The 57,671-nt window shown below is 70.4% G+C and carries 49 protein-coding genes (2 of these 49 running past the window's edge); 16 read left to right on the forward strand and 33 right to left on the reverse strand.

Annotated features, from left to right (window positions below; all coding sequences use genetic code 11):
- The 10 genes from NQO67_RS18785 to NQO67_RS18830 all read right to left on the reverse strand — a co-directional run.
- Positions 1–533, reverse strand: the 5' portion of a protein-coding gene (locus NQO67_RS18785) for an AI-2E family transporter (protein ID WP_255951200.1). The gene continues 919 nt to the left of window position 1, outside the view; 533 of the gene's 1,452 nt are visible here — the first part of the coding sequence; the start codon lies at positions 531–533; its stop codon lies beyond the left edge, outside the window.
- A gap of 188 nt (positions 534–721) precedes the next feature.
- The gene (locus tag NQO67_RS18790) at positions 722–1,414 is read right to left on the reverse strand and encodes an aggregation-promoting factor C-terminal-like domain-containing protein (RefSeq protein WP_445195100.1); all 693 of its coding nucleotides are present in this window, start codon (positions 1,412–1,414) and stop codon (positions 722–724) included.
- Positions 1,415–1,836: 422 nt separating this feature from the next.
- Positions 1,837–3,159 carry an RNA 5'-3' helicase PhoH2 gene (phoH2, locus tag NQO67_RS18795; RefSeq protein WP_255951202.1) on the reverse strand — a complete coding sequence of 441 codons (1,323 nt, stop codon included), beginning with the start codon at positions 3,157–3,159 and terminating at the stop codon, positions 1,837–1,839.
- Between the two features lie 581 nt (positions 3,160–3,740).
- Complete coding sequence (locus tag NQO67_RS18800; RefSeq protein WP_255951203.1) at positions 3,741–4,502, reverse strand: isoprenyl transferase; 762 nt, start codon at positions 4,500–4,502, stop codon at positions 3,741–3,743.
- A 552-nt stretch (positions 4,503–5,054) separates the two neighbouring features.
- Positions 5,055–5,828, reverse strand: a complete 774-nt coding sequence (gene narI, locus NQO67_RS18805) for a respiratory nitrate reductase subunit gamma (RefSeq protein ID WP_255951204.1) — start codon at positions 5,826–5,828, stop codon at positions 5,055–5,057.
- Positions 5,825–6,559, reverse strand: coding sequence for a nitrate reductase molybdenum cofactor assembly chaperone (gene narJ, locus NQO67_RS18810; protein ID WP_255951205.1), 735 nt, complete (start codon positions 6,557–6,559; stop codon positions 5,825–5,827). Before narJ ends, narI begins: the two co-directional genes overlap by 4 nt.
- A complete protein-coding gene (gene narH / locus NQO67_RS18815; RefSeq protein WP_255951206.1) occupies positions 6,556–8,256 on the reverse strand; it encodes a nitrate reductase subunit beta in 1,701 nt (566 codons plus the stop codon). The genes narJ and narH overlap by 4 nt, the downstream gene beginning before the upstream one ends.
- A 2-nt stretch (positions 8,257–8,258) precedes the next feature.
- Positions 8,259–12,239, reverse strand: a complete 3,981-nt coding sequence (locus NQO67_RS18820; protein ID WP_255951207.1) for a nitrate reductase subunit alpha — start codon at positions 12,237–12,239, stop codon at positions 8,259–8,261.
- Positions 12,240–13,193: 954 nt separating this feature from the next.
- Positions 13,194–13,619, reverse strand: coding sequence for a hypothetical protein (locus tag NQO67_RS18825; RefSeq protein ID WP_255951208.1), 426 nt, complete (start codon positions 13,617–13,619; stop codon positions 13,194–13,196).
- Between the two features lie 341 nt (positions 13,620–13,960).
- The gene (locus NQO67_RS18830) at positions 13,961–14,746 is read right to left on the reverse strand and encodes a prepilin peptidase (RefSeq protein ID WP_255951209.1); all 786 of its coding nucleotides are present in this window, start codon (positions 14,744–14,746) and stop codon (positions 13,961–13,963) included.
- Positions 14,747–14,910: 164 nt separating this feature from the next.
- Here NQO67_RS18830 and NQO67_RS18835 point away from each other — a divergent pair, with 164 nt between their 5' ends.
- Together NQO67_RS18835 and NQO67_RS18840 are read left to right on the forward strand one after the other, a co-directional pair.
- On the forward strand, positions 14,911–15,348 hold the full coding sequence (locus NQO67_RS18835; protein WP_255951210.1) for a DUF192 domain-containing protein: 438 nt from the start codon (positions 14,911–14,913) through the stop codon (positions 15,346–15,348).
- 33 nt (positions 15,349–15,381) lie between these two features.
- Positions 15,382–15,957 carry a dihydrofolate reductase family protein gene (locus NQO67_RS18840; protein ID WP_255951211.1) on the forward strand — a complete coding sequence of 192 codons (576 nt, stop codon included), beginning with the start codon at positions 15,382–15,384 and terminating at the stop codon, positions 15,955–15,957.
- 35 nt (positions 15,958–15,992) lie between these two features.
- On the opposite strand, the gene NQO67_RS18845 is transcribed toward NQO67_RS18840, so the two are convergent.
- Positions 15,993–17,210: an MFS transporter gene (locus NQO67_RS18845; RefSeq protein WP_255951306.1), complete on the reverse strand. Its 1,218-nt coding sequence runs from the start codon at positions 17,208–17,210 to the stop codon at positions 15,993–15,995.
- Between the two features lie 469 nt (positions 17,211–17,679).
- Between NQO67_RS18845 and NQO67_RS18850 the strand changes: the two genes are divergently transcribed.
- On the forward strand, positions 17,680–18,048 hold the full coding sequence (locus NQO67_RS18850; RefSeq protein ID WP_255951212.1) for a DUF805 domain-containing protein: 369 nt from the start codon (positions 17,680–17,682) through the stop codon (positions 18,046–18,048).
- Between the two features lie 4 nt (positions 18,049–18,052).
- Here the strand turns inward: NQO67_RS18850 and NQO67_RS18855 are convergent, their stop codons facing one another.
- Positions 18,053–19,138: a WD40 repeat domain-containing protein gene (locus NQO67_RS18855; RefSeq protein ID WP_255951213.1), complete on the reverse strand. Its 1,086-nt coding sequence runs from the start codon at positions 19,136–19,138 to the stop codon at positions 18,053–18,055.
- A 1,400-nt stretch (positions 19,139–20,538) separates the two neighbouring features.
- On the opposite strand from NQO67_RS18855, the gene NQO67_RS18860 reads away from it, so the two are divergent.
- From NQO67_RS18860 to NQO67_RS18885, 6 genes are all read left to right on the forward strand, one after another.
- On the forward strand, positions 20,539–21,999 hold the full coding sequence (locus tag NQO67_RS18860) for a pectinesterase family protein (RefSeq protein ID WP_255951214.1): 1,461 nt from the start codon (positions 20,539–20,541) through the stop codon (positions 21,997–21,999).
- 64 nt (positions 22,000–22,063) lie between these two features.
- The gene (locus NQO67_RS18865) at positions 22,064–23,509 is read left to right on the forward strand and encodes an RICIN domain-containing protein (RefSeq protein WP_255951215.1); all 1,446 of its coding nucleotides are present in this window, start codon (positions 22,064–22,066) and stop codon (positions 23,507–23,509) included.
- Positions 23,510–23,758: 249 nt separating this feature from the next.
- Positions 23,759–24,250, forward strand: coding sequence for a hypothetical protein (locus NQO67_RS18870; protein WP_255951216.1), 492 nt, complete (start codon positions 23,759–23,761; stop codon positions 24,248–24,250).
- A 39-nt stretch (positions 24,251–24,289) separates the two neighbouring features.
- Positions 24,290–26,548 carry a hypothetical protein gene (locus tag NQO67_RS18875; protein WP_255951217.1) on the forward strand — a complete coding sequence of 753 codons (2,259 nt, stop codon included), beginning with the start codon at positions 24,290–24,292 and terminating at the stop codon, positions 26,546–26,548.
- 35 nt (positions 26,549–26,583) lie between these two features.
- Positions 26,584–27,159 (forward strand): hypothetical protein, encoded by a 576-nt coding sequence (locus NQO67_RS18880; protein ID WP_255951218.1) that lies wholly within the window; start codon positions 26,584–26,586, stop codon positions 27,157–27,159.
- Positions 27,160–27,387: 228 nt separating this feature from the next.
- Positions 27,388–29,328 (forward strand): WD40 repeat domain-containing serine/threonine protein kinase, encoded by a 1,941-nt coding sequence (locus NQO67_RS18885; protein WP_255951219.1) that lies wholly within the window; start codon positions 27,388–27,390, stop codon positions 29,326–29,328.
- Positions 29,329–29,384: 56 nt separating this feature from the next.
- Here NQO67_RS18885 and NQO67_RS18890 read toward each other — a convergent pair whose 3' ends face one another.
- Both NQO67_RS18890 and NQO67_RS18895 read right to left on the reverse strand, forming a co-directional pair.
- On the reverse strand, positions 29,385–30,062 hold the full coding sequence (locus NQO67_RS18890; RefSeq protein ID WP_255951220.1) for a fibronectin type III domain-containing protein: 678 nt from the start codon (positions 30,060–30,062) through the stop codon (positions 29,385–29,387).
- An 83-nt stretch (positions 30,063–30,145) separates the two neighbouring features.
- Entirely contained in the window at positions 30,146–30,874 is a 729-nt protein-coding gene (locus NQO67_RS18895; protein ID WP_255951221.1) for a hypothetical protein, read from the reverse strand.
- Between the two features lie 208 nt (positions 30,875–31,082).
- Here NQO67_RS18895 and NQO67_RS18900 point away from each other — a divergent pair, with 208 nt between their 5' ends.
- The gene (locus NQO67_RS18900; protein ID WP_255951222.1) at positions 31,083–33,245 is read left to right on the forward strand and encodes a WD40 repeat domain-containing serine/threonine protein kinase; all 2,163 of its coding nucleotides are present in this window, start codon (positions 31,083–31,085) and stop codon (positions 33,243–33,245) included.
- Between the two features lie 71 nt (positions 33,246–33,316).
- Here NQO67_RS18900 and NQO67_RS18905 read toward each other — a convergent pair whose 3' ends face one another.
- Complete coding sequence (locus tag NQO67_RS18905) at positions 33,317–33,886, reverse strand: ATP-binding protein (protein ID WP_255951223.1); 570 nt, start codon at positions 33,884–33,886, stop codon at positions 33,317–33,319.
- A 301-nt stretch (positions 33,887–34,187) separates the two neighbouring features.
- Here NQO67_RS18905 and NQO67_RS18910 point away from each other — a divergent pair, with 301 nt between their 5' ends.
- Both NQO67_RS18910 and NQO67_RS18915 read left to right on the forward strand, forming a co-directional pair.
- Complete coding sequence (locus NQO67_RS18910; RefSeq protein WP_255951224.1) at positions 34,188–35,039, forward strand: helix-turn-helix domain-containing protein; 852 nt, start codon at positions 34,188–34,190, stop codon at positions 35,037–35,039.
- An 8-nt stretch (positions 35,040–35,047) separates the two neighbouring features.
- Positions 35,048–35,239 (forward strand): hypothetical protein, encoded by a 192-nt coding sequence (locus tag NQO67_RS18915; protein ID WP_255951225.1) that lies wholly within the window; start codon positions 35,048–35,050, stop codon positions 35,237–35,239.
- Between the two features lie 72 nt (positions 35,240–35,311).
- On the opposite strand, the gene NQO67_RS18920 is transcribed toward NQO67_RS18915, so the two are convergent.
- The 14 genes from NQO67_RS18920 to NQO67_RS18985 form a co-directional block, all read right to left on the reverse strand.
- Complete coding sequence (locus NQO67_RS18920; protein WP_374119028.1) at positions 35,312–35,965, reverse strand: OmpA family protein; 654 nt, start codon at positions 35,963–35,965, stop codon at positions 35,312–35,314.
- Positions 35,965–36,555: a hypothetical protein gene (locus NQO67_RS18925; protein ID WP_255951226.1), complete on the reverse strand. Its 591-nt coding sequence runs from the start codon at positions 36,553–36,555 to the stop codon at positions 35,965–35,967. Before NQO67_RS18925 ends, NQO67_RS18920 begins: the two co-directional genes overlap by 1 nt.
- Positions 36,556–36,583: 28 nt before the next feature.
- Positions 36,584–37,255: a pilus assembly protein TadG-related protein gene (locus NQO67_RS18930; RefSeq protein ID WP_308295676.1), complete on the reverse strand. Its 672-nt coding sequence runs from the start codon at positions 37,253–37,255 to the stop codon at positions 36,584–36,586.
- Positions 37,252–37,488: a hypothetical protein gene (locus tag NQO67_RS18935; protein WP_255951309.1), complete on the reverse strand. Its 237-nt coding sequence runs from the start codon at positions 37,486–37,488 to the stop codon at positions 37,252–37,254. Before NQO67_RS18935 ends, NQO67_RS18930 begins: the two co-directional genes overlap by 4 nt.
- A 257-nt stretch (positions 37,489–37,745) precedes the next feature.
- The gene (locus NQO67_RS18940; RefSeq protein ID WP_255951227.1) at positions 37,746–38,942 is read right to left on the reverse strand and encodes a response regulator transcription factor; all 1,197 of its coding nucleotides are present in this window, start codon (positions 38,940–38,942) and stop codon (positions 37,746–37,748) included.
- A 16-nt stretch (positions 38,943–38,958) separates the two neighbouring features.
- Positions 38,959–40,533, reverse strand: coding sequence for a sensor histidine kinase (locus NQO67_RS18945; RefSeq protein ID WP_255951228.1), 1,575 nt, complete (start codon positions 40,531–40,533; stop codon positions 38,959–38,961).
- 293 nt (positions 40,534–40,826) lie between these two features.
- On the reverse strand, positions 40,827–41,714 hold the full coding sequence (locus NQO67_RS18950) for a DUF5936 domain-containing protein (RefSeq protein WP_255951229.1): 888 nt from the start codon (positions 41,712–41,714) through the stop codon (positions 40,827–40,829).
- A gap of 63 nt (positions 41,715–41,777) precedes the next feature.
- Positions 41,778–42,716: a type II secretion system F family protein gene (locus NQO67_RS18955; RefSeq protein WP_255951230.1), complete on the reverse strand. Its 939-nt coding sequence runs from the start codon at positions 42,714–42,716 to the stop codon at positions 41,778–41,780.
- Positions 42,717–42,836: 120 nt separating this feature from the next.
- Positions 42,837–44,177, reverse strand: coding sequence for a TadA family conjugal transfer-associated ATPase (locus NQO67_RS18960; protein ID WP_255951231.1), 1,341 nt, complete (start codon positions 44,175–44,177; stop codon positions 42,837–42,839).
- 89 nt (positions 44,178–44,266) lie between these two features.
- On the reverse strand, positions 44,267–44,713 hold the full coding sequence (locus NQO67_RS18965) for a TadE/TadG family type IV pilus assembly protein (protein WP_255951232.1): 447 nt from the start codon (positions 44,711–44,713) through the stop codon (positions 44,267–44,269).
- Between the two features lies 1 nt (position 44,714).
- A complete protein-coding gene (locus tag NQO67_RS18970) occupies positions 44,715–45,062 on the reverse strand; it encodes a hypothetical protein (RefSeq protein ID WP_255951233.1) in 348 nt (115 codons plus the stop codon).
- Between the two features lie 355 nt (positions 45,063–45,417).
- On the reverse strand, positions 45,418–46,716 hold the full coding sequence (locus NQO67_RS18975) for a CpaE/TadZ family protein (RefSeq protein ID WP_255951234.1): 1,299 nt from the start codon (positions 46,714–46,716) through the stop codon (positions 45,418–45,420).
- 113 nt (positions 46,717–46,829) lie between these two features.
- Entirely contained in the window at positions 46,830–47,537 is a 708-nt protein-coding gene (gene cpaB, locus NQO67_RS18980) for a Flp pilus assembly protein CpaB (RefSeq protein ID WP_255951235.1), read from the reverse strand.
- Positions 47,538–47,896: 359 nt separating this feature from the next.
- Entirely contained in the window at positions 47,897–48,772 is an 876-nt protein-coding gene (locus NQO67_RS18985) for a hypothetical protein (protein WP_255951310.1), read from the reverse strand.
- A 567-nt stretch (positions 48,773–49,339) separates the two neighbouring features.
- Here NQO67_RS18985 and NQO67_RS18990 point away from each other — a divergent pair.
- The 4 genes from NQO67_RS18990 (at position 49,340) to NQO67_RS19005 (ending at position 53,747) form a co-directional block, all read left to right on the forward strand.
- Positions 49,340–51,094: a Flp family type IVb pilin gene (locus NQO67_RS18990; RefSeq protein WP_255951236.1), complete on the forward strand. Its 1,755-nt coding sequence runs from the start codon at positions 49,340–49,342 to the stop codon at positions 51,092–51,094.
- Between the two features lie 16 nt (positions 51,095–51,110).
- Positions 51,111–51,746: a hypothetical protein gene (locus tag NQO67_RS18995; RefSeq protein ID WP_255951237.1), complete on the forward strand. Its 636-nt coding sequence runs from the start codon at positions 51,111–51,113 to the stop codon at positions 51,744–51,746.
- A gap of 115 nt (positions 51,747–51,861) precedes the next feature.
- On the forward strand, positions 51,862–52,389 hold the full coding sequence (locus tag NQO67_RS19000) for a hypothetical protein (protein ID WP_255951319.1): 528 nt from the start codon (positions 51,862–51,864) through the stop codon (positions 52,387–52,389).
- Positions 52,390–52,760: 371 nt separating this feature from the next.
- Positions 52,761–53,747 (forward strand): chitinase, encoded by a 987-nt coding sequence (locus tag NQO67_RS19005; protein WP_374119033.1) that lies wholly within the window; start codon positions 52,761–52,763, stop codon positions 53,745–53,747.
- A gap of 97 nt (positions 53,748–53,844) precedes the next feature.
- Here NQO67_RS19005 and NQO67_RS19010 read toward each other — a convergent pair whose 3' ends face one another.
- The 4 genes from NQO67_RS19010 to NQO67_RS19025 all read right to left on the reverse strand — a co-directional run.
- Positions 53,845–55,212, reverse strand: a complete 1,368-nt coding sequence (locus NQO67_RS19010; RefSeq protein WP_255951238.1) for an Nramp family divalent metal transporter — start codon at positions 55,210–55,212, stop codon at positions 53,845–53,847.
- Between the two features lie 246 nt (positions 55,213–55,458).
- The gene (locus NQO67_RS19015) at positions 55,459–56,472 is read right to left on the reverse strand and encodes a hypothetical protein (RefSeq protein WP_255951239.1); all 1,014 of its coding nucleotides are present in this window, start codon (positions 56,470–56,472) and stop codon (positions 55,459–55,461) included.
- 123 nt (positions 56,473–56,595) lie between these two features.
- Positions 56,596–57,006, reverse strand: coding sequence for a RidA family protein (locus NQO67_RS19020; protein WP_255951240.1), 411 nt, complete (start codon positions 57,004–57,006; stop codon positions 56,596–56,598).
- 61 nt (positions 57,007–57,067) lie between these two features.
- Positions 57,068–57,671: the 3' portion of an IclR family transcriptional regulator gene (locus NQO67_RS19025; RefSeq protein WP_255951241.1), read on the reverse strand. 221 nt of this gene lie beyond the right edge of the window; 604 of the gene's 825 nt are visible here — the last part of the coding sequence; the start codon falls outside the window, past its right edge; its stop codon occupies positions 57,068–57,070.

A 57,671-nucleotide genomic window follows, 5' to 3' on the forward strand; every position in this document is an offset into this window, starting at 1 on the left:
CCGTTCTGGATCTGGGTGGAGAGGTTGTCCAGGTTCTCCGTGACCTGCCAGACCACGAACCAGCCGACCAGCCCTATGACGACGAACCCGGAGATCGCGGTGAGCGCGGCGGCCAGACCGCGCGGCAGTCCGATACGGCGCAACCGGGCGACCGTGGGTTGCATCAGCGCGGTGATCAGCAGCGCGGCGACGAAGGCCAGCACCACCAGCTGGACGGCACTGATGATCTTTATGACCACCCAGAGCGCACCGGCCAGGATGAGCAGCCGCCAGGCGGCCTCGGCCGCCACGCGCATGCCCCAGGGCACGGCCGCCTTCGGGTCCGGCCGCGGTGGCACGGCGGGCGCGTACGTCGGAGGTGGCGGGACATGGCCGGGCGGCGCGTCCTGGGGCGCTCCGGCGGGGGCGTCGGGCACGTCGGACAGATGCTGCTCGTCGGCACGTTCGGCGGCTGCGCGCCGCTCGCTCAACCGCTGGCCGACCACGGTGAGTCCGGCGCCGAGCCGATCGGCCCACCCGCGCGCTCGCGACATGTTCCTCGTCCCCTCCCCCTGTTGCCCTACCCCTCGCGTCCCCCGTGCGCGCCCCTGCATGCCGGCTGGCCGGGCACCGGGGTACGACCGTACAGGGCCGAAGCCCCCCACCGTAGGACGGTGAGGGGCTTCGGAAGGTTGAGCGGGTCGGACCGTCGGTCCGGATCCGGGTGGGGTCCGGGCTTCGGTCAGTACCAGTGATTGGCCTGCCAGAAGGACCAGGCGCCGCACGGGCTGTCGTAGCGGCCGTCCATGTAACTGAGGCCCCACTTTATCTGGGTGGCCGGGTTGGTCTGCCAGTCGGCGCCGGCGGACGACATCTTGGAGCCGGGCAGTGCCTGGAAGAGGCCGTAGGCGCCGGACGAGGCGTTGACGGCACGGTAGTTCCAGCCGGACTCGTGGCTCACGATGTTGCTGAAGCACTGGAACTGGTCGGCGGGGACCATCTGCCGCGCGATGGCCTGCACCTGCGCGGTGGTGTACGAGCTCTGGGTGGAGAAGCTGGACGCGTCGCGGGTGGCCGACCGGCTGGCGGCCTCCTTGCGCTCCTTGGCGTCCTTGGCCGCCTTCTCCGCGGCCTGCTGCTTGTCCACGGCGGACTTGGCGGCTGCCTTGCGGGCCGCTTCCTCAGCGGACTTCTTCGCGGTGGCGCTCGCTGCGTCAGCCTGCGCGGTGGCCTGCTGTGCCAGCGAGGACGCCTGCACCTGAGCCTGCTGCCCTGCGGGGATGTCAGCGAGGAGTGTCGCGTCGCCTGCCGCCGCCTCAGTGGTGCCATTGGCGGCGTGCTGCGGGCTGCCTGAGGCAACACCCACGACGGCTCCGACAGTGGTGACCGCGGTAGCGGACGCCACCGCGAATCCCCGGACCGAAATCCGGCTCACACGTTTTCCTTCCAGCATCGCCCGCCAGGTGACCCCCGCGGACGCAATCGTGCCCCTGGCACTGGCCTCCCAACTGCGGGTCACGGGAAGCACGGGCCCGGTGGGCAGCCTCCCGAGGGGAAGCGCCGCGTGGTGCTCGGGCGGCATACGACGGTCTCTATGTAGTTCTGTGAAGCACTACGCCCAACGAGATGTGGGACCGCTGGGGTTACGCAAGTGTCGTATGCGGGGCCTGACAGGACCCAGACTCTGCCGTAGCGGGGCGGGGCAAGGCAATTCTGCGAGCCGTGTGAAAGCTCACACCTTGTTTGACTCTTAAGACTTTCGGAAATACCCGTACGCGCCGACGCCGCCCGGCTAAGCTCTTCAGCTTCTCCGGGCGGCGTCACCACGTTCCTGCCCTTATATGTCCTCTATGGGCGCTAGATATGCCCCTCTTCGAGCATCTCCGTCACCAGTGCGGCGATCTGGGAGCGCTCGGAGCGTGTGAGGGTGACATGCGCGAAGAGCGGGTGCCCCTTCAGCTTCTCCACCACCGCCACGACGCCGTCGTATCGACCGACGCGCAGGTTGTCGCGCTGGGCGACATCGTGGGTGAGCACGACACGAGAATTCGCCCCAATGCGGGACAGAACCGTCAACAGAACGTTCCGTTCGAGGGATTGCGCCTCGTCGACGATCACGAAGGCGTCGTGCAGGGAGCGGCCCCGGATGTGGGTGAGCGGCAGGACCTCCAGCATGCCCCGGGCGGTGACCTCCTCGATGACCTCACGGCTGGTGACCGCCCCGAGGGTGTCGAAGACGGCCTGCGCCCACGGGCTCATCTTCTCCGCCTCGGTGCCGGGCAGGTAGCCGAGTTCCTGGCCGCCGACCGCGTACAGCGGCCGGAAGACCATCACCTTCTCGTGCTGCCGGCGCTCCAGGACCGCTTCGAGGCCGGCGCACAGCGCCAGCGCCGACTTGCCGGTGCCGGCCCGGCCGCCCATGGAGACGATCCCGACGTCCGGGTCGAGCAGCAGGTCGAGCGCGATGCGCTGTTCGGCGCTGCGGCCCTTGATGCCGAACGCCTCACGGTCGCCGCGCACCAGCCGCACCTGCCCCTGCGGGGTCACCCGGCCGAGCGCCTTGCCGCGTTCGGACTGGATCGTGAGGCCGGTGTGCACGGGCAGGTCGGCGGCCTCGGGCACGTACAGGTTCTCCTCTTCGAAGAGGAGGTCGACCTGTTCGCCCGCCAGGGTGAGTTCGGCCATGCCGGTCCAGCCGGAGTCCGTGATGGCCAGCTCCGCGCGGTACTCCTCGGCGAGCAGGCCGACCGAGGAGGCCTTGATGCGCAGCGGGAGGTCCTTCGAGACGACCGTGACGTCGTAGCCCTCGGCCTGGAGGTTGCGGGCGACGGCGAGTATCCGCGAGTCGTTGTCGCCGAGGCGGTAGCCGGCGGGGAGGACGCCCGGGTCGGAGTGGTTGAGCTCGACACGGAGGGTGCCGCCGAGGTCCCCGATGGGCAGCGGGGCGTCGAGGCGGCCGTAGCGGACGCGGCAGTCGTCGAGCAGGCGCAGCGCCTGCCGGGCGAAGTAGCCGAGTTCCGGGTGGTGCCGCTTGGCCTCCAGTTCCGTGACGACCACCACGGGGAGCACGACCTCGTGCTCTTCGAAGCGGGACACGGCATTGGGATCGGCCAGCAGGACACTGGTGTCGAGAACGTAGGTGCGCCGGTCGTGCGTGCGGCGCTTGATGCTGGTCACCACGGAAGGACGTACCCCCTCGGAAGAGGTCGGGGAGCGCTGCATGTCTTTCGCCCGCGTCTTGGCCCGTACGGCGCAGTGGTGCGACCGGGTCTCCCCTTGCACGGAAGGCCTGGGAGGTGCCCCCGGTCAGCTGCGACTGGACGACCGCGGGTGCGGCGCCTGCCGGAGTCGCGGAGCTTCCCTCGGGGAGCGAGTGTCCCCGCGGGGCGGGAGGGACCGGGCTCAGGCCACGGCGCGTGGGCCGAGCTCCGGCCCTCAGCGTCATCCGCGCAGTCCGTACGCTGGGTACGGTCCACCTGGTGCAACGGGCCTCCCGTACGGGCGGCTCGATGCCGCCCGCTGCGGCCGGCCACCCGATCCGGGCACCGCCTGCCGGTACCGCGCGGGTGTCGACCTGGAAGACATATTCCCTCGAACATGCACAGGCATGCCATGGCATATGACTAAGTCCACGTGAACTCCGCGCCCTGACACCGTGTCCGGCGCGGGGTCACGGGCCCGCGGGCGTCACCCGTCCGGGCGGGTGCGACCGGGTCCGAGGTGGGCTGAAAGGGTCGGGGAGGTCGTGCGACGCCGGGTCGTCAGCCGCCGTAGCGGCGGTGGCGGGCCGCGTAGTCACGCAACGCCCGCAGGAAGTCGACCTTGCGGAAGGCGGGCCAGAAGACGTCGCAGAAGTAGTACTCCGAGTGGGCCGACTGCCACAGCATGAAGCCCGACAGGCGCTGCTCGCCGCTGGTGCGGATGATGAGGTCGGGGTCGGGCTGGCCGCGGGTGTACAGGTGCTCGGCGATGACGTCGAGATCGACGAGGTCGGCCAGTTCCTCGAACGTGGTGCCCTTCTGGGCGTGGTCGAGCAGCAGTGAGCGCACGGCGTCGGCGATCTCCTGGCGACCGCCGTAGCCGACGGCGACATTGACCAATATGCCGGTGTTGTCCAGCGTCTTCTGCTCGGCTTCCTTCAGCACCGTCTGCGTCCGGGCGGGCAGCAGGTCGGTGGTGCCGACGTGGTGGACGCGCCAGCGGCCGTCGTCGGCGAGGCCGCGCACCGCGTCCTCGATGATGCCGAGGAGCGGGCCGAGCTCTTCCTGGGGCCGGTCGAGGTTGTCCGTGGAGAGCATCCACAGGGTGACGACCTCGACGTCCGTCTCGGCACACCAGCCGAGGAACTCGCTGATCTTGTCGGCACCCGCGCGGTGGCCCTGCGCGGTCGTACCGCCGGAGGCCTTGGCCCAGCGGCGGTTGCCGTCCAGGATGACGCCGATGTGCCCCGGCATCTGGGCGTGGTCCAGACGCCCCTCCACCCGGCGTGCGTAGAGTCCGTACACCAGGTTGCGCAGGTCCACGTTCGTCAGCCCCTCCGTCGCGGATGTCCGGCCACCATGTGCGGTCAGCCTACCGCGGGGGCCCGCCCCGGATTCCCGGGCGGTCCCGATCGGGGGGTGACCCCCGCGCCGTAAGGGGCGCGGGGCTGCGTCGATATGCGGCTTCGCCGCGTGGGCGCGACCGGCCACGACGCGACCCTGCGGGTCGATGGGGGCACCTCCCGCGCCCTTAAGGCGTGGGGGACGTCCCGAAGGGGCTGTTTCTGTCGTGTCCGGACCTCCCCCACTCTCGACTTCGCTCGAGCGGGAGGTACCCCCATGCCGGTGGTGGGTTGCTCGCGCAGTTCCCCGCACCCCTCAAATAGCGCCTTCGGCGCCTCCACGCGGCGGAGCCGCGGGCAAAGAAAACGGGCCGGTCCGTAGGGGGGGAGAAACGGACCGGCCCGAGGGGGGGAGTTCCACCATAACCCTTGGTAAGCCGTACTGGGTGGATAGACGGGAAATAATTACTCTCCGAAGCGAACTGGCGACGGCTGTCCGCGCCGGGGGTGCGGTGGAGGGGCGCCTGGTGTGTCAGGGGGACGTGCGCCGCCGTCTGCGTGTCGTGGCGCCCGTGTCGCCTGCGCCGTCCGGGGCGGTCACCATCGCCGGGTGGCGGTAGGGCCGGGCGGGTGTGCGGGAGCGGTAGACCACGTAGGGCCGGGTGAGATACGCCACTGGCGCGGTGACCGCGTGTACCAGCCGGCTGAACGGCCACAGCGCGAACAGCGTCATGCCGAGCAGTGCGTGCACCTGGTAGACGAGCGGCGCGTGCGCCATGGCGGACACGTCGGGGTCGAGCGCGAAGAGGCTGCGGAACCACACGGAGACGCCGAGCCGGTAGTCGTAGCCGCCGGCGCGCGCGCCGGTCGCGGTCGCGGCGAGCCCGGCCAGCACGGCGGCGGCGAGCACCGGGTACATCAGCCGGTCGCTGCGGCGGCTCGCCGCCCGCACGGCCGGCACCCGCAGCCGCCGGTACACCAGCAGGCCCAGGCCGACCACGGTGGCCAGGCCCGCGGCACCGCCGGCCAGCAGCGCGTTGACGTGGTACAGCCCCTCGCTGACGTGCAGCCGTTCGGTGAGCCATTCGGGTACCAGCAGTCCCGTCACATGGCCGGCGGCCACGAAGAGCAGCCCGTAGTGGAAGAGCGGGCCGCCGACGCTCAGCAGCCGGTGTTCGTGCAGCTGGCTGGAGCGGGTGGTGAAGCCGAACCGGTCGTAGTGGTACCGCCAGGCGGTGCCCGCGGCGAGCAGCACGAGGACGAGGTAGGGCAGCACGCCCCACAGGGCGATGTGCAGATGGGTCATCGGCCGGGTCCTTCGGTGGCTCGGAGTGCGGTGCCTCGGGGTGCGTCGAGGGGGTACGGGGCGAGGCCCACGAGCTCGGTGGGCGGACCGCTGCGGGCCAGGGCGAGCGCTGCGGCACGGTCGGGGGGCGCTTCGGGGACGGTCGCGCAGACCGCGGCCAGCACGTCGGCGTAGGGGCTCGACCGGTCGGTGAGCGCCATCCGCAGCAGTTCGAGGCCGGCCCGATGGTCCTGGAGCAGCCGGCTGCCGGGGTCCGGGCAGCGGGCGGCGAACTCCAGGACCAGCGGCAGGTGGTCGGGCAGCTCGTCCTCGGGCGGCTGCCAGCCGTGCGCGCGGTAGCGGGCCTTGAGTGCGGCCAGCGCCGCGCCGCGCCGCCGGGTGTCCCCGTCGGTGTAGTAGGTCAGGTGCAGGGTCCGGCGGCGACTGCGGTCGAACGTGGTCACGTAGCCCGCCGCCAGGTCGAGCACCGGCGTGTCCTGGACGGTGGCGCAGAAGCGCAGCAGCGGTGCGGTGCCGGGGCCCGGGCCCGGGAGACGTTCGATGGCCTCCCTGACAAGGGTGAGCCGGGCGGGCCAGCCCTCGTCCGGGTAGCCCAGGAGCAGCGCCGCTGCCTGGTGTACGGCTGCCGTGTCCGGCGCGGGGGGCGTGGGACCGGCGTGCGTCGTGCTCCGGGCGCCGGGCGCTGTCCCGGCCTCGTCCCCGGCCCGTGTCCCGGGCCGCCGGCCCCTCATCGCGTGCCGTCCGCGCGCCGCGGGAACAGGCCGTCCGGGCGACCCCGGCCGTTCCAGTTGAGCAGGTTGACCCGGCCGGCGAGCCCGCGCCCGGCGCCCGTACCGTCGTCGTCAGCGCCGGCGCCCGCCCGCGCCGTGACGGGCGGCGCGTGGAAGGCGTCCGCGTCCGCACCGGGCAGCGGGAAGCCGTCGGGCATCATGCCGGGCAGGCCGTCCCCGTCCAGGCTGCACCCGTCGGATGCGCCCTGCTCGTCGCCCGCACCGCCGCGTACCGAGTAGCCGGTCGGGATGACGTACCGCTCCTCGTACTTGGCGAGCGCCAGCAGCCGGTACAGGGCCTCGATGCCGGGGCCGTCCAAGCCGACGGACCGGGCGATCGCCTCGTCGCGCGGTTCGCCCAGGTTGACCCGGCGCATGTGGCTGCGCATGGCGGCCAGCCGGCACAGCGCGGCCTCCACCGGGTCGGGGTCGCCCGCGGTGAACAGCTCGGCGAGGTAGCCGACGGGGATGCGCAGGGAGTCGATGGCGCCGAACAGGTTCACCGGGTCCTCGCCGTCGTGGCCCGTGGCGGTGAGCGCGTCGACGACCGGGGAGAGCGGCGGTACGTACCAGACCATGGGCATGGTGCGGTACTCCGGGTGCAGCGGGAGCGCGATGCGGTACCGGCTGATCAGGGCGTGCACCGGGGAGCGGCGGGCGGCCTCGATCCAGTCGTGCGGGATGCCGGAGTCGGCGGCGGCACGGGCCACGTCGGGGTCGTGGGGGTCGAGGAAGCAGCCGAGCTGGGCCTCGTACAGGTCCTTCTCGTCCGCCGTGGCCGCGGCCTCGCCGACCCGGTCCGCGTCGTAGAGCATGACGCCGAGGTAGCGCAGCCGGCCCACGCAGGTCTCCGAGCAGACGGTGGGCTCACCGGCCTCGATGCGCGGGTAGCAGAAGGTGCACTTCTCGGCCTTGCCGCTGCGGTGGTTGAAGTAGACCTTCTTGTAGGGGCAGCCGGTGACGCACATCCGCCAGCCGCGGCAGCGGTCCTGGTCGACCAGCACGATGCCGTCCTCGATGCGCTTGTACATCGCACCGGAGGGGCACACGGCGACGCACGACGGGTTGAGGCAGTGCTCGCAGATTCGCGGCAGGTAGAACATGAAGGCCTGCTCGTACTCCAGCCTCACCTGTTCGCTCATCTTCCGCAGCACCGGGTCGGCGGCCAGCTGTGCGGGTCCGCCGCCGAGGTCGTCGTCCCAGTTGGGCCCCCAGGTGACGGCGGTGGGCCGGCCGTCGACGAGGGAGCGGGGTGCCGCGGTGGGCACGTCGTCGCCGAGCGGTGCCGTGGTGAGGTTCTCGTAGTCGTACGTCCAGGGCTGGTAGTAGTCGTCCAGGGCGGGCAGTTCGGGGTTGGCGAAGAGCCGGGCCAGGCGGCGGGCGCGGCCTCCGGCGCGCGGCACCAGGCGGCCGTGGCGCAGCCGCCAGCCGCCCTTCCAGGTGCCCTGGTCCTGGTAGCCGCGCGGATAGCCCTGGCCGGGGCGGGTCTCGACGTTGTTGAACCAGACGTACTCGGTGCCGGCCCGGTTGGTCCAGGTCTGCTTGCAGGTGACGGAGCAGGTGTGGCAGCCGATGCACTTGTCGAGGTTCATGACCATGGCGATCTGGGCCATGACGCGCGGGGCGCGCGGGGGTCGGGCAGCCGGTCGAGGGGACATGTTCAGTACTCCACGTGCTGGGAGCGGCGGCGGATGACGGTGACCGCGTCGCGTTGGTTGCCGGTGGGGCCGTGGTAGTTGGCCGCGAAGGACTGCTGGGCGTAGCCGCCGATGAGATGGGTGGGCTTGATCAGCAGCTTGGTGAGGGCGTTGTGCACGCCGCCGCGTGCGCCGGTGGCCTGCGACTTGGGCACGTTCACCAGGCGTTCCTGCACGTGGTACATGAACACGGTGCCGGCCGGCATGCGGTGCGAGACGACGGCGCGTGCGACGACGACGCCGTTGGCGTTCACGGCCTCGATCCAGTCGTTGTCGGCGACGCCGAGCGCTTCGGCGTCCGGGACGCTCATCCAGATGACCGGGCCGCCGCGCGCCAGGGTCTGCATGATCAGGTTCTCCTGGTACTCGGAGTGGATGGACCACTTCGAGTGCGGCGTGATGTACCGGACGGTGACGGTGCGGCCCGCTCCGTTCGCGGTGCCGTCGCCGGCGGTGGCGCCGGAGTCGTGCCCGGCGCCGGAGTCGTGCCCGGCGCCGGAGTCGTGCCCGGCGGCGGTCGGCTCCCCCAGGGCCGCGAGGTCCAGCGGTGGCCGGTAGACGGGCAGTTGCTCGCCGAGCTCGGCCATCCAGTCGTGGTCCAGGTAGAAGTGCTGGCGCCCGGTCAGGGTGTGCCAGGGCTTGGCGTGCTCGGTGTTGATGGTGAACGGGGCGTAGCGGCGGTCGGGGGCCTCCTTGCCGGACCATTCGAAGCTGGCCCCGGCCTGCACGGGACGGGCCTGGGTGTCGCTGAACACGGCACGCCGCTCGGCGACCGAGGCACCCAGCTCGTCGAGCCCGGACGCGGGCCCGACCCGTTCGGCGAGCCGCCGGAACCCTTCGGCCGCGATCCGCCCGTTGGTGGTGCCGGACAGCGCCAGGATCGCCTCGCAGAACTTGGCGTCGGTGTCCAGCAGCGGCCGGCCGTGGGCGGCGCCGCCGTCCGCGGTGCCGCACCGCGCGGCGAGCCAGCCCGCCTCGGGCCCCGGCCGCACCGTGATGCCCTTGCTCTGCATGCCGTCCGCCTCGGAGCGCGGCCCGAAGGCGGCGAGCCGGTCGGCGACGGCGGTGTAGTCGCGCTCCACGAGCGTGAGGTCGGGCAGGTTGTACCCGGCGACGGGGGGCACGGGTGCGCGGGCCCCGCGGGCGGTGTCCGCGTCGGGTTCGGCCCGCCAGTCGGGGACGGTACCGCCGGGTTGGGCGGTCTCGCCGGGGGTGTCGTGGCCCAGGGCGGTGGCCACCAGGTCGTACCGGGTGTCGAGGCGACCGCGGGCGAGTTCGCTCAGGCGGCGGGCGAGGCCGTGGAAGATGTCGAAGTCGGTGCGGGCCTGCCAGGGCGGGTTGATGGCCGGGGAGAAGGCGTGCACGAAGGGGTGCATGTCGGTGCTGGACAGGTCGTGCTTCTCGTACCAGGTGGCGGCGGGCAGCACCAGGTCGGCGAAGAGCGTGGTGGACGTCATCCGGAAGTCCAGCGCCATCAGCAGGTCGAGCTTGCCGCGCGGCGCCTCGGCGTGCCAGGTCAGATCGGTCGGGCGGCACTCCTCGGGCGCCTCGGCCGCCGTGGCGTTGTCGCGCCCGCCCAGCAGGTGGCGCAGGAAGTACTCGTTGCCCTTGGCCGACGAGCCGATCAGGTTGGCCCGCCACACGGTGAGCACGCGGGGGTGGTTCTCGGGTGCGTCGGGGTCCTCGCAGGCGAACCGGAGGTCGCCCGCCGTGAGCCGGTCGGCCACCCAGGAGCCGGGCTCCTGCCCGCTGTCCCTGACCTGGCGGCCGAGGTCGAGCGGGTTGGCGGCGAAGGTGGGCGCTGACGGCATCCAGCCGAGCCGCATCGACTGCGCCACCAGATCGGCGGTGTGCCGCCCGGCGAACAGTCCACGCCCGGTCGGCGCGGCCAGCGCGTCGGCGCCGTGCCGCTCGTAACGCCACTGGTCGGTGTGGAGGTACCAGTAGGGCGTACCGGCCATCTGGCGGGACGGGCGCACCCAGTCCGCCGCGGTCGCCAGCTGCTGCCAGCCGGTGAGCGGTCGCACCTTCTCCTGGCCCACGTAGTGCGCCCAGCCGCCGCCGTTGACGCCCTGGCAGCCGGTGAGCAGCAGCAACGTCAGGAACGAGCGGTAGATCGTGTCGGAGTGGAACCAGTGGTTGGTCCCCGCACCCATCACGATCATGCAGCGCCCGCGGGTCTTCTCGGCCGTCCCCGCGAACTCGCGCGCCGCACGGACCACGGCCGCCGCGGGCACCGAGGTGAGGGCCTCCTGCCAGGCGGGGGTACCGGGGTTGGCGGCGTCGAGGTAGCCGCCCTGGTCGACTTCGGACGCGTCCGCGCCGGCCGGGGCCCCGCCCTCCCGGTCCACACCGTACTGGGCGAGCAGCAGGTCGAAGACGGTGGTGACGAGGCGTCCCGCCAGGCGACGGGCCGGGACGGTGCGGTGGACGACGGTGCCGGGCTCGTCGAACCGGGGCAGGGCGAGGCGGACCGTGCGCACGGTGCCGGCGGCGCGGCGGTTGCCGGGGCCGCACGGACCGTCGGGACGCAGGCTCAACTGCGGGTCGACGCCGGCCAGGTCCAGGTTCCAGCGGCCCTCGCCGCTCTTGCTCCACCGGTCCCCGAGGGTGCCGTGCGGCACGACGGGCCGGCCGCTGTCCGCGTCGAGCAGCACCGGCATCCAACGGCGCGCCGCATCGTCGGCGCCCTCGGCCAGGCCCAGGTCGGCCGCGGTGAGGAACTTCCCCGGACGGTACGGCCCGGTCGTCTCCTGCTGCTCCGACGCCACCGCCACCACCGATGCCGACGCCTCCGCCTCCTGGCGCCCTTCCGGTTCCTCCAGCTCCACCAGGAAGGGCAGATCGGTGAACCGCTTCACGTAGTCGGTGAAGTACGGCACCTGGCGGTCGACGAAGTACTCCTTGAGGATCACGTGGCCCATGGCCATGGCCAGCGCGCCGTCCGTGCCGGGGTGCGGGTGCAGCCATTCGTCGGCGAACTTGGTGGCGTCCGCGTAGTCCGGCGAGACCACCACGACCTTCTGGCCGCGGTAGCGCGCCTCCGCCATCCAGTGCGCGTCCGGCGTCCGGGTGACCGGCACGTTCGAACCCCACAGCATCAGGTAGGCGGCGTCCCACCAGTCCCCCGACTCCGGTACGTCGGTCTGGTCGCCGAAGACCTGCGGGGAGGCGATCGGCAGGTCCGCGTACCAGTCGTAGAACGACACCATGGGCGCGCCGATCAGCGCCATGAAGCGCGCGCCGACCGCGTGCGAGGCCATCGACATGGCCGGGATCGGCGAGAAGCCGGCGATCCGGTCGGGGCCGTACGCCTGGAGGGTGTGCACATGGGCGGCGGCGGCGATCTCGAGGGCCTCGTCCCAGCCGATCCGCACCAGGCCGCCCTTGCCGCGCGCCGAGACGTACCGCTGCCGCTTGGCGGGGTCGCCGGTGATCTCGGCCCAGGCCGCCACCGGGTCACCGAGCCGGGCCCTGGCCTCCCGGTACAGCTCGACCAGGACACCGCGGGCGTGCGGGTAGCGCACCCGGGTGGGCGAGTAGGTGTACCAGGAGAACGACGCACCGCGCGGGCAGCCGCGCGGCTCGTACTCGGGGCGGTCCGGGCCGACGGAGGGGTAGTCGGTCTGCTGGGTCTCCCAGGTGATCAGCCCGTCCTTGACGTACACCTTCCACGAGCAGGATCCCGTGCAGTTGACCCCGTGGGTGGAGCGCACCACCTTGTCGTGCGCCCAGCGCTCCCGGTAGGCGGCGTCGTCGACCGGCTTGTCGGTCTCGAAGACGGCCCGCAGGTCGCCGGTGGCGGAGGACCGGCGCAGCCGGGTGCCGGCACGCAGCAGCCGCTCGGTCACGGCGGCGGCGGTGCGGTCGGTGACGTCCGAGAATGCGGCGGTGGAGGGGGATCCGGTGCCCCGGTTACCAAACAGCGGCCATTTCCGTGGCATATTCCAGGCTCCTACTCGCTTTCGCCGAGCCCCATCGCCCGGGGCGCCTCCGGCGCTTTCCGAACCCGCGACAGCCCTATCCGCCACGCCCTCTTCGGTCATTTGCTCGAACCCCTGCGGCGTATCCCCGGCGCCGTTCGCGGTGATTCGCTTTCCCTGGTCCGCCTTCGGGGACCCGCTCTCCGCACCCCGGGGCCGCTTTCCCTCACCCGGGGACCGTTCCTCCTCGCCCGGGGACCGTTTTCCCTCGGCCCGCTCCGTGCGACGCACCACTGTCCGGCTCCTCTCCGATGGGCCACACCCCTGATCGGAGGGCACTGGCCGCAGTCCATCCCGCGGCCTCAGCATTTCGCCTCACACAGCTCGATACGCCGTGACTTTCGGTCATTTGGGCTGCGCTGAACGTGATTTACCCCGCGCTTTGCCATCCCTCCGAGGTGCAAATCCCTCATGAGCGGCGGGTTGACCGACGCCGCCTTCCCCCAGGGCCGCAGCAACCGGCGAATTCATCGCGCCCGGCATCGACCGGCGATGGTATACAGGCACCCGCACCGGTTTTCCGATTCCTTGACCCATTCTCTGGCCGATTTTCTCGCGGCCCGAAAATGACGGGACCAACACGGCCAAACATGCCCTCTTACGCGCCCCGTACGACGGTTTCCGGGCACTCGCCCGACGCACGTATCCGCATTCCTGTCAGAGCCGATTCATAGGAATGACACAGGAACGGCCCGGGAGCAGGTTCCCGGGTCGGTCAGCCGCACCGGGGCGCCCTGTTTTCGGTCACCCCGCCGCGATCGCCGCCCCCGGAATCGTTTGGCACGTACTTGGCGGAAGCGATGTCACGACCATAGGGAGCCATGGTCAACGGGCCGCGGGAGACCGGACGCGGGAGGTGCCGGCCCGGCGAGGGGGAGGTGGGATGTCCGATTCCTGATGTCACCGTCGGCGGGATCACCACGGCCAATCGACCAGCGCGGTGAAGAGCACGGCCAGGAGCACCACGGCGCCCGGCGCCAGCAGCGCGAGCACCAGACGCCGGGCGGCGTTCCGCTGCTGCCAGGGCAGGCCCCAACTGGCCAGCAGCAGCCCCAGCGGCACCACAAGCCCGATCAGGAAGCCGTGGAACGCCGGGTGGAAGCTGGTGTCGAAACGGGCGGAATCGGCGTCGGAGCAGGAGTCGCACGCCATCGGGGCGAGCATCGTGTAGGCAAGGGCCACGAGGGCGCCGGGCAGGGTGACGAGGGTCGACAGGAGCGGTGCGACCCAGGCTCGGCGATCGGCATGCGGGTCAAGCGCCTGCGCGTGACCGTGTAACGGGTTGTCCCTCGCCAGGACGCCACTCACGTCGTCCTTCGGGTCGTTCAGGTCCTTCGGCATGGCGCCACTCAACCCGCCCGAGCCGCGGCGGCACATGCGTATCCGTACCCGAGTACGACCCCGGGGTCCTAGGCCCTGTCGTCAAACTCCCGTCTGCCCGGCGACGCCATGCACGCACTCTCGCCGCACCGGGCACAAGCCCACGTACTCCCCCACTGCCTGAACGGCGTGGGAGGTGCCCCCATGCGTACGCGGACTCGCGCCCGGCACTCCCCCAAGCTCTTCGAGCAGGGGGGACCCCCAGAGCACGCACTGGGGGTACCGCCCACGCCCTTCAGGCAGTGGGGGAGCCGCCGAGCCGCCCTTCGGGCAACAACGGGAGTTTGACGACAGGGCCTAGGTCACAGCGCCCCGAGCAGCAGGCCCAAAAACGCCCCGCTCAGCAGGAACGGTCCCAGCGGGATCGCCGACTTGCGGCCGGCGCGGCGCAGCACGACGAGGGTGAGGCCGTAGCAGCCGGCCAGCATCAGGCCCACGAGGGAGCCGAAGACCAGCATCACCCAGCCGTACCAGCCGAGGGCGGCACCGAGCGCGACGGCGAGTTTGACGTCACCGAAGCCGAAGCCCTTGGGATGGGCGATGAACAGGACGAAGTACCCGGCGCCCAGGGCGACGAGGCCGAGCAGCGACGTCCGCCACGATCCCGCGTGCGCGGGCAGCAGCGCGGCCACCCCGAGCAGCACCGCCGTACCCGCACCGAGCGGCAGGGTCAGGATGTCCGGCAACCGCTGCACCCTGTGGTCCACCACCGCCAGCAGCACGCCCACCGGAGCGCCCAGCAACCAGACGGCGACCTCCGGACGCGCCCCGGTCGCCGCCGCGAGCGCGGCACAGACCAGGGCCGTGACCAGGGCGACGGTGGTGGTACGAGGACCGTAACGGCCGTGCGGGGACGGGACCTGGGCGGCCGGCGCGGTCACGTCCGCGCCGGCAGAACCCGCGTCGCCCGCCGCGCACCGGGCGCGCCCCAGCCAGCCGCCGAACGGTCCCGTGATCGGGTGGCCGCCAGGGCACGCGGTGCGCCACGGCTCGTCGGGTTCGACGGCGAGACGGTACGCGATCCGGGGGATCAGCAAGCCGGTTCCGGCGCCCCAGACAGCGGCCACCGCGACAAGGAATACGGACACGGTCGGACGATACGCACTCGGGGCGCCGCACGGCATGGGTCCGGGGGCCCATGCCGGACCCAGTCCCGGACGGATACGGTCACAACGCGACAGACCCAGGATCAGAACGAGAATCAGAACGAGGACCGGGACCGGGACCGGGACCAAGGGGGGGGGTGCCCACGATGGCGCGTTGGCGCAACGGGCGGGGAACGCTGATCGTCGGCGCCGGGGCGGAGGACGCCGGCACCGGGCCCAAGGGCTCGGCCGACCCGGCCGCACCCGCACCCGCACCCCCCGTCACCGTCCCCCTGGAGATCGCCACCAGCTACCGCGCCCGTACCCACGGCCTGCTCGGCCGGGACGGCATCGAAGGCGCGATCCTCCTCTCCCCCGCGAACAACGTGCACACCTTCCGCATGCGCTTCGCCATCGACGTCGCCTACCTGGACCGCAAGCTCGACGTCATCGCCGTCCACACCATGAAACGGAACCGCCTCGGAGCCATCCGGTTGCGCGCCCGCCATGTCCTGGAGGCGGAGGCGGGCGCCATGGCCGGCTGGGGCGTCCGGCGGGGCGTACGGGTCGCGGTACGCGAGCAGGGCAACAATGACCGGACGTAGCAGCAGCCGCCAGAGCGAAGCGGAAGGGCCCCGATGAGGAAGATCAGCTACATGATGGGCATGTCCCTGGACGGCTTCATCGAGGGCCCCGACCGGCAGATCGACTGGCACGTGGTCGACGAGGACCTGCACCTCCACTTCAACGCCTACCTGGCCTCGCTCGGCGGGTTCCTGCACGGCCGGGTCGTCTACGAGTTGATGGCCGACTTCTGGCCGACGGCCGACCAGGACCCGGCGAGCAGCCCGGCCACGGTGGAGTTCGCGGGGATCTGGCGGGACAAGCCGAAGATCGTGTACTCCCGCACCCTGGAGCGTGCGGAGTGGAACACCACGATCGTCCGGGACGTCGTCGCCGACGAGGTGCGGGCGCTCAAGGCCGAGCCCGGCGGCGATCTGAGCCTGGGCGGTGCCGATCTGGCCGCGTCCTTCCGCGCCCTCGACCTGATCGACGAGTACCGCGTCTACGTCCACCCGGTCGTCATCGGCCGCGGCAAGCCGATCTTCCCGCAGCTCGACGACTACGCCCCGACACCGTTGCGGCTGACCGAGACGAAGACCTTCGGAAACGGCGTCGTCCTCCTGAACTACAGCCGCCCGTCCCCGTCCTGAACCGTCCTGAACCGCGCGAGCCCAGCCTCGAACGACTACGTGCGGTTCACCCGGTACACCGCCGGCAGGAACAGATTCAGCACCGTGACCACCACGATGGTGATCGCGCAGGTCAGCATGGTGGCGGAGGCGGACCAGAGCGGGGCGGCCAGCGCGGTGAGGAGATAGCCGACGGGGACGGCGAGGAGTTCGCCCACGTGGTTGAAGGACGACATGCGGCCGATCTCGGCCTGCGGCACGTGCTGCTGGAGGGCGGTGGACCAGCAGACCACGGCGACGTCGAGCATCGCCCCGCCCAACGGGGCGCCCAGCAGGACGTACGGCAGGGGCAGGCCCAGGCCCATCGCAGCCGGCGTCAGGGCGATCCCGGTGCTCCCCGCGAGCGCCACCGCCAGCAGCCGGTACGGCCGCCACCGCAGCGACACGACGGTGCCGCCGAGCAGCCCCAGCGCGAACGCCCCCTGCACCAGCCCCCAGGCGCGGGCCCCGTCGTAGCGCTCGGCGGCGACGATCGGGCCCAACAATCCGTACCCGGCGAGCCAGGCCGCGACCACCACGGTCCCTGACGCCGTGTACGTCCACAGCCAGGTACGGGACCAGAACCCGGCCCAGCCGGCACGCAGGTCGGCAAGCACGCCGGACGGCGGGGCCGCCGGGGCCGAGGATGGTGCCGAGGACGGGCCTTGTGCCAAGGGCGTCAGACGCAGCCCCAGGAGGAGCAGTGCGGCGACGGCGAAGGTGACGGCGTCCCAGCCGAGCGCCCACGCGGGGCCGGCCAGCGCGACGACGACTCCGGCGACGACGGGGCCGAGCACCTTCATCGTGTTGGACGGCAGCCGCACCAGCGCGTTCGCCTGCTGGAGGTGCTCTGCGGCGACGAGTTGGACGACGATGCCCTGCGTCGCCGGCGCGCTGAACGCCGTGGCGACGCCGGAGACGAACCCGCAGGCCGCGATGGGTCCCGTGGTGGCGTGACCGGTGGCCACGAGCATGGTCACCATGGCCTGGGCGGCGGCCGCAAGCAGGTTGCCGAAGAAGAGGATGCGGCTACGGGACATCCGGTCGGCGAGGACGCCCCCGGCGAGGAGGAACACGATCGTCGGGACCGTGTTCGAGGCGAGCACCACGCCCAGCGCCCGTGCGCCCCCGCCGGCCGCGATCACGGCGTACGCGAGCGCCAGCGGCGCCATGGCCGACCCGGTCGCGGAGATCAGGTTCGCGAGCAGGTACCGGCGGAAGGCCGGGGTTCGCAGGGGGCCCGGCCTCGGCGCGGGCGATGACGCGGGTGAGGGCTCGACGGGCGACGGCGCGGGTGAGGGCTCGACGGGCGACGGCGCGGGTGAGGGCTCGACGGGCGACGGCGCGGGCGAGGGCTCGACGGGCGACGGCGCAGGTGACGGCTCGATGGGCGACGGCGCAGGTGACGGCTCGATGGGCGACGGCGCAGGTGAGGGCTCGTGCGTGCGGCGGTGGGAGCCCGATGCGGCGTCCGGTCCCGGCGCGGCATCCGGTGCAATGCTCACCCGGCGCACCGTACCGTCCGGCGCACACCGGCGGCACACCGTTTTCCCTGCACACGGCTCCGTCCGCGACGGCTCCCGCCACCCCGGCCACGCCCGTCTCAGCCGACGAGGCCCCGCCAGGCCGCCGCGGGACGGGTCCCGGCGCCGCGCGCCTACCGTGCCCGGCATATCGAGGGTGGGAACCGGTGGGAGGCGTGCGATGGGGTTCGCATGGGCGATCAGGCGAGGGTTCACGCAGTATGCGCGGTGGGGTGGGCGGGCCTCGCGGTCGGAGTACTGGTGGTTCACGCTGTTCGACGTCGTCTGCTACATCCTCTGTATCGCGCTGACCGTCAAGCTGGAGGCGCCCCTCTTCATGCTCTTCTGGGTGGCCGGGGTGGCCCCGGCGGAACTGGGTGTCTTCGTCCGCAGGTTGCATGACACCGGCCGCAGCGGATGGTGGTGGTTCCTGGGCTGCATCCCGCTCTTCGGCCTGATCATGCTCGTGGTCTTCTTCTGCCAGGCCGGCGATCCGTACGCCAACGAGTACGGTCTGCCGCCGGTCAGGCCCGGCACGGCCTGGACCTGAGGGCCTACCGGCCATCCCTCGACGGCCTCCGGCCCTCCCTCGACGGCTTCCGGCCTTCCTTCGACGGCGTGAGCCCGGACATCGCCGGGGACACCCGCACCGTGCCGTCGTTGCCGGCGCTGGCCACCCGCATCGCCCCGTCGCTACCGGCCAGCGCGACCACGGCGTGGACGGCGACACCGCCCCAGGATGTCCGGCCGAAGGCCGGGCCCGGCCGGTTGAGGACCGGGCCGAGCTCCCGGCCCGCCTCCGGGTCCCAGAGCTGCACGCCCGCATCGCGGTCCGTGCCGAACGCGGCCGCCAGCACCGTCCGACGGGCCAGCGGGACGGCCGCCAGCGCCGTGCACGGGCCGTGTGCGAAGTCACCGTCGAGCATCAGGCGCCCTGTGCGCAGGTCCCACACCTCGATGCCGCGCACCGACCCCAGGGCCAGCCGGGGCTCGTCCCGGAGACCCGTGAAGTACTCCATGGCACCCCGCGCCCGCCGGCCGGGGTCGAGCTGCCGCATCGCCCACCCGCGACCCCTTGCCCGGGGGTACCACAGTTCCACGGCACCGCCGTAGCGGATGGCGGCGAAGCCGGCCGTGCGGTCGGTGATGCGTACCCCGGTGAGCCGGTGGACGCCGGCCCCGACGTGGCCGCGTCTGCCCTCCGGCTGCTTGCACCGGAAGAGGACGGACCCGGTGTTCGGGTCGATCACCCGAACCTGCTGCGCGTCGGCCGTCACCAGCGACTCCGGGCGCCCGGCCGTCGCCGGCACGACGGCCAGCGCCAGGGCGTGCGGCGCAGCGAAGTGCCGCAGCGGCGGCCCGTCGCCCAGACGGGCGGGATCCCACAGGGCGATCCCCCTCGGCGCGGACGTCACCAGGGCCTGCGTGCCGGAGGCCAACCGGAGGGCGGCCAGGCTCTGGACGACGGTTTCGTCCAGGGTGAGCGGCCGCGCGACCGCCTCGCCGGTCGTGGGGTCCCAGAGGCGCACGGTGCCTTCGGTGTCGCCACTGGCCAGCAGCGTCCTCCCGGCCGGGGTCGGCACGGCGGCCAACCGGTGGACGATCCAGCCGTGGCCTTTCAGGCGCAGTTCGTCGTCCATGAACACGGCCCTTCTGTGCGGGAGCGTCGAGCGAGGCCCCTGCGATGTCCCTGCGATGCCCCTGCGGGGAGCGGCCGGGGAGTTGGCAGGGGAGCGACCGAAGAGCGACCAGGGAGCGACCGGGGAGCGGCCGAAGATTGGCAGGGGAATGGCAGGGGAGCGGCCGAAGATAAACCTGGAGGGCCGGGACCCATCCCAGGAACGACGGCGTGGGGCCCATGAGGCGGCCGAGGTCCATGGGATCGGTCCGCGCCCCCGCCGGCCACCGAAACTTTCGACACCCTTCCCGACGCCGACCTCGACGGCCGGCCCACACTCCGACATCCCGCACCGAAGCACGGCGACGGCCCCGCATCCGCGAACTGGCACTCCTTTGCCGGCGTCCGCGGCCCGTTCCACTTCAGCTTTTCGAAAGGCTTGCGGTAATTCGCTGCACAGCAACGTTTCACCGGTCCAAATCACCATCGCCCGCCAGGACAGGAAGCGCATTTAGCCGCCGTCCCACACCCGCCGAGACCAGCAATAGCGATTCACGTCGAATCGATTTCGAATCGACGCTCCGAGATCTCCGATCGCCCGTAATTCCCGACCGCACCACCACCCTCCACCATCCAGAAAACCGCCTCCCACCAGCCACGACACCTCACCACACAGCCACACAATCGCGAATCTATTTGCATGCCCGCGTCAAGCCGCTAACATCCCGGAAGCAGCAATGGGAGCGCTCCCAAAAAGGAGCAACTCCCCCGTCCGTTCAGGGCAGTGGGGGAGTTCGAAAGACCGAACCAGCCACGTTCGAAAAACCGAACGTTCGAACCGCCGGACAAGAGCCGGCGCGAAGCCCGTGGCGCAATCCGGCGGCGCAATCCGGACGGAAATCGAAGGAGCCCGGCATGACCAGCACCCGCACCCCAGAAGGCGGCGGAACACCCGAGCGCGGCAGAACAGCCGAAACCGGTGGAATACCCGGAGAAGGCCAGGCATCCAGAGAGGGCCGAGCACCCGGAGAAGGCCGGGCACCCGGAGACGGCCAGGCACCCGGAGACGGCCGGGCACCCGCAGAAGGCCAGGCACCCGGAGACGGCCGGGCACCCGCAGAAGGCCAGGCACCCGGAGACGGCCGGGCACCCGCAGAAGGCCAGGCACCCGGAGACGGCCGGGCACCCGCAGAAGGCCAGGCACCCGGAGACGGCCGGGCACCCAGGGCGGGTGGGCCCTCCGAAACCGGCGCACCGCGCGCCGAAGGCAGTGCGCCCGGCGGCACCGGGCGCATCCGGCCGCGCCCCACCGGATCGCACCACCCCACCGGATCGCACCACCCCACCGGATCGCACCACCCCACCGGATCGCACCACCCCACCGGATCGCACCACCGCGCCGGATCGCGCCACCGCACCGCCGTGCCCGCGGCGACGGCGCTGGCCGCCGCGACCACGGCGCTGACGCTCGCCGCCGGCTCCGGCGTGTTACTGACCGCCCCCGCCTCGGCCGCCGCCACGGCCCGCCCCGCGGCCGCCGCGGCGGCCCCCAGCGCCGGCGGCACCTACCAACTCGCCGTCACCGCCAGCGGCAAGTGCATCGACGTGCCCGAAGCCTCGTCCGACAACGGCGCCCTGCTCCAGCAGTGGGGCTGCACCGACGGCGCCTCCTGGCAGCAGTTCAAGGTGACCTCGGTCGGCTCGGGCGTCTACGAGCTGGCCAACGTCAGCAGCGGCAAGTGCATCGACGTACCCAGCGGAGTCGCCACCGAAGGCCTCCAGGTCCAGCAGTGGGGCTGCGGCACCGACAAGACCAACCAGCAGTGGACCCTCACCGCCGACGGCAGCGGCTACCGCCTGAAGAACGTCAAGAGCGGCCTCTGCCTCGCCGACAAGGACGCCTCCACCGCCAGCGGCAACCCGATCGTCCAGCAGGCCTGCGCCTCCACCGCCGCCCAGCAGTGGTCCTTCAACCCCGTCGGCGGTTCCGTGGAGGGCGACATCACGGTGGCCAAGGACGGCAGCGGCGACTACACCACCGTGCAGGCCGCGGTGAACGCGGTGGGCACCGGCGGCAGCAGCGAGGTGGTCATCGCGATCAAGGCGGGCACGTACCGCGAGCAGGTGTCGATCCCGTCCAACAAGCCGTACATCACCTTCGAGGGCGCCGGCAGCTCACCGAGCGACGTGGTGATCGTCAACAACAAGAACGCCGGCGACTACGGCACCCAGGGCTGCGCCACCATCAGCATCCAGGGCGACAACTTCAGGGCCCACAACCTCACCTTCTCGAACGACTTCGACGAGAACACCCCCAACAACGGCGCCCAGGCCCTGGCCATGTACCTGGACGCGGACCGGGTCGTGCTGGACAACGTGCGGCTGCTCGCCGACCAGGACACCCTCCAGGTCCACGACGACGCCCGCACGTACATCAGGAACTCCTACATCGAGGGCACCGTCGACTTCATCTACGGCGGCGGCATCGCGGTCTTCGACTCCGACCGGATCTACGAGAAGCGCAGCACCGGCGGCCCGATCACCGCGGCGAGCACCCCGGCGGACCAGAAGTACGGCTTCCTCTTCTACAAGTCGACGATCACGGGCGCGACGAACAACACCACGCAGCTCGGCCGGCCGTGGCGGGCCGACGCCCAGGTGCTGTACCGCGAGTCGTCCCTGTCCGCCACCATCGCCACGGCGCAGCCCTGGATCAACATGTCCGACAACACATGGCAGAACGCCCGCTTCAAGGAGTACAAGAACACCGGCTCGGGCGCGACCACCAACGGCAACCGCCCGCAGCTCTCCGACTCCGACGCGCCGAACTACACGCCGCAGAAGTACCTCGCCGGCTCCGACGGCTGGAACCCGATCGGCTGAGTCCGGACCACTTCCCGCAACGAGTCCAAGCCCACCCCCCGGGCACATGACCACAGGAGAATCCATGCCAAGACGAACATTGATCAGGACGACCTACCCCGTGGCGGCACTGGCCCTGGCCGTGTCGGGCCTGGTCGTGAGCGCGTCGGCGTCCCCGGCGGGTGCGGCGAGCGCCCCGTCGGCCGGCTCGGTCTACCAGCTCGCGGTGGCCGCCAGCGGCAGGTGCATCGACGTACCCAGCGGCACGACCGACACCGGTGCCCTGCTCCAGCAGTGGGGATGCAGTGACGCCACCTGGCAGCAGTTCAAGGTGAACTCGGTCGGCTCGGGCGTCTACGAACTGGCCAACGTCAACAGCGGCAAGTGCATCGACGTACCCAGCGGAGCCGCCACCGAGGACCTCCAGGCCCAGCAGTGGAACTGCGGCACCGACAAGACCAACCAGCAGTTCACCCTCACCGCCGACGGCTCCGGTTTCCGGCTCAAGAACGTCAAGAGCGGCCTCTGCCTCTCCGTCAAGGGCGGCTCCACCTCCAACGGCGCCGCGATCGTGCAGAACAGCTGCGCGAGCACCGCCGCCCAGCAGTGGACCTTCAAGCCCGTCAGCGCCGGTCGCACCTGGTCCGACACGGCCGACGGCTTCGCCTCCACGGACGGCGGCACCACCGGCGGCGCGGGCGGCAGCACGGTCACCGTCACCAGCTACGCCGACCTGGAGAAGTACGCGGGCTCCAGCTCCGCCTACACGATCAAGGTCGCCGCTTCGATCAAGGTGCCGGAGTACGGCCACGAGATCCCGGTGACGTCGAACAAGACCCTCATCGGCGTGGGCACGTCGGGCGAGATCGTGAACGGCGGACTGAACCTCGGCACCGGCGTCCACAACGTCATCATCCGCAACCTGACCATCCGTGACACCCGGATGGCCGACGACGACCCGGACGACAAGCTCTACGACTACGACGGCATCCAGATGGACACCGCCGACCACGTCTGGATCGACCACAACCACATCGTGCGGATGAACGACGGCCTGATCGACAGCCGCAAGGACACCAGCCACCTGACGGTCTCCTGGAACAACCTCGGCGAGGTCAACAAGGCCTTCGGTATCGGCTGGACCGACAACGTCACCGCCCGTATGACGATCCACCACAACTGGATCCACGACACCAACCAGCGCAACCCCAGCACCGACAACGTGGCACTGGCCCACCTCTACAACAACTACATGCAGAACATCACGTCGTACGGCAACTACTCGCGCGGCTCGACGAAGATGGTCCTCGAGAACAGCTACTTCGACAACGTGAAGAACCCGTACCAGAAGGACGACACCGCCGCGCTCACCCTGAAGGGCGCCGTCGTCGTCAACTGCTCGGGCAACCAGCAGACGGGCGGCACCACCTTCACCCCGTCCGACTACTACAGCTACACCCTCGACCCGACCGCGGACCTGCCGACGCTGCTGAAGCAGTACTCCGGCCCGCAGAGCAACATCGGCAACTGAGCCCGACGCACGTCCCTTCCCCTTCCCCTCGTGCCCCGGCACGGCGCGCAGGCGCTGTGCCGGGGCACGGTGCATGTGATCACGCGCCGGGAACGGTCCAGGGGATCGCGGCGGGCTCCCCCGGGGCTCCGGCACCCAGAGCTTCCGGCCAAGTACGGCGCGTTCCATGAGGTAGCGCCTCCCCGGCATTGCTACGGTGATCGGAACATCACGGTGGGTAGCCGAGGTTGGATTCGGGGGACGGTGTTCATGGCGTGGGATGAGTGGGAGCAACTCAAGGCCGAAGCTGCTGAACGACACTCGGCTCACACGGAGTTGAACCAGCTGGACGGCGGTGGCGGGGGTGGCGGCGGTCCGGCGCTGCCGGGCAAGACCGGTGATCTCGCGGTCGGCCATGCTGATCTGGTCACCATCGGCAAGCATGCGCACGGTCTGTACGACAAGCTCTGGGACAGGGCACGTACTGCCGTTCCCAGCAGCGACAAGGCCGCGGGGAACCTCTCTCATCAGGGCTTCGCTCTGGGCGCGGGACTGAGGCACGTCGCGGACCGCTGGGACGAGCAGCTGGCGTCTCTGCGGGACGCGTGCGCGCACATCTCGAACCATCTTCAGGTCACCCGGAAGATCCACGCCGGCGACGAGCACTACATCCAGCGCCAGGCGAGCAGTATCGACGCGCTGGATGCGGGATTCGACGAACGCGTCGGGGGCCCCGGCAAGAAGAACCGGCACGACAACTGACCGAGCAAGAAGCAGCAGAAGCAGGCAGGACGACAACTGATGGACCTCGATACTCTCCGTTTCGCCAACTTCACCCTGCTCGACGAGGCTGTCAGCGACTGGTCGACGCTCGTGGACCATCTGAAGGACCTTGAGCACGACGCCGAAAACGGATTACACAAGGCCGCCAACAAGGCCAACTGGGCCGGGGCCAACGCCAAGGTCACCAGGGAGTTCATCGGGAAGACGGCGGGCGAGTTCACAGACGCCCACACACAGGCAAGGACCCTTCACCGGATCCTGAGCGACACCCGTGATGAACTGAAGAAGTTCCACAAGGATCTTAACGACGCCATTGAGCGGGGCCTGAAGAAGAACCTGACGGTCGTGGACACGGGCGATGGCGGCTTCACCGTCACCATGAACGTCCATCCGGACCGCGCCGCCCAGGGGCACCAGGTGCCCGAGCATGAGGAAAGCGATGTCACCGCCCTACATGACGAAGTCCAGGGCATCCTCAGCAGGGCCACCGATAGTGACAACTCGGCCAAGAAGGTCCTCACCGCGATCGTCGACCAGAGCAGGCTCGGTTTCTCCGACGCGAACTACAAGGACCGGGACTCCGCTGCTGCCGCCATCAAGGCGGCCGATGATCTCGCCAGGCTGGCGAAGAAGAAGCCGGAAGACCTGACACCCCAGGAGTTCGACCGTCTGAACGCGGGGCTGAAGAAATACCACAACGACCCTCTCTTCGCGGAACGATTCGCCACGGACCTCGGGCCAAAGAGGACGCTGGAGTTCTGGGCGGGGATCAGCGACCCCGCCGTGGCCCCAGACATCTCCCGCCAACGCCGCGATGACCTGGGCGAACTGCAAAAGAACCTGAGCATGACGCTCGCCACGGCCAGCCAGAGCGACACCGGCGCCATGACCGACTGGAAACACCGGATGACCGACCTCGGCGACCAGCCCGTCGGCAAACGGGCCGGCGTGCTCGGATTCCAGGTCATGAGCAACCTGATGCGCGCCGGTGACTACGACGACGATTTCCTGGCCGACTACGGCAAGAACCTCATGGCGGCGGAACGGAAACACACGGAGAACGGGGAACACGTCGCCTGGCAACGGCTGGGACCCGACCCGTTCCTCAACCACATGAAAGGCGACTCGGGTTGGGACCCGATGACCGGCTATCTGAAGGGCCTGTCCAACAGTCCTGCCGCCGCCACCGAATTCTTCAACGACGAATTCCTCCCGGCAGACAGCGACCACAAACACGCCGTGTCCAATTTCAAGTATCTCTTCGAGGATCGGCACTGGCCGCACGAGACCACCCTCGGCGGCGACGAGAGCAACGACGGCCGCAACACGCTCGCACGCGCGCTTGAGGCGGCCACCACGGGGCATCCAGCGGGCGAGCTGCCCACCGCCGACACACCGGCGCACAACGCCGACCAGGCCCACCTCATGTCGTCCATCATGGCCTCGGTGTCGAAGGATCCCAGCAGGCTGCTGGACCACAGCTATATGTCCGACAGCCTGGGGCAGATGGCGTCCGAGTACTTGCCGGACATCAACCGAAGCCTCACTGACGACGCCGGGTCGGACGACATCAAGAAACTCTTCCCGATCGACGGCTCACCGGCACATCCCAGCCATACTGATGTCACCCGGTTCCTCGTTGCCGTCGGCCAGGACCCGAAGGCGTACAGCGCGATCAGCGTTGGCCAGCAGGACTACATGGCCCGGCTCCTGGACCACCATCTGAACCCGGATCTTCCGGCGGATCAGCGGTACCCCGGCTCCCCCGAGGACACCATCAAGGCCATTACCAGGCAGTCCGCGGAGATCGGTGGCACCCTCGCGATCGGGGAACAGCAGGCCCTCCTCCAACAGGGCGCCGACAAGGACTCCGAGTTCGCCTACCACATGAGCCAGCGCAAGAACCTCGTCTCGGGGATAGCCGGCACCGCCATCGGCATGGGCACCGCCCTGATCCCCACACCGGTGGTGAGCGCCGGGGCGAGCGGCGTCGCGGGCACGGTCAGCAGCATGGTTATTGAGGCGATGTTCAAGGACAAGGAGGGGAGTGCGCTGGCGGACAGTGCCCATGACGCGGGCGTGCTCTGGGGTGAGTCCAAGACGGCGCACACCGCCCTCAACAGGACCGCGGTCACCAAGGCAGCGGAGGCATACGGCCTGGACTACGCAGACCAAATCGGAGATTGGACCCGCGACGCCACCAAGGACGGGTTCGACGACGCGTCCAGCAACGCCCGGCGCATGGCCCTGGACATGGACATCGAGATCCCGGACTGACCTGCGACAGCGCGCCACCGACTCCCCTCACACCCATGAAGGTGCTCATGACTTTGCAATTCGGCCCCGCCCGGCGCGGGTCCACCCGCGCTCTCCTGCCAGCCGTCGCGATCCTGGTCGCGCTCACCGGCTGTTCCTCGAAGAAGGAGCGTGCCTACGCCTTGCCGGACAAGCTGTGCGGAACGCCCGTCGCCCCCGCGACCCTGGCTCCGCTCCTGCCTGCCGGCGACAAGCTCACCCAGGGCAAGAATCCCGGTTCCGAGGAAGAGCGATGCTCGGTGCACGTCGACGGCAAGTCGGCGATGTATACCGGAGCCTTGTGGGAAGGCGTCGACGACACCCCCCGTCGGGTCGCCAGGTGGGAACAAGGCGTGGATCCACTGGACACCCCCGAAGGCAACGACATCATCCACGGCCCCACAGGCGCCGTGGCACGAGTCGCTGGGTGCCCTGCGGCCAAGAAGGGCGACGTGATGTACGTGTCCATGCGGCTGGTCGAGGGCGAGGGGGTAAAGCTGCGCGAGGTGGACGAGAAGTACACCCTCGCGTTCATCCGCTCCTACGCCAAGGGCATACGGCAGACGGAACGCTGTGCGGGAAAGCACCAGTAATGCGCTGTTTCCGGTCCGCTTCTTGGCGGCCATCCCGATGTGGCGGTGAAGGCCCCGAGGCCAGCCGGGGTGAGGGGACAGCCGCCGTCAGGCGCCGCTACCGGGGACGGCCCAGGATGGCGTCCTGGACGCCGAGGAACTGGTAGACCATGTGCGCCGCCGTGCGGTGCGGCCTTCCTGCACAATGGCCGTTGCCACAGGGGTCGTTGGCCGCGGCGAGGGGGCAGTGTGCAGGCGGGTGAGCAGATCGCCGGGAGGTACCGGCTGGATGCGCGGCTCGGGCGCGGCGGCATGGGCGAGGTGTGGCAGGGGTTCGACACCGAACTTGCCCGTCCGGTCGCGCTGAAGGTGCTGCTGGAGGCCGTGGCGACCGCCGACGAGGCGATGCGGCGGTTCCGGCGTGAGGCGTCGATCGGTGCGCGGCTGGCGCACCCGGGGATCACCGCGGTGCACGACATCGGGCACCACGACGGGCGGATGTTCCTCGTGATGGAGCTGCTGGAGGGCGAGGACCTCGCACGGCTCCTGAAACGGTCACCGAAGGGCCTTGCGGTGTCCGAAGCGCTCGATCTCGGTGCGCAGGCGGCGGAGGTGCTGGCCGCCGCGCATGCCGGAAAGGTGATTCACCGTGATCTCAAACCCGCCAACCTCTTCCTGCTGACCGACGGCCGCCTGAAGATCTGTGACTTCGGGATCGCCCGCACCGCGGAGACGGCGGAAGCGCTGACGATCACCGGTCACCCGCTCGGCTCCCCGCCCTTCATGGCGCCCGAGCAGTGGCGAGGCGAGCACGTCGACGCCGGATGCGACGTGTACGCCCTGGGGTGCGTGCTGTTCGCGCTGCTCACCGGGGAGCCGCCGTTCGCCGGGGGTGGGGGTGCGTGGGCGTTGATGCGGCGGCACCTGGAGGAGGCCCCGCCGGACCCGCGCTCGGTCAGGCCGTACGTCCCGGCCTGCGTCGCAGAGCTGGTGGCCGAACTGCTGGCCAAGGACCCGGCGGACCGCCCGGGCGCCGCCCGCACCGCCGAGCGACTGCGTGAGTTGCACGACCTGCACGCCCCCTCGACGGACACGGCACCACCGCCCGTCGCCGCGTCCACCGCGCACCCGCACCCGCTCCCGCTCCCGCTCTCGGCGGACGGGCCGCCGACGGACCGGCCGCCCGCATCGCCCCGGCCACGCCGTCGAAACCTCCTCCTCGGAGGAATCGGCCTCGGACTGGCCGGGGCGTCGGCCGGCGTCGCCCTGCTGTGGAAGGGCACGGACGGCTCGCCTCCGCCGAGGCCGCAGGGACGGTCCTGGTTCACGCTTCGAGGGCTGCGGGGAGACGCGCTCGCGGTCGCGTTCAGCTCCGACGGAAATACGATCCTGACGGGCGAAAGGACAGGAGACGTCGAGAAGTGGGACCTCACCGAACGTGATCCCATGAACAGCTTCAGAGGCGACATCGCCCCTGACGTGGTGGCGTTCAGTCCTGATGGGAGCGCTGTCGCCGCCGCCGGCCACGGCTCGCGCGTCCGCCTGTGGGACTCCTCGGAGTTACCGGATGACGACTCCTTTCTCATCGACTCCCTCTCCACCACACAGACGCTGGCGTTCAGTCCTGACGGCAGAACCCTCGCCACCGGCGGCGAGGATCATGTCGAGCTGTGGGACGTGGGGTCACGCCGGAAGAGGGTCACTCTCACCGACGATGCCGTAAGCGCCTCCGCTCTGGCGTTCAGCCCCGACGGAAAGCTTCTCGCCACCACCGACGGAGGGCACGTCCTCCTGTGGAGCGTCACCCGGGGCCAGCGCACAGCCGACATCGCCCACAAAGGGCCTGTCACGATGATGGCGTTCAGTCCCCGAGGAACCCTCCTGGCCGTCGTCGACGGCAGCATCCAAGGCACCATCCAACTGTGGGACACCGCCACCCGGAGGCACCTCGCCACGCTCAGGGGCGGCCCGTCCTGGACATGCTCCGTCGTCTTCAGCCCAAACGGCAGCACCCTCGCCACCGGCCACCAGGACGGCTCCGTCAAGCTGTGGAACATGGCCCGCCGAGCGAGCACCGACGTCCTCACCGGCCACGTCGCGCCCGTGAACACGGTGGCGTTCAGCCCCGACGGCAAGGTGCTCGCCAGCGCGGGTGACGACAACACGGTCCACCTGTGGAAGATCACCTGAGCCCCCGGCACGGCGTGCAGGCGCCGTGCCGGGGGTTTCCGCATGTGAGGGGAGGGTCAGCCGGTGAAGTCGACCGTGATCGGCTCGCTGTACCCGGAGTCGTTGTCCCATGCGTCCCGGGCGCGCACCGCGATGGTGTACGTCCCCGGGCTGACGCCGCAGACCGGGTCGAACTGGAGCGAGGAGACGCCGTAGCTCGTCCCGCCGATGTAGCTCCGCGGGCTGCACGGCACCCCGCTGAGGAAGTACTGGACGTCGGACTCGTCGTCGGACGCGTCCCAGGCCACCGTGAAGCCGGAGCTGTCCTGCCGCACCACGTGCAGGTTGGTCGGGGCGGACGGCGGGGTGTTGTCGCCGGGCGCGAACGTGCCCGTCACGGGGGCGCTGTCCGCGGTCTGGCTGCCGTCGTAGGCCCGCACGAAGAACGTGTGCGTACTGCCGGGGATCAGCCCGACGGCCCTGTTGAACTGGACGTCGTACTCCGTGGCGGCCTGACCGTAGGTCAGCGGCGTCGGGTTGTCGTCCAGGTAGACCTGGTAGGACGCGTTCTTGTCCGCTGACGGGTCCCACTTCAGCAGGATGTCCGAGTCCGTGGCGCCGACCACGTGCAGGTTGGTCGGCGGCATGAGGGATGAGGCGTCGGCCGGCGAGGTTCCGGCCATCGCCGCGGGGGCGGCCAGGGCCAGGGAAGCCAGTACCGCCGCGGACGTCGCTGCCGCTCTGAGTCTCTTCATGGAGCTCTCCGTATGTGGTGTGGCCCGGGTCGCCCCCTGCGTCCAGCAGGACGTAGGGGACGACCTAGGGGCAGGTCGAGAGGTCAGCCCGCGGTGACCGTCACCGGGGTGCCGGCCGCCGAGGAGTTCATGCCGGTGTAGTCCGTGGCCACGACGGTGACCTTGGAGCCCACGCCGAAGGCGGTCGGGTCCACGGGGTCGTCGTCGCTGATCGGCAGGGTCGCGGTCGTCGCGTCCCTGACCCCCTGGAACACCTTGTACGGCTTGCCGTTGACGGCGAACGTGTACCAGAGCTCGCCGGACACCTCGTCGGTGTGCGACTGCGTCCAGGTGAGCGTGACCTGGTCGCCCTTGATGACCGCGCTCTGCATCTCGGGTGTCGGCGTCAGCGTCACCGGAGCGACGGCTTTCAGGGTGTTGCTGGGCGCCGACACGTTGCCCGCGCTGTCGACGGCGGCGACGGAGTACGTCTCGTTGCCGGTCAGCCCCGTGGATGCGACGGCGACGAACGCCTTGTCCTCGGGGTCCGTCGACCCGGGATTGAAGTTCACGGGCTGTTTCACGACTCGTCCGTCGGCGATGAACTCGTAGCCCGCGACACCCTGCGACGGCGACGGCTTCCAGATCACGATCATGTTGTCACCGTTCCTGGTGACGCTGGTCAGCGTGGGCGGCGCCAGGGTGGAGGCCTGGGCCTGCGCCTGCGCCGTGACTCCGGTGGCGGCCGTGGCACCGGGCGTCACCGCCAGCAGCGCGCCGAAGGCCAGCAGGGCCCCTCCCAGCGCCGTGGTGACACGTCGTGTCGACTTCATGTTGCTCCTTGACCTGATGAAAGACCTGTTTCGAGTGGTGCAGAGTGTGAGTTGGACGGCCGTCAACTGACTCCATGCAGCAGTACGCACGGCGGCCTCTGACGGCTCATCGGAAACTTCCGGCGATCGTCGCCGCAGCGCGGTCGGCGCCCGGCATGCTGCACAATGGCCGGTGCCACGCGGGCAGTTGACCGGGCAGGGGGGCAATGTGCGAGCGGGAGAGCTGATCGCCGGGAGGTACCGGCTGGGCGTGCGGCTCGGACACGGCGGCATGGGCGAGGTGTGGAAGGGGTTCGACACCGAGCTGGAGCGCCCGGTGGCGTTGAAGGTGCTGCTGGAGTTCCACGCCGCCGAGGAACCGCTGCGACGGTTCCGGCGCGAGGCGTCGATCGGTGCCCGGCTCCAGCACCCCGGGTTCACGGTGGTGCACGACATCGGGCGCCACGACGGCCGGATGTTCCTGGTGATGGAGCTGCTGGAGGGCGAGGACCTCGCGGAACTGCTGGCCCGCTCACCGGACGGTCTCCCGGTCCCCGAGGCGCTCGACCTCGGCGTGCAGATGGCCGAGGCGCTCGCCGTCGCGCACGCCGGGAGCGTGGTGCACCGTGACCTCAAGCCCGCCAACCTCTTCCTCCTGACCGACGGTCGGTTGAAGATCTGCGACTTCGGAATCGCTCGCACCGCGGAGGCGACGGAGGGCCTGACCGTCACCGGCCGCCCGTTCGGCTCACCGCCCTACATGGCGCCCGAGCAGTGGCGCGGCGAGCACGTCGACGCCCGCTGCGACCTGTATGCGCTGGGGTGCGTGCTGTACGCGCTGCTGACCGGCGACCCGCCCTTCCCCTCCACGGGGCAGCCGTGGGCGCTGATGCTCCGGCATCTGGAGGAGATCCCGCCGGGCCTGCGTTCGGTCAGGGCCGAGGTGCCCGTCGGGGTCGCGGAGCTGGTGGCCGGCCTGCTGGCCAAGGACCCGGCGGACCGCCCGGACGCCGCCACCGTCGCCCGGTGCCTGCGCGCCCTGCGCGACCGGCCCGCAGAGGCGGACGACGGATCCACGGCGCCCGCGGACGCCCCGGTTACGGGCACCCCCGCTACGGGCACCCCGGCTACGGGCACCCCCGCTACGGGCACCCCGGCTACGGACGATCCGTCCGCGACCGCCCCCACAACGAACGCCCCCACAACGAACGGGCCTGCGTCCGAGCCAACCGTCACCGCACATCCCTCGCCCAAGGAGGCCCCCAGGCCACCCGCGCCGTCCGAGTCGTCCGAGTCGTCCGGGTCGTCGGAGCCGCCCGGGCCGCCCGAGCCGCCCGAGCCGCCCGGGCCAGCTGAGTCCGCGTCACGCGGGCCGCGCCGTCGCGGTGTCATCCTCGGGGGCCTGGCCGGTGTGCTCGCCGTGGCGTCCGGCGGGACGTACCTGGCGCTGGAGCTGACGGACGGCGCAAACGGCGCGGCTACCCGCGGGCAGCACTGGTTCACGCTCGGCGGCTTCCGGGGCTACGTGAACACGCTGGCCTTCAGCCCCGACGGCAGGACCCTCGCCACCGGCAGCGGCGACAGGGCCGTCCGGCTGTGGCACATCGACTCACGCCGCAGCACCACCGCCTTCCGCACCTTCACCCATCACACCAAGGACGTGGAGGCGGTGGCGTTCAGCGCCGACGGCAAGTCCCTCGCCAGTGGCGGCCTCGATGACTTCATCCAGGTGTGGGACCCCGCGAAATGGCCCGAGAGCGGCGGCCGTCTCCCCGCCCACGGCGGCGCCACGTACGCGTTGGCCTTCAGCCCCGACAGCACGACCCTGGCCACCGGCCATCAGGACGGCGCCGTCCAGCTGTGGCACCCCGCCTCCGAACCGAGCAGCGCCGACGTCATCACCGCCCATCAACGATCGGTGCTGTCGGTGGCGTTCAGCCCCGACGGCAAGGTGGTCGCCAGTGCCGGCGCCGACGGTACCGTCCGGCTGTGGAACGCCACCAAGCTCCGGGTCATCGCCACGCTCAGCAGTACCGGCGGCGACGCCACCACGGGCATGTACACCGTGGCGTTCCGTCCGCACGGCGCCATGGTCGCCGGCGTCGACGGCGCTGTCGAACTGTGGGACGCCGACGCCCCGCACAAGCGTGTCGCCACCCTCAGCAGCGACCATTTCACCGTGAACACGCTGGCGTTCAGCCCCGACGGCAGGACCCTCGCCACCGGCCACCAGGACGGCTCCCTCCGGCTGTGGTACGTCTCCGGTCGGCAGCTCACCGCCACCCTCACCGGCCACAAGGGATTCGTGAACGCGGTGGCGTTCAGCCCCGACGGGAAGGTGCTCGCCAGCGGCAGCACCGACAACACCGTCCGGCTGTGGCAGGTCTCCTGACGCCACAGCCGAGGCGATGCCGCCGCGCTCTGGGCCGCGGCTCCGGTTCACCCAGGTGCCGCGGCCCGACCTCACGCCCTCGGTCCCCGCGCCGCCTTCCGGTACGCCCGCTCCGGCCTGCCGAACGCCACCGTGGGCACGTGCGGCAGCACCGCCCACATCCGCGTCCCACCACCCGGCTCCCGCGCGTCCCCGAAGCCCCACTCCCCCTGGCAGGCCTTGACCACCGCGGCGGCCAGCCGGAGACTCGCCTTCCGCTGCCCGTCGCAGGTCGCCGCGAGACGCGGGTTCGTGTGCCGGGGGTGACCGTCGTACACGATCACCCGCAGCGCCTCGCCCCGGTACCGCAGGCACACGTACACCTCCGGCGTCGGCGTGAACCGCCAGGCGCACGCCGCCAGCTCGCTCACGACCTGGACCGCGGCATCGTGCAGCTCCTCCAGCCCGTGCGCCGCCAGCACATTGCGCGCGACCTGCCGCGCGATCCGTGCGTTGTGCGGCCCCGCGGGCAGCGTGAAGCTGTACGACAACGACTCCGCACCCGGCGGCTCGTGCACGGCCGTGCCCTTCGGCACGTGACACCCGACGGCACCGGCGCCCCAGACGGCGCCCCCGGCACCGGATACGGCGTTTTCGAGCATGACGAACTCCCTTGTTCTGCGGATGACCTGAACCCTTGATGCGCGTGCGCGCGCTGCGGTGACGTCGGTGCCGGTGGCTTGTCTCCCTGGACGCCCACTCCGCCCACCCCCAGGGAATGGGTGCGCGGGCAGGGGGGCGTGATGCGCTTCCGGCCCAGATTTGTAAGCGCCTCACCACTGACTGTAAGCATGTCTGGGGCCATGCGTCTACTCGACCCGAGCCATTTACCCCCAACGTGAGTGGACCTAGAGCGCCCAGACGCGGCAGACTTGGGGCATCACCGGCACGAGAAGGGGCGGCATGCCGACGAGAACCACGCCAACCGAACGGCAGAAGCGCCTGGGCGCAGAGCTGCGCAAGATGCGCCTCGCGTCCGGCCGTACGACGGAGTACGCAGCAGGCCTGCTCGACATCGACCGCTCCCGCTTGGCCAACATGGAGTCAGGAATCCGCCCGATTTCACCCGAGCGTGTACGGACCCTGGCCTGCAACTACCACTGCACGGACACTGCTTACATTGACGCCCTTGCCGAGATGGCAAGCAGCAAGGAACGTGGCTGGTGGGAACGGGACCGGGGCACTCTCCCGGCCGGGCTACTGGACATCGCCGCCATAGAGTGGAACGCCACTCGGGTGCGCACCGCCCAAGTTATGCACGTGCCGGGCCTGCTCCAGATCGAGGATTACGCACGCGGGATCTTCTCCGCCCACCTGCCACCGCTGACGCGACTGGAGGTCGAGCTGCGCGTGGCCCACCGTATGGAGCGCCAGAAGGTATTCGAGCGCCCCGATCCGTTGCCATACGTGGCATACGTACACGAGGCGGCCTTGCGTATGCCGTACGGCGACGCGGACACGCCCCGGAAGCAGTTGGAGCACCTCTGCAACATGTCCGAACGAGACACGATTGACGTGCACGTCATCACCAACGAGGTGTCTGGCTTTCCTGGTTCAGGGCATGCCGTGCTGTACGCCGAGGGGGCGACACCTCAACTCGACACCGTGCAACTGGACTCTGTCGACGGCCCGGAATTCCTGTACGCGGAAACTCAGCTTTCGCAGTACCGGGCACACCTGGAGTGGATGCAGAACGCCTCGCTTTCAACAGAGGCATCACGGGACTACATCCACGCTCTTGCGCGAGATCTCTAGGAGAGCACATGTCTGACATCACCTGGGAAGCGCCGTTCTGCGCGTCGGGGAACAACTGCTTCCGACTCGGCACCGACAACGAAGGCAACGCCTACATCGCCGTATCCGGTCAGGAAGAGAACCACCTCACCGACAGCCGCGAAGCCCTCCGCACCCTCATCAGGGATATCAAGGCGGGCAAGGCCGACCACCTGCTGTAGGGCAGCCGGGAAACCGAACGGGCCGGCCCAAGCGGACCGGCCCGTTTCCGTCGGACGGGGCTACGAGAGGACTCAGGAACCCGAGTCCGAACCGCCGGATTCCTTGGGGAACGAGATCTCCACCCGTCGGTTCTTCTTCCGGCCGTCCTCCGTGTCGTTCGAGGCGATCGGGTACTTCTCGCCGTACCCGCGCACCTGGAAGGTGATACTCGAATCGTCGAGCGCCTTCTCCAACTGCCCCTGGACCGCGTTCGCCCGCTGCTTGGAGAGCACGTCGCCGTGGGCCGACGAGCCGAGGTTGTCGGTGAAGCCGAAGACGCGGACCTGGGTCGCGCCCTGCTTCTTGATCTCCGCCGCGACCTCCGCGATCCGCGAGTTCGCCGCGGAGCTCAGCTTGGCGCTGTCCTTGCCGAACAGCACCTCCGCCTGGAGGGCGAACTTGATGTCCTGGTTGGTGTCCTCCCGACGCTCCTGACCGCCGAGGTCCTCGACGACGGACTTGATGTCGAGCACCTTGGAATCGGCGAGCGTGGCGCCCTGGGGCAACTTGAGGTCAGGGTCACTGCCGTCGACCTTGACGGGCGGCGGTGCCGAGGAGGACGGATAAGGGCTGTCGTCGGCGAGTGCGTCCTGGGCGGAGACCACTCCCATCGCCAGGACCCCGGCGACCACGGTGACCGCCGCACGGACTCCCGCCCGCTGCGTACGGGTGAGGGCGGCGCTCATCAGGAGATCTCAATCGACGTGTTGGGGAAGCCCGGGAACTGGAGGTCGACGGAGGTCGTCGAGTCGGGCGGTGCGGGGAACTGGGCGAAGAACGTGAGCGAGGCGTTCGGCATGATGCTCGGGTCGAAGCCGGCTGTCGTCAGGGGCCGGTTGTCCGTGTCGCGCAGCACGTAGTAGCGCTTCTTGCCCTTGGAGTCCACCAGGGTCATGCCGGCGATCGAACGCCCGGTGCCGGCCACCGCCGTCTCGCTGCCGCTCCACTGGATCGGAATGGTGAACGCGTTGGCCCCGGGGTTCTTGAACTGGCCGCTGACGGTGACGAAGCCGCCGTTGTCACGCTTCGCCGAGTTGACGATCATCTCGATGCCGGCGTCGCCCTTGACATCCGCGATCGTCTCGGACGGGCTCGGCTCCGCGGTGGCGCCGTGACCGCCGTCGCCCTTACCGCCGCCGCCCTGGCTGCTGCTCGAGGAGGAATCGTCGGACGGTTTGTCGTCACCTCCGCAGGCCGTCGCGGTGAAGGCCAGGGCCGCGGCCAACACGGTGGCCGCCCCCGCCCGGCGCAGATGCCTCACGTGCCGAATGCTCATCGATGGTTTTCCCTTGCGCTCGTCGCTGTCAGTTCTCGGCCAGTCGGACGGTGAAGAGGTCCGCCATGTCCGGGAGAAGATCCAGGTGGTCCGGGTCGATCTGCCAGTCTCGGTCGTTGCACGAGATTGTTCCGGGCGACGGGTGCTTGTGACCGCCGTTTCCACCAGACCCGCCGCCGGTCGTCGCCGGAAGGGTGGTGGTGGGGTGCGGGCCGGGCGAACCGGCGCCCGGCGCCGGCCGGAACGAGCACCTGGGCTCCACCACCGCGGTGGCCTTGGACGTCGCCTTCTTGTCGGTGCCGGGGACGATGCTCTTGCCCAGCGACTTGTTCGACTCGACCACGACGGAGAACGCCCACCGGTCCCAGTGTTGCTCGCAGTCGGTGGTACCCGCGTCGTTGAGTTCCGCGAAGCGCGCGGCCGCCGGGCAGCCGTTGTACCTGCCGATGAAGCTGCCGTTGAGAATGCTTTCGAGCCAGGTGGGGTCGAGGACGTTCGTCAGGAAGAGGGAGTTCAGCTGGTCCCGGGACTCCTGGGCCGCCGCAAGGGCCGCGGAGTCGGCCGCGGACTGGTTGCCGTTGCGGGCGGCGTCGGCCCGGCCGAAGGTGAAGATCACGAGCGCGAAGAAGAGCAGGCCGACGACCGCTGTGATGTACAGCGGCGCGGCCTGCCCTCTGTCCTGACGCAGTGCGCGGATCAGGCGTGGTTCAGAATGCTGTTGACCTTCTCCGTGAACTTGTTCGCGATCGTGGCGCCCATGTTCGTGTTCAGCAGCGCGATGACGATCGCCACCACCAGAATGATGATGCCCACGTACTCGATCGCGCCCTGGCCCTTGTCGCCCCGGCGCCGCATCCGCTCGGTCGTGGTGTTCGCCCAGTGGCCGACGTAGACCTTGGTCGTGGCAACGGCCTTCAGCATCGTCTCGTTCATGGTGGTCCCCTCCGTTTTCGGCCGGCCACCGTCCGGCCGACACTGCGATCGTCTCCCTGCTGCCGCCCTGCGTTCCGGCTTCCTCCCTGCCGGACTCGCTGGCGACACTGGAAAAGTACGCCGTGGAGGGGTCACCCGGCATGGGCCCGCGGGCCCAAGTGCGGGCCCAAAGACGGTGCGGGCCGTGCTGGGTCCGTGCTCCCAGGTGCGGGGCCCGGGTGGCACCCGTGCGCGGGGCCCGGACGAAGGTACGACGCTCAGCCATGGTGGGCCCCGCTTCCCGGTGCCGTGCCGAGCCAGCGGGCTATGGCCTCGCTGCGGCTGCCCGCGTGGAGTTTGGCGAAGATGCGGTTGATGTGGTTCTTGACGGTCTTCTCGCTGATGAAGCAGGTGGCGGCGATCTGCTGGTTCGTCATGCCCGACGCGATCAGGTCCATGACTTCCACCTCCCGCTGGCTCAGCCCTGCCCCGATGCCGCGGGATACTGCGCCCGCGGCGGCCGATGAGGACGACTGTGACATGCCCGCTTGCGAAAGCGAAGATGTCGATACGTTCTGTTGCGAACCTGTCACATGCCCAGGAGCTGGGAATCCTGGGCTGCTTGGCATCGACGGCGACTGCTGTCCGCCCGATCCATGTGCGAATGCAGACGACTGCGAAGGTGCCGCTCCGGCCGGCGGACCCGGCCGGTAGCCGGCGCCGGTGAAGGCCGTGCCGAGGCCCTCCGGCAGCGGCGGCGGATCCGCGGGTGGGCCGTCGGCGCGCATCCGGGCGAGCAGGGCGTCGGACGCCGTGCGCGTCAGGGGCGCGTGACCCGCCTTGATGTCGCGTACCGCGGCCACCAGTTGGTCGGCGGTGAACTCGCCGTGCACAAGATAGCCGCCCGCGCCGAGCCGCAGGGACTCATGGACGATTTCGGCCTCCCGGCTGTACGTCATCATCAGCACCGGCGCTATCCGCACCAGGTGCGGCAGCGCCGAGATGCCGTCGACGCCGGGCATCCGGACGTCGAGCAGGATGACGTCGGGGCGGTGCCGCTGGGCGTGCTCGTAGGCCTCGCGGCCGTCGGAGGCCTCGGCGACCACCTGGATGTCGTCGCGGCCGGAGAGCAGTGCGGTGAGCCCGGCGCGCACCACCGGATTGTCGTCGGCGACGACGACGCGCAGCGCGCCCGGCGCCGACGGCTCGGGGAAGCCGGGGAACCCCTCGGACGGGGCCGGGCCCGGGACGGCCGTGACACGGGCCGGGGTGTGCTCGGAGCGGGCCACCGAATGGCCGGAGGTGTGCTGCGAGACATGGTGGTGCGGGGTGCCCTGGTGGCCTGTGGGCTGGTGCGCTGCGGGCACCGGACCGGTGGGTCCCCGGCCGGTGAAGCCGGGGACGGCGGGCCGGGGCCCGGTGAGGTGGTGGCCCGCGGACTGGTGTCCCGCGGGCTGCTGGACGTCGTCGGGCATGGTTCGCGGCCTCCTCTCAGGGGGTGTGCGGTGACGGATGCGATGACGTGGCGTCGGGCGGGAGCTGCGGGGTACGCCGCGGCGCCTGCCAGGTGTGGTCGACGCCGGGCCAGGGGTGCTCGGCGCCGGCGGTGGCCGCGGGCGCGCCGGTGGGCGGCGGTGGTGCGGCGGCCGGCCGCGGCGGTGCGGGGGCGCCGTCCGTGCCGGTGGCCGGCAGGGCGGCGAGCGGGAAGTCGACGTGGACCACCGTGCCGGACTTGCGGTTGCCCTGGCCGATGCGGATACGGGCGCCGATGGACATGGCGCGTTCGACCATACCGAGCAGGCCGAAGTGGCCGGCCTGCTTCAGGCCGTCGAGCGTGGTGCCGGGCGGCAGTCCGCGGCCGTCGTCGAAGACGCTCAGGCGCAGCTGGCGTCCGATGATGCCGGTGGTGACCTCGACCCGGCCGGCCTCGGCGTGCCGGTGCGCGTTCTCCATGGCCTCGGTGGCGATGGTGAGCAGCTGGCGGGCGACGGCCTGCGGCAGCGCGGGCAGCGGGGTGCCGGGGAGCGGACGGTACTCGGCGTTCACCCCGGAGCGGCGGGCGAAGTCCGCGGTGCGGGCCGCGAGTTCTGCGGAGATGTCCACGCTGCCGTCAACGCTGGAGGCCCGGCGCAGGTCACTCAGCAGCTCGCGGGACTCCGCAGCGGCGCGCCGCGCGGCGCGCGCGACCTGTTCCGCCTGGTGCTTCACCGTCAACGGGTCCATGCGGTCCGCCGACTCGGCGAGGCCGTCGGCGTGCAGCGCGAGACCGTGCAGGGTCTTGGCGACGGAGTCGTGCATCTCCCGGGCCAGCCGGGCCCGCTCCTCCTCGACGGCGCCGGTGACGGCGAGCCGGGCGCGGGTCTCGGTGAGCGCCTGCGAGGCGGCGCCGAAGCGCAGCAGCAGTCCGCGCAGGGTGCCGCCGACGGCGCCCGCGAGCGCGCACAGCCCCATCAGGAGCAGCCCCAGGGCATCCGCCTTGAGGTCGTCGACGGCGTAGGCGGCGGCCAGCAGCACGATCTGGAGCGCGGCGAAGATGCCGGCGCCGCGCCAGCTGTAGACCAGCCCTGCGAGCAGCGGGGTGCAGATGCAGACGATGCCGAGGGTGGAGTGCGGCGAAGCGGTGAACAGCAGCAGCGCGCCGAACAGCATGTCGACGGCGAGCAGCGACGGGTGGCGGAGCAGCACCGGGCCGAAGCGCTCCCAGTCGCGCATCAGCACGTACGACACCATGAAGGTGACCAGCACCGCAGAGCCCACCAGCCAGGCGGCGAGGCCGGCCTCGGCGGTGGCGAGCGCGAACGGGGCGGCCAGTGCCGTCATGGCCAGCCGGAACCCGAAGAGCTGCCGGCAGAGCGCCTGGAGGGCGTTCACCTGGATGGGCAGCGACGGGACGTGTCCGCCGGTGCCGACGACGCCGACCACCCCGCCGGAGCCGGAGCCGCGGGCGGGAGCGCCGGGGTCGGGGCCGCCGGGGGTCCCGAAGGCGCCCGGGGTGCCCGCGGGTGCGTCCATGGGGCTCGGGGTGCCGCCGATCAGCGCGGCCGGGGACCTGCGTCGCTGGAGCATCCTCGCGTCACCTTCTCTCCGGTGGCTCCCTCGTACGTGCTTCCGGTGTGGTGCGGGTGGTGCGGGTGGTGCGGCGGTGCCTGGGTGGCCGCCGGCGGGGTGCCCACCCTCCCCCAGTGCCCTAAGGGCCTGGGAGGTACCCCCCCACGCCCCAGCGGAACGACTGCCCACAGCGGGGTGGGAGGGGGCGTGGTTGCTCGTTCCCCGCACCTGTTCCCACGCTGTGCCGGAGTGTGACGGTTCCTGTCAAACCTGGCGAGTCCCACCGGACGCGCCGTCGGCGGTGCGCCTGATCAGCCGCCCAGCAGCTGGTTGAAGTCGACCCCCGATGCGTAGTAGAAGCCGACCGCGATGAGGATTATCGTCGCGGGAAGCATGACGCTGGTCACGATCAGTGTGGATTTCGGCACCGCTTTGGCAGCTTTCCGGCGGGCGTTCTGCGCGTCGGTGCGGCGCATGTCGTTGGCGATCTGGATGAGCGTGTCCACGATCGGGGCGCCCAGCTCCTCGCCCTGCTGGAGCGCCGAGACGAACATCGACACCTGCTCGGAGTCGTTGCGCTTGCGCAGCTGCTCGAAGGCCTCGCGGCGGCTGACGCCCATGTCCATCTGGCGCAGCGTGATGCGCAGCTCGTCGGCCCACGGGCCCTGGTACTTCTCCGCCACCCGCTCCAGGGCCTGCCGGAAGCCGAGGCCTGCGGAGACGACGACGGCGAGCACGTCCAGGAAGTCCGGCAGGGTGCGCTCGATGTCGTCACGGCGGCGGCCGATGGCGACCCGGATCAGGGCCTCCGTCCAGAAGAAGCCGTACACGGCGAAGATGAGCGCCAGCACCAGCTGGCCGTTCATCAGCATCACCACACCCGCGATGAAGCCGAGCCCGGTGTAGACGGCGCGCCGGGCCGCGTACCGGTCGACGGTCATACCGCCCGGGTTGCCGGCCATGTCCAGCTTGCGGCGCACCGCCTCGACGCGCTTGGGGCCCATCATCCGCAGCACGCTCGGTGCGTACCGCATGCCCATGCGGTCGACGGCGGAACCGGTGGCGCTGGTGCGCGAGGCGCCGACCTCCAGGGCGACCGCGAGGTCGTCGGGGAGCTTGGCGTCGGCCCGGTACAGGCGGACGCCGGCGAAGGCGCCGTAGACCGCCAGGCCCATGACGACTGCGAGCGCTAGTTCCATGGCGAGTGTTCCTTGCTGGGCGACTGTGGGAGGGCTGGAGGGGTGCGGGTCTGGCGGGCTGCGTCAGACGCGGATCCTGGTCAGCCGGTTGATCATGAAGAAGCCGAGGCCGTAGAGGCTGGCGGAGATGATGACGGCGACCTTGCCGACGAAGGATCCCGTCATGTCGTCCAGGGCGCCGGAGCGCATGCTGTTGACGATGAGCAGGAAGCCGAGGCCCAGGATCGGCACGGCGACCGCGGTGACCTTCACCTGGGAGAGCAGGGTGGTGACCTCGCGGCGGGTCTCCTTGCGCTCCTCCAGGGTCTCGGTGAGGTTGCGCAGGGACGAGACGATGGTGCCGCCCGCCCGGTTGGACAGGATCAACGTGGTGACCAGCACGGTCAGCTCACGGGACGGCAGCCGGTCGGACAGCTCGTTCATGGCGTCGTCGAGCGAGTGGCCGATGGAGAGCTGGTCGGCGACCCGGCGCAGCTCCTCGCCCGCCGGGTCGTCCAGTTCGTCGGCGGCCATCGCGATGGCGGTGCGCAGTGCGAGGCCGGCCTGGGTGGCGTTGGCGAGGATGCGGGTCAGTTCGGGCAGCTGGCCGATGAAGGCGGCGGTGCGCTTGGCGCGCTGCCAGTTGAGGAACGCGTTCGCGCCCCAGATGCCGATCAGCACCGCGATCAGGCCGAAGAAGGAGGTGAAGATCGCTTCCATCACGAAGTAGATCACCAGCAGGCCGCCGACGGCGTAGACGAAGTACTCGCCGGGCGTGATGTCGAGACCGGTCACCGCGATCTTGTGCTCGATGGCCCGGCCGAGCTTGGTACCGCGCAGCCGCCGGTCCACGCCGGGGAACCGCCGGACGCGGCCGAACGCCGTCGGGCCCTGGCCGGCGGCGGCCAGCCGGTCGACCAGTTCCTCACGCTGGGCCTTGCCGGCCGAGTAACTGTGCAGGCCGACGACGGCGAACACGCAGGCGCCCAGCGTGACGCCTACCGTGGCGAGGGTCAGATCCATGGGGACGGCTTTCTTCCGTTTTCTTCCGTGGGTTTCAGGTCGTAGCGGACGGGCGGGGACGGGGACCGGGTCGGACCCGGTCAGGTCGGGTCCGAGCGAGTCGAGTTGAGTTGAGTTGAGTCAGACGATGGACTCCCGGATGGTGAGGTCCGACTCGACGTCGGCCACGCCGAAGACCGGGGAGACGGCCTCGTTCTTCATGCGCATCCGGTCGGCGATCCGGCGGGGCAGCGGGAAGTACTGGAACTTGCCGTAGATGCGGCCGTCCGGACTCATCGGCTGGGCGTCGAACCGGCAGACCGTGGCGATCTTGTACTCCTCGCGGCCGTGCGAGTGCAGCAGCGCGATCTCGGTGACCCGGCGGGCACCGTCGGCGAACCTGGTCAGCTGCACCAGCACCTCGACCGCGCTGTTGATCTGGTCCTTGATCGCGACGAACGGGATCTCCACCTCGGACATCGAGGCCAGCGTCTGGAGTCGCATCAGCGCGTCCTCGGCGCTGTTGGCGTGCACGGTGGCCAGCGATCCGTCGTGACCGGTGGACATCGCCTGGAGCATGTCCAGGGTCTCGCCGCCACGGACCTCACCGACGATGATGCGGTCCGGGCGCATCCGCAGCGAGTTGCGGACCAGGTCGCGGATGGTGACCCGGCCCTTGCCCTCCACGTTGGCCGGACGGCTCTCCAGGGTGATCACATGGCCCTGCTGGAGCTGGAGCTCGGCGGAGTCCTCGATGGTGACGATGCGCTCGCCGTCCGGGATCATCGCGGACAGCGCGTTCAGCAGCGTCGTCTTGCCGGTGCCGGTCGCGCCGGACACGATCACGTTGAACTTCGCCCGGATCAGCGAGGCCAGCAGCACCACCATGTGCTCGTCGAGCGAGCCGAGGCCCACCATCTCCTGGAGCGTGAAGGCGCGCGGGAAGCGCCGGATGGTGAGCACCGGGCCGGTCAGCGACAGCGGCGGGATGATCACGTTGACACGCTCGCCGGACGGCAGGCGGGCGTCGACCATCGGATTGGCCTCGTCGACGCGGCGGTTGACGGTGGAGACGATGCGTTCGATGGTCTGCATCAGCTGCTCGGTCGAGCTGAACCGCATCGGCAGCTGCTCGAGGCGCCCGCCGCGCTCCACGAAGATCTGGTCGGGCCCGTTGACCATGATCTCGCTGATGGAGGCGTCCTCCAGGAGCGGCTCCAGGATGCCCAGGCCCAGCGCCTCGTCCACCACGCGGCGGATGAGCACCGCACGCTCGTTGGTGGACAGCACCGGGCCCTCGCGGCTGATGATGTGCCCGAGGACGCGCTCCAGACGGACCCTGCGGTCCGCGGTGGCCAGCGCGGACATCTCCGCGAGGTCGATCTCCTCCAGGAGTTTGGCGCGGTAGACACCGACGAGGTAGTTCTCCTCGTGCGGGGTGCCCTGCGACTCGGGGCTGTGGATCCGGGCCCTGAGACTCATGTGCGGTACTCCTTGGGGGTCGGACGGTGACGCTGGGGGTCGTCGGTGGCGCGTCGCCGGTGGCTCGCTGGTGGACGCCGGACGCCGGGTCAGTCGCGCGGCATCGTGACCGAGCGTTCCGCGGTGCCGAAGTCGAGACCGGGCACGACGGTCGGAATGGTGACGTGTGCGGTCACCGTGACCGAGTCGTACCCGTACACGGGAGAGTCGACGTCCGCGTCGAGCCAGTCGCTCGTGGCGTCGTCGCCCGCGGCCTGCGGGTTGGCGGACGTGTGGGGGAGCTGGGACGCGACACGTGCGGCGGCCCGGGCGGCGGTGCCGGCCTGCTGGACGGCGTAGATGGCCAGGCCCAGCTGGACGGCGCAGAGCCCCACGAAGAGGAGGATCGGCAGCAGGCCGACGTACTCGATGGCGACCTGCCCCCGGTCGCGACCGGGTTTCCCGACCCGGCCGCGGGCCCCGAAGCGGAATCGGAACCGGTATCGGCCGATGGCGTGCGTCGACGCGATGGCGTGCGTGGACGGTCGTCTGGCCATGTCAGCTCTCCCTCGCCGCTGCGGACTTGCCGGTGACCGTGAGCGGGATGTCGACGAACCCGGGGAACAGCAGGGGGACCTTCAGGTCGGCGTGGGCCTGCACCAGGTCGCCGGCCACGTAGCAGCCGACGCTGGCGCCCGACTGCCAGGCCGTGGGCAGGTCCTGCTCCCCCGCCGTCCGGCAGGCGCTGTTGCGGTCCTCCCAGGGGTCCACCTGGGCGCCCGCGTGGACCGCCTGGTCGGCGGCGTTGCCCGCGAGGATGAAGGTGTAGCCGGTGAGGGCGGCCTGCCACAGGATGATGAGGGTGGCCAGGATCGCGGGCACCATCGCGGTGAACTCGACCGCCACCTGGCCGCGGTCGTCCCGCCAGTCGCGGCGTTTCGGGGTGCCCCCCGGCCTGCCCCTTCGGGTCGGTGACGACGTGACGGTCTCGTCGTGGCCGTTCGCGCCCCGCGGCGAAGCCGCTGATCGACACAGCCCCGCGTCCCTGGAGAGGGCGCGTAGCGCCCCGATAAGGGGCGCGGGGAACTGCGCGACCAGCCCGCCACCGGCGAGTGGTCCGGAAACGACCCGGACTGCCCCACCCGGACGGTGACGACCCGCAGCCATCGTCGTGGCTGGTCGCGCAGTTCCCCGCGCCCCTGTGTCGGCTGGCCGCGCCCAAAGGGCGCCTATCTCCGGAAGCCTCATCGTCGACGTCCCCCTACCCGTCCGTTCTCGGCGCTCTTGGAGTTCTGCCCTCTTCGTCGTCCGACGCACCCCGGCGGCGCAGCCCGAAGGAGCCGCGGTCGCCGCGCAGGCGTCCCTTGGTGGAACCGGTGGCGCCCTCCGTGGCGCGTACCAGGCCGAGCTGGCCCGCCAGCGCCCACAGCGCCTGCTTCACCGTCGACTTGGACTCCAGGTCCTGGAGCCGGCCCGCGTCCACCGCGCTCTGGAGCTCCTTGAAGCCCGCCGGCACGGCGATGGGGGCGACCTGGGTCCCGGTGATCTTCTGTACGAGCGGCGGCTGGATCTCGGTGTTGCGGATCCAGCGGTTGATGACCGTGACGGTCTCCTCCGGCTTGCGGATCTGTAGCCGCTGCCACATCCGCACCATCCGCTTGGCGGCCCGCACCGCGACCACGTCCGGGGTGGTGAGCAGCAGCGCCATGTCGGCCATCTCGATCGCCGCGGCGTTCGCCGAGCCGAGCTGGGTGCCGCAGTCGATGATGACGACCTCGTGGCGGGAGCGCAGCGCGCTGATGATCTGCCGCACGGTGCGGTCCGGCACGTCCTCGCCGCGTTCGCCGTCGGCCGGCGCGAGCAGCAGCACCAGCCCGGTGTCGTGCACGAACACGGCGTCCTGGAGCACCCGCGGCGATATGTCCTGGACGGTGGCGAGGTCGACGATGGAACGGCGGAACTGCACGTCGAGGAAGGAGCCGACGTCGCCCGCCTGGAGGTCCATGTCGACCAGCGCCACGCTGTGCCCGGACGCCCGTGCCGCGAGCGCCAGCTGCACCGCCGTCAGGGTGGTGCCGACGCCGCCCTTCGCACCGGAGACGGTGACGACGGTGCCGCCGGGCCCGGTGAAGACCTCGGCGCCGCTGCCCAGGTGGCGGCGGACCCCCACGGACCACTGCGCGGCGGTCTGCACCCGGCTGGCCAGCTCCTCGTAGCTGAGCGGCAGCGCGACCAGGCCGCGTGCGCCGGAGTCCATGGCGGCGGAGAACAGCCCGGCGGAGGCGTCGGTGGTGATCAGGATGACGCCGACCGCGGGGAAGCGCAGCGCGACCTCGCGGATCAGCTCCAGTGCGGGCACCGGGCCGATCCGCTCGTGGACCAGCACCACTTCGGGCAGCTCGTCCAGCGACTCGCCGGCGTGCCGGGCGAGGGTGTCGAGCAGCGTGGTGGAGTCACCCACCGGGGGAGCCGGGTCGGCGTCCGGGAGCTGGCTGAGCAGGGTCGTGACCGAGCGGGCCACGTCAGGGTCGCCGACCGTGGGGAGGATCCTTGTGGTCATCCCAACCTCACCGGTCCTCGTGTCTGGTCATCCGAGCCTCACTGTCCTCAGTCCTCGTCCTCGTCCGTCCTTGTCCGGCGGTCCACGGGCCCGGTGGCCCCGAAACCCTCGTCCTACTTGTCCCTGTCGAGGGTGTACTGCTGGTCACCCTTGGGGATCGAGGTGTCGCTGCCGGGTGCGACGAGGGCGAGGCGCACGTGCTCGGCGAAGGACTCGGCATAGGCGACCCGCTGGGCGTTCAGGGTGTCCAGGGCGAAGGTGATCGGGACGGCCTGGGTCGGCTCGCTCTGCGGCTCGTCCTTCTTCGGCTCCAGGGCGGTGATCTTGCCGACCTCCAGCACCCGGGCGTTCTGCACGATCACCCGGGACTGGGCCTTCTCGTTCTGGGTGCGCCCGGCGAAGGTGGCGTAGATGTTGACCGTCGAGCCCGGCGTGATCTTGCCGGCGACACCGGTCTCGGCGTCGATCATGATGGCGATCTCCTGCTCGCCGGCCTTCAGCTCCGGCTGGTTGACCAGCATGTCGGACTGGAGCAGCGAGCCCTTGCGGAGCGTGGTCACCGCGATCTTGCCGTTGAGGTGGGAGAGGTCGGTGACCGCGGTGTCCGGCAGCCACCGCTTGGGCATCGAGACCTTCTTGAACGAGCCGCTGTCCAGCGCCGTGTACGGCGCGACGTCGGTGGTCAACTCGTAGGCGGAGACCTCGGGCCCGACTTTGGAATTCACGTCGCTGATCACGGATATGACCCCGGCGAACGCGGCGAAGGCGCACAGGACCGAGATGAGCAGGAGTATGACTCCGCGGCGCTGACGTGAATTCATGAGCGGGACGACCTCGTTCGGTTTCCGGGGAATCGTGGGCGAGTGACAAGTCTGGAGCGTGTGCCGGTCTTGCCGGCCCGGTAGGGCCTGTGGGCCTCGTTCGTCTTACTGGCCGTGCAGGTCCTACTGGCGACGCAGCTCTTCCGTGCCGTGCAGGTCCGCACGGTCCGCCCCGCCCGGGCGGCCCGGTCCGGACGGTGACCACGGCCCGGGTGACCATGGCCCGGGTGTCCGTGGTCCGGTCCCGGGGCGGCGGGTGTACCTCCCGAGGCGACGGGTGTACCTCCCGCGCCCGCCGGACACGGGTGCGCAGGGTGCGGGACGCCGCCGGGGCGGCGGGCGAGCGTGCACACGGCGGGTTACGACCTTGGGGACGCGGGCAACGTCCCCTCCGTAGGGACACCCGCCACCGGTTTTTGGTTCTGCCGCGGTGTGCGCGGGGGCAGCGAGGCGGCGCAGAAGCAGCACCGGTCGCCGATCAGTTCCATGCTGCACCAGTGGCAGCGCTCCCGCCGCACGGACGACACCAGCTGATGGATCACGGAGACGTCCGTCAGGTGCGCCACGAACTCGATCAGCTTGCCGGTCCCCCACCAGCGCGACGACTCCGCGGGCAGCCCCGCCTCGTGGAGTCCCTGCACCCGCCAGGCCGGCGCGAGGGTGGCGGTCACCCAGTCGGACTGGAGCTGGCCGCGCGCGACGGTCAGTTGGGTGGCGTACTCGGGGCCCTTCAGCTGCGCGTCCGGGCCGATCTTGACCAGCTGCGGCTGGGGGCTGGCGACGACGCCGAACTGGCTGCCCGGAACCCAGGATTTCGCATGCGATTTCAGACTGACCGGCACCCGGTCAAGACGGGCCACCGAGTTCAGCAGGGCGCCCGCGTATATGTAGTGCGCGAGCAGGCGGGCGGATGCGGCGACCACGCCGGCCGTGAAATCACACACCGACAGCTGTCTCAACTGCCGGACCAGAACGGCCAGTCCGAGCGGTGGCAGATCCGATTCGATCAATGCGATGCGATCGCTCTCCAGGATCGAGCGCACGGTGTGCAACCGTCGGACAAACGTCACGTCGAGTGAGGACGGATAGAGCACGACCACATAGCCGAATTGCTCCTGTAGCACCTGCATCTCGGCGAGGGCGGCTTCCAGCGGCTGATCGCCGGGCGCCTGCAACGGAACCGCCGTCGGCGTCTGTTGATCGGTCGGCGGCAGGACCAGATCTGCTCCGGTCACTGCGATCGCGGTCGGCACGTCACGGTCCCCCGTCCACTGTTGGTCTGCCGCAGACCGGTCTCGTCCCATCCAGCCGAAGCCCGGAAGTGGTCACCCGGTCGCGGTGGCCCGCGGCGGCCTCCGGCTGCCCCAGCACCATATCCAGCGCCCCGGCAGGCAGAGAACACTTACCGCTTTTCCAGAGTGATCGAACCCCGTGTCGAAGCCAGACAAGGCGGACAGGCCGGGCGCGCTCGCCCTCCATTTGCGCCGCGCTCCCCCTCCTTTTGCACCGGCGCGATCGATACAACCTTGAACGAGATTCCTCTCATTCGTTGGTGAAAATCGGTGGTCCGCGGTTGACCGTAATGACTGTCGGTCACATCCCCCGGCATTGCGGGCGTACGACCGGGCGCCCCTCACGGTACTCGGGAATTCCGGGCGCGCACGGGCCCTGCGGCACCCAAATTCTTGGGCCTTGTGGTGGGCCCCCGGGCCCATGTGCCGGGCGCCACGCGGCACTTAACCTCCCCGCCAGCGGCCCGGCGCAGCAGACGGCCGAAGGGGCAGGGACGGGGGGAGGAACCCATGGGCGAGGGCATACGGCCGAGCGACGACCCCGAGGGCATAGCGTCGAACGGCGACCGCGCACACCTACCGGCGGACACCGGCGAGAGCGCCATACCGGCGGACGCCGACGAGACCCACATACCGCCGGGCACCCACGAGACTCGCACACCGGTCGACACCGGCGAGACCCGCACACCGGTCGACACCGGCGAGTTCCGCGCACCCGCGGGCGCCGGCAGGACCCGGACGGGCCACCGCCACTGGGACGACCGGGGCGCGGCCGCCACGGAGTACGTGGGCGCCGTCATCGTCATGGTCGCCATCGTCAGCGCGCTGCTGGCCACCAACATCGGGCAGAGCATCGCCAACACCTTCCGCAGCAAGATCTGCCAGGTGCTCGGCCTGGGCAGCTGCGGCGGGGCCAACCCGCCGCAGGGCGCACCGGTCACCGACTCGGACTACGAGCCGCCGCTGTGCCAGGTGTCGTCCATCTCCGACAAGGCCGGCGACAAGATCAAGATCCTGTTCTTCGAGATGGGCAACGAGTTCGGCGTCCAGGAGCAGCACTTCAAGTCGAAGACCGACGTCAACGGGGACGGGAAGGTCGACGACAAGGACGAGCTGATCTACCTGACGTTCACGGACGCCGCGTCGGCGGGCGTGAAGAAGGACTTCAAGCCGGGGATGAAGCTCGGCGACATGGGCAACGGCGAGATCGAGATCGGCGCCGGCATCAAGGTCACCAACGGTGACACCTACGTCTTCACCAGCCCGGACGAGGCCAAGAAGTTCCGCGACGACATCGAGACCATCGAGTCCTACCAGCAGCGGCAGATGATGCCGGGCGGCGGCGAGGCCAGCATGGGCGACGCCTTCCTGAACCTCTTCCACAAGGGCCCGCTGCACGACTACGAGGAGGCCGAGAAGCGCGTCAAGGACGGCCTCGGCGACGACCGGCGGATCACCTACGGCAAGGTCGGCCTGGACCTGTCCGGCAGCCTCGGTCTGAAGCTCAACTCGCCGGACGACGAGGCGATGAGCTCCAAGCTCGGCGGCCATGTCACCTTCACGCCCGACGTGACCTGGACCAAGGACGCCTACCGCCACACCAAGTCGTACACGTACTCCGCATCGTTGCAGTACGGCGCGGACGCCACCGTCGCCTTCGGACCCGAGGAGTACGGGGTCTCCACGAACACCACGCGGACCGGCGCCATCACCGTCACCCGTGACGAGAAGACCGGCAAGCTGCTGGGGATCACGATGACGCAGACCATCGAGGGCGCGAGCGCGAAGGGCAAGGGCAAGGTCAGCGACGACAACGGCAAGGAGGGCAAGGACAAGCGCGGCGGCGGCGGTTCGGTCAGCAGCAACGACAGCGAGACCGGCATCAAGGTCGTCACCAACCAGATCTCCTTCGACCCGGGCACCGCGGGCGACGCGGACCGTGCCCTCGCCCAGCAGTGGCTGGACGGCTCCGGCAACAACACCGCCCCGTTCGAGTACCTCTTCGGCAACCACGCCCCGACCAGCAAGCCCGGCAGCGACGACCCGTTCGGGCAACTGCTGTTCGACAAGGGGAAGTCCAGCCTGACCAACTACACCGGCGAGACCAACGCCGCCGAGTACGGCTTCGAGCTGAACCTGGGCCTGAGCCTCGGTTTCTCGGTCAGCACCGAGCACAAGGAGGAGACGCTGAACGACGCGCAGTTCCTCGGCGCGCCCCATGACGGCCAGCGTTCCTACCTGCCCTACAGCTACTGTGCGAACTGACGACAGGAGCGAGTCCATGACCAGCACACTCCGCCGTATCGCACGCACCGCACGGCGCCCGGTGCGCCACGTCCCGGCCGTCGCCGTCGGCCTGTGCGCCGTCGCCGCGCTCACCCTCACCGGGTGCGGCGACACCCACGCCGGCTCGTCCGACGGCGGCTCCGGCGCACAGGGCTCGGTCCCCGACGGGTGGGGCACGTTGACGACGAAGGGCGTCGACGTGTCGTACCCGAAGGGGGCGGACGGGTACGCCGAGGAGAGCGCGGCCGAGCGCGGCAAGGCCGCGGCCGCCGCGGTCCGCACCGCGAACGGCGTGAAGACGTCGACCCTCACCGTGCAGCTCGACTTCACCAAGGCCCGTTCGGCGGAGGACGCCGCCATCGGCGCCGAGGCCCAGGTCCAGCTGGGCTCCACGCTCCAGGGCACCAAGAAGATCGCCCTGCACGGCGCGTCCGACGCCCGCCGGGTCGACTTCGAGTTCACCTCGACCGGTGAGGAGCACACCCCGCCCAAGGGCACCCGGGTGCACGGCGTGATCCTGACCGGCCTCGACTCGACGAAGACGACGTTCGCCGTCCGTGTCGACGCCCAGCGGGGGAGCCTGTCGGACGCCGACCTGAAGAAGATCATCGATTCGATCGAGGTGCACTGACCATGGCGGCACGGGTGGCACGGGCAGCACAGGCGCCGGCGCAGGCGGTGGCCGCGACGGGCCTCGTCGAAGGCTCCCTGTGATGGCGCGCCCGGCGAAGCGACACGACTGGTCCATGCCGGGGTCCGGTGGCGGCTACCGCCCCGGGCCCGGATTCCCCGGTTCGCCCGGGGCCCGTGGCGGACCCGGGGCCGGGCACGGGGCCGGCCCCGGGTCCGGTCCTGCCACGGCGGAGCGCGGTGCGACGTTCTTCTCCTTCGCCCGGGCCTGGGCCACCGGCATCGTCGTCCTGGTCGTCACCCAGTACCTCCAGGTGACCCTGATCTATGACAACGTGGCCGGCTCGCACGCGCCCGACTCGTGGGGTGGCACGCTGGCCCTGGTACACCTGCCGAACCTGGTCTGCATCGCCCTCGCCACCTGGGCCGCGGCCCGGATGCACCCCGAGCCGCACTGCGAGGACCCGGTGCGGCACGCGATCGCGGCCTGTGCGGTGCCGGTGGCGGCGCAGGTGCTGACGCTCGCCGTGGAACGGCACCGTCCGGGCTTCGACGCGTTGTCCGTGTGCATGTCCACCGGAGTTCTGATCACGGGGTGCGTGGTCGGGTGGGCAGCGGAGCGCTGGCTACGGCCGGCTGACTAGCACCGCCCTGACGCGCCCTGACGGAACGTCCGCAGGACGTCCGCATGACGTCCGCAGGAAGCCCGCAAGACGCGGCCGCAGGACCGCGGCCCGGGACTGCGCCAGCAGCGCCAAAGGTCTTGACAACACTATTGGTCTGAACCATTTTTATACGCCAACGGTGGCCACCGCTGAACCACGTACGGACACGTACGCACACGTACAGACACCTACAGACACGTACGGAACTGACGGGCATGCACGTCGCCCGACCGCCTGACTTCCCCCCACGGAGGCGCGCAGTGAACCGCGTACCGGCCCCCACCGGCCTGATCCCCCCACCCCCAGCCAGCAGGCAGCGCAAGACCTGGACGGCAGCGCTCTCCGCGGTCGTGGCCGTGGCCGCGCTCGTCCTCACCGGGCTCGCCACCGACCGCGCCGACGCCACCGAACCGGCCGGTGCGACGGCCGCCCACACGGAAGCGACCGCGGCCGTGCCGAAGCACGCGGTCACCGGCTACTGGCAGAACTTCAACAACGGCGCGACCGTCCAGAAGCTCTCCGACGTGCCGGACGCGTACGACATCATCGCCGTCGCCTTCGCTGACGCCACCGGCACCCCCGGCGCCGTCTCCTTCACACTCGACTCCGCCGGGCTCGGCGGCTACACGGACGACCAGTTCAAGGCCGACATCGCCGCGAAGCACGCGGCCGGCAAGAAGGTCGTCATCTCCATCGGCGGGCAGAACGGCACGGTGTCCGTGAGCGACAGCGCCTCAGCGAGCGCCTTCGCCGACTCCGTCTACTCCCTGATGCAGACCTACGGCTTCGACGGCGTCGACATCGACCTGGAGAACGGCCTCAACTCCACCTACATGTCCCAGGCGCTGAAGTCGCTGGCGCAGAAGGCCGGCAGCGGCATCGTCATCACCATGGCACCGCAGACCATCGACATGCAGTCGCCCGGCAACGAGTACTTCAAGACGGCGCTGGCCATCAAGGACATCCTCACCGTCGTCAACATGCAGTACTACAACAGCGGCTCGATGCTCGGGTGCGACGGCCAGGTCTACAGCCAGGGCTCGGTCGACTTCCTGACCGCGCTCGCCTGCATCCAGTTGGAGAACGGCCTCGCGCCCTCCCAGGTCGGCCTCGGCGTCCCCGCCTCCAGCCAGGCGGCGGGCAGCGGCTACGTCGACCCGAGCGTGGTCGCGGGCGCCCTGGACTGCCTCACCAAGGGCACCGGCTGCGGTTCCTTCAAGCCGGACCAGACGTACCCGGACCTGCGCGGTGCCATGACCTGGTCCACCAACTGGGACGCCGCCGCTGGCAATGCATGGTCCAACGCGGTGGGCGGGCACGTCCACGGCCTGCCGTAGCCGTCCCGTACTCCCGCACGGACAACTCCCGGACCCCCATGGTCCGCAGCGCCGCCGGTTCGCCGGCGGCGCTGCGGGCGTCCGGACCCGGCCGTCGTCACCAGGGCAGGTCGCGTACCTGCTGCACGCACAGCACGACGAACAGCAGGCCGCCGAGGGCGAGCATGCCGTTGCTGAGCATGCCGTTGCGCCACTCCCGCGGGGTGCGCGAGGAGTTGAGCAACCAGATGAGGGTCAACGCCAGGAACGGCATGAAGAACGCGCCCAGCACCCCGTAGACGATGACCAGGCCGAACGGCTGGTTCAGCCAGAGCAACGCGATCGGCGGGAAGGTCAGCCAGAGCAGGTAGGCGCGGAACGCCCAGGAACGCTCCTGCCGACCCTCGGCCACCTGGGCCACGGCTCCCCCGTCGGCGTCCGCGTTCGCCTGCCGGGCCGCGCGATCTGCCTTCAACCGTGCCACGAAGTCGGCGAAGAGCAGGCTCACCCCGTGCCAGACCCCGATCAGGGAGGTGAAGGAGGTGGCGAAGAAGCCGATCAGGAAGAGCCTCGCGGTGAACGTGCCGAACCGGTCGTCCAGGATGCTGCTGAGGTCGACCAGGCCCTTGTCGCCGGTGGTGAGCGCGATGTTCGAGGAGTGCAGCAGCTCGGCACCGACGATCAGCATGGCGACCACGAAGATGCCGGTCGTGATGTACGCGACCCGGTTGTCGAGCCGCATCACCTTCATCCAGCCGGAGTCGGTCCAGCCCTTGGCGTTCACCCAGTAGCCGTAGGCCGCCATGGTGATGGTGCCGCCGACGCCACCGATCAGGCCCAGCGTGTAGAGCAGCGAGCCGTCCGGAAGCACGGGCAGCAGGCCGGCGAAGGCGGCCCCCGCGTCCGGCACGACCCGGGCGGCCACGTACACGACGACCACGAACATCACGCCGACCAGCACCGTCATGACCTTCTCGAAGACGGCGTACTGGTTGAACCACACGAACACCAGACCGACCAGGCCGGTGATGACCGCCCAGGTCTTCAGCCCGGGCCCGTCCGGCCAGAGCGCGACGATGGGCAACGCGGAGGACGACATCGCGGTCGCACCGTAGACGAAGCCCCAGATGACGACGTAGATCGCGAAGTAGACGGTGGTCCAGGGGCCGAGGCTGCGCCAGCCCTCGAAGATGGTGCGGCCGGTGGCGAGGTGCCAGCGACCGGTGGCCTCGGCGAGCGAGATCTTGACGAGGCAGCCGATCACCGCCGCCCACATCAGGGTGTAGCCGAACTTGCTGCCTGCGATCAGAGTCGCCACGAGATCGCCCGCGCCCACGCCGGTCGCCGCGACGACGATGCCCGGCCCGACGTACTTCCAGCGGGCCTTGCGGGGGCCCGGTGGGCCGGGGGCCTGTGGCGCGGTGCCCGATCCCCTGTCTGTTCCTGGTCCTGTGCCTGTTCCTGTGTTATCCGCGGTATCCGCCATGCGGATCAAGAAAGCGTAAGGAACTCCTCCGCACAAGGGGGTGGACATGCGTCAGTGGCCCCGGGCGGCAGGGTGTCTCGCTGAAGTGGCGACGACCTGCCGGTGCGTCGGGGCTTGGCGCTCTCCCACTGCACGGTGGGCTCCCCCCGTCCGCAAGGACGCGGGAAGTCCTCCAGCGGTGGCCCCGCTCGCAGCCCCGCGTCCCCCGGAGGGGATACGGCGCTCGGGGCCCCTGGGCGGGCGGCGTCAGTCCTTGGTGGTGGACTTGGCCTTCGCGGGCTCCTTCTTGGCGGCGGTCTTCGCCGTCGCACTCTTCTTGGCCGTGGCCTTCCGGGGCGAGGCCTTCTTGGCGGCGGGCTTCTCCTTGGCCGGCTCGTCCTTGACGGTGTCGTCCTTGGCGGACTTCTCGTCCGAGGACTCGTCGTCAGCGGACTTGGCGTCGGAGGGCTTCGTGTCGGAGGGCTTCGTGTCGGAGGACGACTCGGACTTGGCCTCGGCCTCGTCCTCGTCCTTAGCCTCGGTCTCAGCTCCGGCCTCGACGTCTGCCTCGGCTTCGGCTTCGGCCTCGGTGGTCTCCGCCGCCGACTCCGCCGACTCCGCCGACTCCGCCGACGTCTCGGAGTCCTCGGCGGAGTCCTTGACGGGCTCCTCCTCGGCCTCCTCCTCGTCCGGGAAGTAGACGTCCAGGATCTCGTCGAGCAGGGTCGTCCACTTCTTGAGAGTGGCCTTGCTCGGAGCCTGTACCTCGTTCGGGTACCAGCGGCGGTCCGGGGTGTGGACCGTCACGGTGAGCCGGCGCCCGAAACGGGACGTCTCGTGCTCCATCGCGGCGACCTCGTCCCACCGCCACTCGGCCTTCTGGTCGTCCAGCGCGAACTGGACGCCCGCCGCGTCGATGGTGATCGAACCGCGGTGGTCAAGGGCCTCGAAGACGGGCTTGTCGGGATCGGCCTCGGAGTCGGCTTTGGCGTCGGCGTCGGCGGAGTCCTCGGATTCCGCGGTGGCGCCCTTGTCCTCGTCGGCATCGGCGTCGGCGGCGTGCTCGGCGTCGGTGTCGTCGGCCGCGCCCTCGGCGCTGGTGTCATTGACGTCCGCGGCCGTGGCCGCGTCGTCCCGCTCGACCTGGGAAGCACTCCCACCGGTGTCTTCCGCTGAGTCCTTCGACTCGTCAGGGCCGGAAGGCATGAGGCCGGTGATGAACGCAGGATCAGTCGAGGCGACCTGCACTGGCTGGATCTTCAGATCTTTGCGCTGCTCCACGGCGGGCAGTATGGACGACGAACCTGTGTTCGCGACAGCCGGGCAGGCCAGGCGCACGGCGCGGCCGTGGAACGGATGCCGGACACCCGGGCCACGGCCGCGTCACGGGCCTCGTGCGGTCGGTCAGCCGAGCACCGCGAGCGCGTCGATCTCGACGAGCAGGCCCGCGGGAAGGCCGACGTAGACGGTCGTACGGGCACCCGGAGGCGCCTTGAGGTCCTGGCCGTCCAGGTACTCGTTGTAGATCTGGTTGAACTCGGCGAAGTGGTCGACGTCCGTCAGGTAGACGCGCACCATCATCACGTCGTCCCAGCCGGCGCCGCCCTCTTCGAGGATCGCCTTGACGTTGGCGAGGGTCTGGAGGGTCTGCTCGCGCAGGGTGGGCCCGGCCGGCGTCGGGGGCTGGCCCGCCACGGCGGGCAGGAAGCCGACCTGGCCGGCCACCTGGAGGATGTTCCCCTTCTTGACGCCGTGCGAGAACTTCGCGGGCGGGGCGGTGTGGGTCGCGGGGGTGAGCGCGGTCTTCTCGGTCATGAGCTGTCCTTGGTGGGGTTCGGTTCTCGGTGAAGGGTTCCGGAGAAAGCCTTCGGGGCCTCTAGTGGGGGTCGTGCGCGGGTTTCCTCGTACCCCCTGTCGATGTCGATGGGCCGCCTCGTCGGGGCGAGGCCGGGTCGGGACCCGGGTGCCCCGAGTACTCCCGGCTGATCGCCTCCGCGGTGCGGCGCACCAGCGGCAGCAGGGTGAGGAGTTCCTCGGCGGTCACGATGACGTTCGGCGCGGAGACCGACATGGCGGCGACGGCGCGGCCGGCCACGCCGGTGATGGGCGCGGCGATGCAGTTGATGGACTCCTCGTGGCCGCCGAGGTCGGTGGCCCAGCCCTGCTCGCGCACGGTCGCCAGCTCCTTCAGGAAGGCGTCGGGACCGGCTATCGAGCGGGGCGTGTACTGGGGGTAGTCGAGCCGCTGGGCGAGGGCCCGCCGCTCCGACTCGGGCAGGTCGGCCAGCAGCAGCTTCGCCACGGCGGCGACGGTGAGGGCGACGGGCTTGCCGATCCGCGAGTACATGCGGACCGGGTACCGGCTCTCCACCTTGTCGATGTACAGCACCTCGTCCTCCTCGTGGACGGCGAGGTGCACGGTGTGGCCGCAACTCTCGTTGAGCGCGACGAGGTGGGGGTGGGCGATCTCCCGGATGTCC

Origin of the sequence: Streptomyces odontomachi, assembly GCF_024435355.1 — a bacterium.
GTDB lineage: Bacteria > Actinomycetota > Actinomycetes > Streptomycetales > Streptomycetaceae > Streptomyces > Streptomyces odontomachi.

Excerpts from the sequence above, each read along its gene's own strand:
- narI (WP_255951204.1), bottom strand. The coding sequence starts at position 5,828 with ATGACCCATCTGCACATCGCCCTGTGGGGCGTGCTGCCCTACCTCGTC.
- narJ (WP_255951205.1), bottom strand. The coding sequence starts at position 6,559 with ATGAGGGGCCGGCGGCCCGGGACACGGGCCGGGGACGAGGCCGGGACA.
- narH (WP_255951206.1), bottom strand. The coding sequence starts at position 8,256 with ATGTCCCCTCGACCGGCTGCCCGACCCCCGCGCGCCCCGCGCGTCATG.
- NQO67_RS18820 (WP_255951207.1), bottom strand. The coding sequence starts at position 12,239 with ATGCCACGGAAATGGCCGCTGTTTGGTAACCGGGGCACCGGATCCCCC.
- NQO67_RS18825 (WP_255951208.1), bottom strand. The coding sequence starts at position 13,619 with ATGCCGAAGGACCTGAACGACCCGAAGGACGACGTGAGTGGCGTCCTG.
- NQO67_RS18835 (WP_255951210.1), top strand. The coding sequence starts at position 14,911 with ATGGCGCGTTGGCGCAACGGGCGGGGAACGCTGATCGTCGGCGCCGGG.
- NQO67_RS18840 (WP_255951211.1), top strand. The coding sequence starts at position 15,382 with ATGAGGAAGATCAGCTACATGATGGGCATGTCCCTGGACGGCTTCATC.
- NQO67_RS18850 (WP_255951212.1), top strand. The coding sequence starts at position 17,680 with ATGGGGTTCGCATGGGCGATCAGGCGAGGGTTCACGCAGTATGCGCGG.
- NQO67_RS18855 (WP_255951213.1), bottom strand. The coding sequence starts at position 19,138 with ATGGACGACGAACTGCGCCTGAAAGGCCACGGCTGGATCGTCCACCGG.
- NQO67_RS18865 (WP_255951215.1), top strand. The coding sequence starts at position 22,064 with ATGCCAAGACGAACATTGATCAGGACGACCTACCCCGTGGCGGCACTG.
- NQO67_RS18870 (WP_255951216.1), top strand. The coding sequence starts at position 23,759 with ATGGCGTGGGATGAGTGGGAGCAACTCAAGGCCGAAGCTGCTGAACGA.
- NQO67_RS18875 (WP_255951217.1), top strand. The coding sequence starts at position 24,290 with ATGGACCTCGATACTCTCCGTTTCGCCAACTTCACCCTGCTCGACGAG.
- NQO67_RS18880 (WP_255951218.1), top strand. The coding sequence starts at position 26,584 with ATGAAGGTGCTCATGACTTTGCAATTCGGCCCCGCCCGGCGCGGGTCC.
- NQO67_RS18890 (WP_255951220.1), bottom strand. The coding sequence starts at position 30,062 with ATGAAGAGACTCAGAGCGGCAGCGACGTCCGCGGCGGTACTGGCTTCC.
- NQO67_RS18895 (WP_255951221.1), bottom strand. The coding sequence starts at position 30,874 with ATGAAGTCGACACGACGTGTCACCACGGCGCTGGGAGGGGCCCTGCTG.
- NQO67_RS18905 (WP_255951223.1), bottom strand. The coding sequence starts at position 33,886 with ATGCTCGAAAACGCCGTATCCGGTGCCGGGGGCGCCGTCTGGGGCGCC.
- NQO67_RS18910 (WP_255951224.1), top strand. The coding sequence starts at position 34,188 with ATGCCGACGAGAACCACGCCAACCGAACGGCAGAAGCGCCTGGGCGCA.
- NQO67_RS18915 (WP_255951225.1), top strand. The coding sequence starts at position 35,048 with ATGTCTGACATCACCTGGGAAGCGCCGTTCTGCGCGTCGGGGAACAAC.
- NQO67_RS18920 (WP_374119028.1), bottom strand. The coding sequence starts at position 35,965 with ATGAGCGCCGCCCTCACCCGTACGCAGCGGGCGGGAGTCCGTGCGGCG.
- NQO67_RS18925 (WP_255951226.1), bottom strand. The coding sequence starts at position 36,555 with ATGAGCATTCGGCACGTGAGGCATCTGCGCCGGGCGGGGGCGGCCACC.
- NQO67_RS18935 (WP_255951309.1), bottom strand. The coding sequence starts at position 37,488 with ATGAACGAGACGATGCTGAAGGCCGTTGCCACGACCAAGGTCTACGTC.
- NQO67_RS18940 (WP_255951227.1), bottom strand. The coding sequence starts at position 38,942 with ATGCCCGACGACGTCCAGCAGCCCGCGGGACACCAGTCCGCGGGCCAC.
- NQO67_RS18945 (WP_255951228.1), bottom strand. The coding sequence starts at position 40,533 with ATGCTCCAGCGACGCAGGTCCCCGGCCGCGCTGATCGGCGGCACCCCG.
- NQO67_RS18950 (WP_255951229.1), bottom strand. The coding sequence starts at position 41,714 with ATGGAACTAGCGCTCGCAGTCGTCATGGGCCTGGCGGTCTACGGCGCC.
- NQO67_RS18955 (WP_255951230.1), bottom strand. The coding sequence starts at position 42,716 with ATGGATCTGACCCTCGCCACGGTAGGCGTCACGCTGGGCGCCTGCGTG.
- NQO67_RS18960 (WP_255951231.1), bottom strand. The coding sequence starts at position 44,177 with ATGAGTCTCAGGGCCCGGATCCACAGCCCCGAGTCGCAGGGCACCCCG.
- NQO67_RS18965 (WP_255951232.1), bottom strand. The coding sequence starts at position 44,713 with ATGGCCAGACGACCGTCCACGCACGCCATCGCGTCGACGCACGCCATC.
- NQO67_RS18975 (WP_255951234.1), bottom strand. The coding sequence starts at position 46,716 with ATGACCACAAGGATCCTCCCCACGGTCGGCGACCCTGACGTGGCCCGC.
- cpaB (WP_255951235.1), bottom strand. The coding sequence starts at position 47,537 with ATGAATTCACGTCAGCGCCGCGGAGTCATACTCCTGCTCATCTCGGTC.
- NQO67_RS18990 (WP_255951236.1), top strand. The coding sequence starts at position 49,340 with ATGGGCGAGGGCATACGGCCGAGCGACGACCCCGAGGGCATAGCGTCG.
- NQO67_RS18995 (WP_255951237.1), top strand. The coding sequence starts at position 51,111 with ATGACCAGCACACTCCGCCGTATCGCACGCACCGCACGGCGCCCGGTG.
- NQO67_RS19000 (WP_255951319.1), top strand. The coding sequence starts at position 51,862 with ATGCCGGGGTCCGGTGGCGGCTACCGCCCCGGGCCCGGATTCCCCGGT.
- NQO67_RS19010 (WP_255951238.1), bottom strand. The coding sequence starts at position 55,212 with ATGGCGGATACCGCGGATAACACAGGAACAGGCACAGGACCAGGAACA.
- NQO67_RS19020 (WP_255951240.1), bottom strand. The coding sequence starts at position 57,006 with ATGACCGAGAAGACCGCGCTCACCCCCGCGACCCACACCGCCCCGCCC.